This window comes from Arthrobacter cryoconiti, assembly GCF_020905375.1.
Lineage (GTDB): Bacteria > Actinomycetota > Actinomycetes > Actinomycetales > Micrococcaceae > Specibacter > Specibacter cryoconiti.
In genome coordinates this window covers 1-52487 of sequence record NZ_JAJJBU010000035.1, presented here as the reverse complement: position 1 = coordinate 52487, position 52487 = coordinate 1, and the positions used below count along the sequence as shown (strand labels likewise).

The following is a 52487-nucleotide window of genomic DNA, read 5'->3' as shown; positions in this document are numbered from 1 at the left end:
CATCTCAGCCATACCACGCTTAACGCGGCTACTGCCAGTCACCGGGAGCTCTCCACGGCCAGTTTCAGTTCTCTTTTGCGACGTAGACACGTTATTCCTTCTTAATGAGGTGGGTGCGAATGGCAGCGGCCCAAAGGGGCGGTCGCCTGATTTTATTCCTACAACGAGATCAACTGCACTGCCCCGTAACCCAGGGTTGCGATGAGTGTCCAGGACAGCAATGCCACAAGGCTTCCCCTAATTCCGGTGGAGAGCAAGTCCCTGATACTCACAGCGGAGCCCAAACCGAAGAGCGCGGCGCCTAGGAGCACGTCCTGGAGCAGGGAACCGATCTCTAGCATCCCGGGACTTAGGATTCCCAGCGATCTGATGACAATCATCGCCACGAAGCCAATAACAAACACGGGAACCAACGGTGGCAACGACGACGGCTTCTGGCCGCTGACAGCATCTACGCCCTGGTTGCGGGCGCTTCGACGCGTCGCCAAGGCCGCTATGAAGACAATGGGCGCCAGCAACATGACCCGGGTTAACTTGAAGACCAAGGCGGCCGCCAGCGCAGCGGACCCGGCCACTTGCGCCGTTGCAACGACTTGGCCGACGTCGTGCACCGAAGCCCCCGTCCATTCCCCAAACTGAATTGGTGAAAGAGACAACGGACCCATGAGTAGCGGCAGGACGCCGATGGCGAGGGTTCCGCAGAGAGTTACCAGCGCTACCGGCATGACCGTATCAGTATGGCGAATGCGCCGCGCAGCGGCCATCGCTCCAATGGCGGAGGCTCCGCAGATTGAAAACCCGGCGGCGATCAATAAGGGGGTCTCTCCCGGAAGCCTAAAGAGTTTCCCCAAGAAATAAGTACCGGTAAATGCCAGAACGACTACGCCAACAATGATCGCGAAAGTTGCCCAGCCCAACTCCCAGACATCGACGATGCTCAGCTTCAAGCCAAGCACCACAATCCCGGCCCGCATAAGCTTCTTGCCGGCAAAATCCAGTCCGGGACGAAAAGATCCGGCGGTCGGCGTCCGCACGCGAGGCAGGTTCGCGCACAGGATTCCAAGTACTACCGCCACTGTCAGCGCAGGGAGCGAGGGAAGCAGCGTATGAATCCCGAAGGAAATAAGTACCCCCACGGTGCAGGCCATGAGCCCGGGTATGAGCTGTGCCCGGCTTTCGCGCACCGGGTTTTTTCGCGCTCGACGCCGGGGCAAGGGCTCCTGGAGGGTTTTACTGATGGGCATTCTCTTCTTCTAACTGTGCTGTGATAGCCAATGAAACGTGCGTACAGGAGCGGGGCCCATCCGGTCAGGGAATGCGCGCACCTCCATGAGTGGCGACCCCTGACCGGGTGAGAATAGGGCCCTAGCTAACGGCCCGGGAGGAATGAGACAGTGTTGGGTAACTGTTCAGCTCACCGCACGAAGCTCGGACGTGGGTCCGAGCACTGCGCACAGTCGCGATAGCTAGTTCGACCGCTGGATCGATCAGTGTCACGACGCCGGAATCCCCTATTTCCGAAACCAACGTCGACAACTCGGTGCAGCCCACAATGACGCTCTGAATCCCCTGCTCATACAGGTTCGCCAAAATCTGGCGCAGGTCCTGGAGCGAAGATGCCCCAGGCCTACCAGCCTTGACCCCGTGAACTATGTTCATCAGCAGCGCTTGATCTTCCGGGACCGGGACAGCAACGTCGTATCCGGCATCGCTGAGAGCTTGCTGGTACATCCCCGACAGAAGGGCACCATCAGTTGCCAGCAACCCGATCGTGCCACTCCGCGCACTGCGCTGGACTGCCTGGATCGTTGAATCAATGATGCTGATGAATTCAACGGGCTTTCCGGCCAGGACGGCTGGAAGGTAGCCATGAACGGTATTGCACGGAACGACGATGATCTCCGCTCCGCAGTCCATGAGCCGTTGCAGTCCGGTTTCCAGCCATGGCGTTGGATCTTGAGCACCGGCGAGAATGGCGTCCTGACGGCTGGGCACCGTAGGATCCGCCCAAATTACCACTCGAAGATGCTCTTGATCCAGCGACGCCGGAGTGTGGGCGATCAACTTGGCATAAAAATCTGCCGTGGCAGAGGGACCCATGCCGCCTAGTATCCCCACTACCCGGGATGGAACTGGTTCGGTTAGCAAGATCTATCCCAGAGACTCGTTCGGGTATGCGTAGAGGGCAGGCGAGCCTCCGGTATGGACAAACAGGACGTCGCTGTCCTTTTCAAAAGAGCCTTCTTGGATCATCCCCACGAGGCCTGCAGCAGTCTTGCCGGTATAGACCGGATCAAGAAGGATTCCTTCGGTCCGTGCGAATAGCTTGATTGCCTCCGTCATTTCCTTCGTCGGGAGCGAATAGCCCGGTCCTACGAAGTCGTCGCGCACCACGGACAGTTCCACCGGAATCTGCAGCTGCGCGCCCGCAAGCGCTAGCGTCTGCTGCGCCAAACCGTGAATTTTGGCTTCTTGGGGTCCTTTTGCCCCCCGCACACTGATCCCGGTCAGTGGGATTCCGCTTTGATTGCCATAGAAACCGGCGAGCAGGCCGGCGTGTGTTCCGCCGGATCCACTGGCACACACCACATGGTCGATATCCAAGCCCGCGTCAAAGCTCTGCGTGAGTATTTCTTCCGCGCAGGCTACATAGCCTAGGGCACCCAGCGCGTTGGAGCCGCCACCTGGCACAATGTAGGGTCGTCCGCCTTCTGCGATGACTTCCTGCGCCATCGTCTCCATCCGAGTCATTAGATCTGTTCCCCCCGGTACTGGAGTAATGGATTCAGCGCCCAGCAGACGGAACAAGAAGTTGTTGCCACTGGCTTCTTCGTTGTACGAACCCTCTACTCGTTCCTCGATGAGCAACCGGCATTTGAGTCCTTCCTTAACAGCTGCCGAAAGCGTTAAACGGCAATGGTTGGATTGGACCGCACCCGTTGTGATGATCGTGTCTGCGCCACGCGCCAACGCGTCTGCCATTAGGAACTCGAGCTTGCGAGTCTTATTACCGCCAGAGGTTAAACCCAGCAGGTCATCGCGCTTGATGTGGATACGAGGGCCGCCCAGTTCTCTGCTGAGGTTCGGAAGGAACTCAAGAGGGGTAGCCCCCACGGTGTAGCGGCGACGAGCGATCTTAGCCAAATTCATGATGTTTACACTTTCTCGATCAGTTCACGGTTCCGCCTATTGCGGTCCCGATGGCGTGTACGGCGCCGACGTAAGGAAGGTCGACTCACGAGTGGACAGGATGTAGAGGAACGTGATTAGTATTCAGTCAACGATTTCTACTCTTCATATTTGATTTTTGATTGAATCTTGAATTTGATTCTAGATTGACATACTTCTTGCTAGTAGGTCAAGGGTGGTAGCTTGAGTCCTGTGAATATGACACCCGGAGTTGAGTTGGCCAGTCTGGAACGGGAAGCCGTTCGCGGAGACGGCCTGGTAAGCGTGGCGCACACACAGATCCGCAAACTGATCCTCTCTGGAGAGTTATCGCCAGGAGACCGCGTGACAGTGCGGCCTCTGGTCTCCCGACTCGGCCTTTCACCAACACCAATCCGGACGGCACTTGCAGCCCTTGAACGCCAAGGACTTCTCGAGTCCCGCGAACATCGCGGATTCTTTGTTCCACAATTTAGCGCCAGTGATCTGATGGAGATCTACGAACTGCGTGAAGCGCTAGAAGTGATCGCTTGCCGACGAACCATCCAGTCACCATCTCGCCTTGATGTTGCCAACGGCATGGACGTGTTACTTGAACAACAACGAGCCTTCGTGTCAGCCGGCGACCTAGCCGGATATGCCGATCTAGACGTCAGGTTCCACCAGCTCCTCTGGATCGGATCCGGTAACAAGCGGCTGGTGGGCGTTGCCGACAACCTCTTCGGACAGATGCGCATTGGAAACAATATCTCCACCCGTGTCCCAGGACGCCCCGAAGCATCACTTAGCGAGCACGGCGCCATCGTTCTGGCCCTGCGCGCCGGCGACGCACGCGGGGCTGAACGCGCGGTTCGTGCGCACATTCGCACGGCTGCTAAAGCAATGTCAGAACTCATGGAAAAGGAAGCTTCAGCTATCCCGGAGCTGTGAAGCTGCGGGGATTTCCATCCGTTGCGTTCACGCCAGACCATCTCCGGGATTCAGATGTCCCAGGGCAAGCCCAGCGAGTACTGCTGAACCCCGTGAGAGCACCGAGTCCTCGAATATCACGTTATCGGAGTGGTTCTGGGCAACGATTCCCGGGGCATCTACGGGTGCGCACGAGCCCATGAAGATGAATGTTCCACCGACTCTTTTTAGCACGTACGCGAAGTCTTCTGAACCATACACAGCATGCTCAAGCTCAAGATATTCGTCTTCTCCATAAAGTGCCGTCACGGTCTTTTGCGCCGCTACTGCACCAGCTTGCGAACCCACCATGGGCGGATATTCTTGTGCAAAGTCAACGTCAACTTCGAGTCCATGGGCAGCGCCAATCCCGCGACAAATACGTGTGAAGATCTCTTCGATGCGTTCGCTTGATGCTTCCGAATAGCAACGAATGGTCGCCTCGAATTTCACCTCGCTGGCAATAATGTTCCTGGCAGTGCCGCCGTGGAGAGAACCGACGGTAAGTACCACTGGGTCAAAGACATCGAAACTACGGGTAACAGCGGCTTGCAAGGCAAGGATCATTTCACAAGCCCCCGGTACGGGGTCTTTGGACAGGTGCGGCTTCGAGCCGTGGCCACCCACACCTCTGACCAGAACCGCCATCCGTGCCGAGGCAGAACTCAACGCGCCCACACGAGTGGCGAACTTGCCCAGCGGCACATTGCCGGCTGCCACATGCAGCCCATAGGCCGCCACCGGACGATCGCCAGCCACTTCCAAGAGACCCTCACCAATCATCTTTGCCGCCCCGTCCCAGCCTTCTTCGCCAGGTTGAAACATGAAAATGACGTTCCCTTTTATCTGGTGTACTCGTCGCGAGAGAAGTTTCGCTGCCCCCACCAACATCGTGGTGTGAAGGTCGTGTCCACAAGCGTGCATCGCACCGGCGATTTCCGAAACGTACCCAACGCCCGTCTGCTCTACAAGGGGTAACGCATCCATATCCCCTCGCAGGAGCACCGTGGGTCCGCCCGGGGATCCGCGGAGCACAGCTGTCACGGAAGACAAACTGCGACCGGTGAACACTTCCAAAGGCAGCCCGTCGATGGCGTCAAGCACCTTCTTCTGCGTCAGCGGCAAATCTAGTCCGATCTCAGGCTCCCTATGCAGAGAATGCCGTAATCGAGTCAGTTCCTCTTGGAGCTCGCCAGCTTCCTCACGAAGTCCCATGACTTTTCCCCTTTTCTGGATTGGTAAAAATAGGCAGCACCCAATTGTGGGTAAGTCAATTACAAGGTTGAGTCCGCCGGTGGGTTCCACCCCTCATCCAAGACATGCCAGGCCAAAAATGCGCGAACCGTCTCATACCAAATTTTCTGATTCCGGGGCCTGAGAATGCGGTGTGATTCGTCGGGAAAATAAAGGAAGCGGTGAGGCAACGGTTCATCGACATCATGGTGCGCGAGTAGACTCCACCACAACCGCATACTTTGGCCAACGGGTACGCGGTAGTCTTTATCCCCATGCGTCACAAGCATCGGAGTGACAATCTTGCGCGCATGCAGATGCGGTGAGTTCTCAACGATCCTCCCGCGTTCCATTTCCGCACGCCAGAAGTTGGGCAGATCCGTTGACTCACCAAAATCATCCAGCGCCCAAATACCCGCGTGCGAGGTGATTGCCTTGAATCGGTCAGTATGCCCGGCGATCCAATTGGCCATGTAACCACCGAACGAAGCACCCATCACAGCTGTTCGGGTGCTATCCAAATCCTCCCGGGTGAGAGCCTCATCAGTGACCGCCATCAAATCATTGAAGGGAGCTTTCCCCCACTCGCCCCAGCCACGCTGGAGCATTTCTTGACCGTACCCGGTGGAAAGTGCCGGATCGGGCATTAGCACCGCATAACCACAGGCGGTCAAAAGCCACGGACACCAATTCCATGACCACGTGTTAAAAGAGTTGACGGGTCCACCATGTGCCCACAGCAGCAGTGGCGCGGGATGCTCCCGCGATGCCTCCTTTGGAAGGGCCAAGAACGCACGCACCGACGTCCCGTCCTGGACAACAACGCTCACTTCGCTCAAAGTTCCAGGCAACTGCGGAACCGGAGCTGGCCCACGCAGCTCTACCGGCGTCTGGTCTATCAGACCGGTATCTAAGACGACCACGCTGCCGGGATCGCTCCAACTGGAGCGCACCGCATAGATCAACTGCCCGTCGGGATGAACACAGAGCCCCGAATAGGATCCATCGTTGACGAGTCTGCGCAGGCGAGCTGAACTGACATCTAGTGCGAAGATGGGCGCCCTGCCCGATTGATCGGCAACGAAGTACAACGTTTTTCCGTCAGGCGCCCACACGAGAAGCTTTGCTCGCAACTCGCCCTCCAACGGCACCACCACGGGTTCCCGAGGTCCTTCGGTGTCCACCAAGCACAGACTTTGTACGTCTGCTCTTTCGTATGTTCCTTGTTCCAGACGGACACACGCAACACGCGAGCCATCCGGAGAGATCGCGGGAGCAACTTCGTAGTAGAGAACTGGCCCGCCGTAAAGCATTCCGGGCGCTCCGGCCAGCACCGTGCGGGCACCAGTGGACGTCTCGATCCTCACGAGCTCAAAGGTCATTTCGACTTCACGCTCGATTCGCTGCCACGAAGTCACGATGAACGTTCCGTCGCGGCTGACATCAAAGGAAGTTTGAAGTAATCCGTATTCGGCATCTGGGGTGAGATCTCGCAACTGAACAGATCCGTTGTCGCTGGTCACAAATAGCCGGTCCTGCTCCGGCCCAATGTCACGATGGCGCAGCCTCGCTGGATAGCCGTCATGCAGGATCGCGGATACATCTCGCTCTGCTCGTTGCCGAGTCCGCACCCCGGCTTCCGCAGGAGCCGCCCCGATCAGCACTGACGCTTTCAAGATGACGTCGCCGGAGTGGGCTGCGACTTCCAGCGCACTGAACCCTCCTTGCTGGTTCACTGCTAGCTGTTCGGCCTCAGTCCCCGCATCCGAAGACAATTTCCACAGTGACAAGCCCTGCGGCTCCCCTTCGCTACGAGTACCGCTCTCCGCCGTCGGCCCCCGCGGGGCAAGAAAGAGTAGTGATCCATCGGGAAGGAACGCTGCTGCCCTGGTGCCAGCGGATGATCGAGTTATCCGGCGCGCTGGCAGGGCGCCTTCGAGATCGATCTGCCAAAGTGCGTTCACCCAGTCATTCTTCTTCTGCTCAAGTTCCGCAGCCTCCGCCACGAGCATGGAGCCGTCGGGGGAAAGTGCCAGTGTGCCCTGGCGGCGAAGCCCAAGGTAGTCGTCTAGGTCGTGAAAAACCGTCTTCTGCTCCGCGTTTTCGGGCGTCTTCGCGACGGTGTCCATGACCTCCTCATTCGCACTAACGATCATCAATCTACTTCCTTTCGATGTGTCGGGAACCATGCAAATAGACCCTGTTCGGCAAGGTCGGCAGCTGCTCTAAAGCAATCTCACATTCGGTTCCGTCCTAAGAATGTTTACTCTCACCCGGAGCTAGTACGTAACAAGCGGCTAGGTCCTCAGACTCGCAACGCGCCGTTCCCGATTGATACGCTGCGCCTCTGGATCAGGCAGTGGAACGGCAGAGATCAAGCGCTGCGTGTAGGGTTCCTTCGCGTTTCGCAGAACTGCGTCTCGAGGTCCTTCTTCGACGAGTTTCCCATTGCGCAGCACTACGACCCTGTGCGCCAATAGATCCACAACCGCTAAGTCATGGCTGATAAACAGACAAGCGAATTGCAGATTCTGCTGCAACTGCAGAAGCAGTTCCAAAAAGCGCGCCTGCACGGAAACGTCAAGTGCAGATGTTGGCTCATCGGCCACCAGCAGTTTGGGGCTCAATGCCAGTGCTCGAGCAATGACCACCCTCTGCTTTTGACCACCTGATAATTCATTGGGGTATCGCCCAAAAAAGGCTCGAGGTAGTTCTACCTGCTCCAGCAGGTCTTCGACCATCGAGTCAAGCCGCCGTCCCTTGGCAACACCGGCGACCTTGAGAGGCTCACCAATACTCTCCCCAATCTTCATACGCGGATCCAAGGATGAGGTTGGGTCCTGAAAGACGATCCCAATTTGCCGGCGTACGTCGCGAAGAGCGGCCTTTTTGAGTTTCCATAGGTCATGACCAAGAACACTTACCTCACCGGAAGCTATGGGGACCAACCCCATGACTGCTCTGCCAATGGTGGTCTTTCCAGAGCCCGATTCACCAACCAAGGCAACTAGCTCTCCGGCATGAATGTCGAGAGAGAAATCCTCCACTGCTCGAAATACCGGAGAGTTGCCTTGCTTGGGGTAGTCGATGGTCACATTTTTCATGGACAAGCTGGGCGCGTCTTCCCGATTGACAACGTGTTCACGCACTGTTGTCGCACCCAAGCGAGGCACAGCCGAAAGCAATTCCTGCGTGTAAGGCTGCTGCGCGTTCGCGAAGATCTGTTGGGTGCTTCCAATTTCAACAATCCGCCCGCTGCGCATGACGACCACACGATCAGCAAGATCGGCTACAACGCCCATGTCATGAGTAATGAGCAGAATCGCCGAGTGAAGACGATGGCGCAAGTTTCGCAACAGATCCAGGATCTCGGCTTGAACCGTCACATCCAATGCTGTTGTCGCTTCGTCAGCAATCAGCACATCCGGATCACATGAAATGGCCTGTGCAATAACTACACGTTGACACTGGCCACCGGATAATTGGTGCGGGTAGGAAGCAAACGTCTTCTCTGGATTGGGCAAGCCCACTATTTCCAAGAGCTCCAGCGCACGCTCACGCGCAGCACTCTTACTCATATTGTTGTGCACAGTGATGGCTTCAATAATCTGCTTACCAACCGTATACAAGGGGTCCAGCGCCGTCATCGGTTCCTGAAAAACTACAGCTATCCGTTTTCCGCGGAGGCGGCGAAGCCCTCCAGCATCGAGGTTTCCGATTTCTTCCCCATTGAGCTTGATGCTTCCTGAGGTTCTGCAGTTTTCAGGCAACAGCCCCAAGAGTGCCATGGCACTTGAGCTCTTACCAGAACCAGACTCACCAACTATTGCAAGGATTTCCCCCTTGTAAACATCATAATTGAGGTCAGTCGCGGCCTGAATCCATTCGCCATTCGATTCGAATTCGACACTAAGATCACGTACTTCCAGGGCCAGCTCGCCGTCCTGCTGAAAAGGCGCTGCATCGATTACCTGGGTTTCGCTCTTGTCCATATTCATGGTCTTTTCCTTATCGCAAGTTTTCTCACGTGGTCTACTTGGGATTTTCATCGACGTCTACCTGATCCTCGAGCAGGGGCTCAACATCGGCAAAGGCAGCCGGGACACGTCTGGAAGAAATGAGGCCGCGAAAAATCAAGAACGGTTTGCGCTTCTTACGAATGTTTTGAACGTGCGGGTCCAGTAAGTCTCTGAGTCCGTCACCGAGCAAATTCAAACCCAAAACGGACAGAATAATGATGCCGCCTGCGAATATAACCATCCAGCTTGACTCGAAAATCACAGACTTTCCCGCGAGCAATATACTCCCCCAGCTCGGGGCTGGAGCAGGAACACCCGCCCCTAAAAAGCTCAGCGATGCTTCGTTGATGATCGCATCCGCAAAGATGAACGTGACTTGAACGACCAAGGGCGAAAGTATGTTCGGAGCGACGTGTTTCAAAATGATACGGAGGTCGCTCACGCCTTGGACTCTGGCCGCGTCGATATACAGCTCGTCCTTGATGGAAAGTGCGGCAGATCTTACGACTCGTGCAATATACGGCGTAAAGACCACGCTCAGGGAAAGCACTACGTTTTCGGTCTTCGGCCCGAGTGCTGCCATCAAGGAAATCGCCAGCAAGATGCTCGGGAAAGCCATCAGTCCGTCCATGATGCGCATCAATATGTTATCCGCCGCACGGTAGTAGCTCGCAAGAAGCCCGATCGTGGCGCCGAAGAATGCCGTAATGAGTGCCACCGACGCACCGATTCCCAGCGAGGTTCGTGCTCCGTAGAGAATTCTCGTGGCCAGGTCTCGGCCAAACTCGTCAGTTCCCATCCAGTGCGACGCCGATGGTCCCGCCAATGCGTCAGGGCCCAACTCCAAAGGGTTGTAAGGCGTCAGAAGCGGACCCACGATGGCTAGGAGCGCGAGGAGGATCACTATGCTGCCGCCGAACACTGTAAATCGGCTTCCCATAATTTTCCGAACGAACATTGAGCGCTTAGAGGGCGCCACTAAAGTTCGTTGGGTAAGAACTTTAGTTGAACTTACATTTGGCATGATTTCTTCCTTTCACTTCAGCCGAACTCGTGGGTCAAGGACTCCATAGAGAACATCGACGATCAGATTCACGAAAATGAATGCGAAAGTTATGAACAATACTGTTCCTTGAATAACCGGAAGGTCACGCCTTTGGATGGAGTCAACTATCAATTGACCGAGGCCTGGAATATTGAAGATGGTTTCGGTGACGACAGCACCCGTGATGAGACCTCCAACACTCTGACCAACAACAGTGAGAATTGGTAATGATGCGTTCCTCAGAGCATGTAGGTAAATGACACCGCGTTCTTTGACGCCTTTAGCGCGAACGGTTCTGATGTAGTCCTTGCGGAGCACATCAAGCATTGACGACCTCGTCATCCGCACAAAGAGCGCAGCCTGCATGGAGCCCAGCGCCACGGATGCCAGTATCAAATACTGGAACCAATTCCAGACACCTGAACTGAGAGGTTCATAACCCGCGACAGGAAGCCAGCCAAGGTTTACCCCAAAAATTAGTGCCAGAAATAGCCCGAGCAGAAAGCTCGGTATAGACATTCCTAAAAGAGAAACACCCATAATGGACACGTCACTAACCGTCCCCCGGCGAGATGCCGCATAGATACCAAGAGGGATAGCGATTGTGACTGCTATTATTTCGGCGAGCATCGCGATGGCGAAGGTCGGGCCGATATGACTGATGATCGCACTTGTGACGGATTGCCCCAAGAAGTAGGACGCTCCTAAATTGCCTCTGAAGACATCCGCGATCCACAAAAAGTATTGCTGATAAAGCGGTGCGTCCAACCCAAGTTGGTGATTGAGGTTGGAAATCTGATCATCGGTTGCGTTATCGCCCAGAATCACTGCTGCCGGACTACCCGGGGTTAGATGAATTATGAGAAACACCACGGTGAGAACGACCAGAAGTATCGGTATGGTTGACAGTAATCGTCTAGCCAAGAACTTGACCAAAGTGGATATCCTCCAATTTTCTTTCTATCAGCGCACGGTGCCTGGCACGCGAATTATCTTTTTTGAGCTAAGGACTGAGCACCACATATAGTCCCACTGACGGTTGCTGGGCGGGGCCGGGACTTCCGGATTTTCCGGGGCGCCCTGCCCAGCAACGAAAGCGCCGATGCTTTCAAATCGTCATTTGGCCGGACAGGACCTGCATGGATCCGGCATCGTCGCGTCATGGGTGAGGAGAGTATTTTTCCTCACTTGGAAACTTTGAGACTCTGCCCAATAACTCCCTGGAAGAGTTCCAGGTTCTGCACTTTGTCCGTTCCGATAAAGACGGTGTCGAAGTCTCCGTAGAAGACGAATGGCAAGTAGTCCGTCCAAATGTAGCCTTGCAATGTAGCCCACACCGCCTGGGCCGCCTCAGGTGTAGCGGCGGCTCGCAGGTCCTTCAACAATTGATCCCGCTTGGGAACGTCCTTGACGGAACCAGCAAACGTGCTGCTGACTGCATAAAGTTGAGAAGGATTGCTCTGGTAGACGAAGCTAGCCATGGCCATATCCCAGCCAGTATCCTTACTGCGCTTTTCCACGACAGTGGCGTAATCGGTCACATCCAGATCCACCTTCATGCCAACAGCCTCAAGCTGTTGTTGGATAACGACGGCAGCTTTGAACATGTAGTCATAGTCTCTGGAGGTCAAAATGTGGATCGGTTCACCGTTGTATCCGGCTTCGCTCAGGAGCTGTTTGGCCTTCGCAACATTGTGTTGGTTGTATTCTTCCTTGCCCGCATCACTTGCCCAACGAGTGGTTGACGGCATGTAGTCAGCAGTCAGGTGGACCAGCTTTTCGCTAGGAAATGCCGTGTTCATGATGGCCGTTGAATCCATCGCGGCGTTGATCGCCTGACGAACCTTGAGATTGGAAGTCGGCCCGCTTCGCTGATTGAAGACTGAGATCAGGTGACCCGTGGGTTCGGTAAATACCTTGACGTTCTTTTGCGACTTCAGAGTGTCGTAACTGCTCGCCGGTATGTTGGTGGCGATGTCGTACTGACCTGATCTGACGCCAGCAGCCCTGGTCGAAGGGTCCGTAATGAACCGGAAAATGAGGTCTTTGACGAAGACGGCTTTGTTCCCCGAATTTCCGCTAGGCTCAAGCCCGTTGTCCTTGTAGTCATCGTACTTGGAGAGTTGGATGAACTGATCCTTCTCCCATTTGACGAACTTGTAAGGCCCTGTTCCGACAAACTCGCTCACCTGCGTCTTACCTGCGGGCGGAACGAGTTCTTTAGGCATGATCGCTGCCATCTGGGATCCTGCGGCCAGAATATTCAGAGCATCAGCTGCACGCTCCTGCAACGTCATCTCCACCACGTAGTCACCCTTGCTGGTAAAGGTGACCCCCGGCAGGAACTGAATTGCCTTGGCATTCAACGCTGCCCACCTCGTCATCGAGGCGACCACATCCGCTGACGTCATTTCTTTGCCGTTTTGAAACTTCACTCCCTTCCGTAAATCGAAGAGGTAGGTTTTCCCGTCTTCGGAAGTCGTGTACTTCTCAGCCAGTGCCGTTGTCACTTCATAGTTTTTATCCAGCGTCACCAATGACTCATACACGTTCCTCATAATGATCTGCGACGCCGATGTCGTAGTCAGTTGAACGTCGAGGGTCGGCGGCTGGACGTTGACCGCGACGGTCACTTTGTCCTTGAGCTCTGAACCTGCACCTGCCTTATTGGCCCCGGTGCCGCATGCGGCCATTCCCAGGGTCAATGTTAAAGCGCAAAATACTGCGGTTAACTTTCCCGTTTTAGATTTCATTTTGTCCATCACCTGTGCCAACTAGTAGGGGTACTTTCAAAAACCAGAACTTCACGTTGGCGACATCGGACGCCTGATTCGATTTTTGATTGAAAATTTTTTGATCCCGGCGCGACCTAGGCTAGCACAAATATTAGGTGAATTGTGGTCTAAGACACATTATTTTGGCCCCTTCAGCTCATCCCCTCCAACGGGGGGTGAGCCAGTACTCCAAGATTCGTTTGAAGCTAGGACATCAGGAGCCCAAAACCGGCATGCGAAACCACGCCAATCGGTGCAGGCTTACCGAATGGCGCGGCTTTTCCAGTCCTTCTCGACTAGATCCGGATCTTGCTGGTGACCTTAGACAGAGGGCGCCAGAACAGGCGAGTCCTGGTCTGCGATATCCGCCTCCGAAGCCCAGCGCGGTAAGAATGACGCGGCAATTGAAGCCAGCACCATGCCTGCCGCCATGAGCCACATGGTGAATGTGAAGCCCTCGATGAAAACGCCAGCTTGGCTGTGTGCGGTGCTCGTCTCCAAGCCGTTAAAGAAGACTGTGCCCACAATGGCAACACCCAGAGCACCGGCAAGCTGACTTGTGGTGTTAAACAGCCCCGAGGCACTCCCGGCAAATTTAGCCGGCACCTCGGAGAGCACGAAGATCCCCACCGGAGCTACGACCATGCCGAATCCAGCGCCGCTGAGCGCCAGGCCCGCAATCAAATGCCACGGAGTGACGGTGCCGCCAATCCCTTGGACCGTGAAAATCAGCACCACAAAGCCGATTGCTACAACCAACGGCCCCAGCTGAAGGACCACGCGGCCAATCTTCCGGGCCAGAATTGCCGCGGACACCCCTGCCAGCACTGGAACCATAATGGAGAACGGGATCATAGTCAGCCCGGCCTTGAGAATGGGGTACTCCAAGCCCAACTGCAAGAATAATGTCTGAATCAAAAAGAACCCGTTCATCGGGATGAAAAACAAGAACATCATGGCGATGCCTGCAGCAAACGGACGGTTCCTGAACAAGGAAACAGCCACCAGAGGCTCTTTGCCACGATGTTCTGCTCGACGCTGGAGCAGAACAAACCCCACCAAGACCAGTAACCCAAAACCCATGGAGATGTACGTCCACAACGGCCAGTTGTCCTCGCGTCCCACCGTCAGCGGGTACAGGACGGCGAGCATTCCCGCAGCTAAGACAACTGCCCCCGACAAATCCAGTTTGTGCCGTACGGGAGCCACCGATTCCGGCACGAACTTCCAGGCACAAAAAACGGCGAAGACTCCCACCGGGACGTTGACAAAGAAGATGGTTCGCCATCCCCAGCCAAAGAGGTCGGCGTCAGTGAGGATGGCACCAAGGATGGGACCGGAGACCGCGGCAACCCCCGCCAGCGCGGAGAAACCCGCCAGCGCGCCGGCCCTTTCGGAAGGCTTGTACATGACTTGAAGGCTGGAGAGAACCTGAGGGATCATCGCGGCAGAAGCAAATCCCTGCAGGGCCCGCGAGGCGATCAGCATTTCCGGGTTCATGGCTGCACCGCACAAGACGGATGCCGCGGTAAATGCCACCAGCCCAATGATGAAAATCTTTTTCCGACCATAGATGTCGCCCAGCCGGGATCCGGTGATCAAACCAACGGCCAGGGCCAGCGTGTAGGAAGCCACCATCCACTGCAATTGCGCATTTTGCGCACCGAGGGCACGTTCAATATCCGGCAGTGCAACGTTGACGATCGTGGCATCTAACAATTCCATGAACGATGCCATGAACAGCGAGACAAGTGCGATTGAACGCGCCCGTCCCAGGGGTGTGACATGCGGTTGCATGGAAGTTCCTTAGAAATAAAAGCCGAAGACAAATAGTCTAGTTCGGTGGAGGCTACCCACAATTACAACGCGAATCGATATCCCATTCCAGCTTCTGTGAGCAGGTGCACAGGATTGGCCGGATCAACCTCAAGCTTGCGCCGTAATTGCGCCATATACACCCTCAGGTAATGGGTTTCCTTAGCGTAGGCCGGCCCCCACACTTCGGAGAGGATCTGCGCCTGACTCACCAGCCGCCCTGGATTACGCACCAAAAGTTCTAGCACGTTCCATTCCGTGGGCGTCAAGCGTACCGCTTCCCCGTGCCGACTCACCTGCTTATTCGCCAGGTCGACGGTAAATTCCGGTGTCGTCACGAGAGGTTGTGACGCCTGAGAACCTCCCCGTCGCGCCGCCGCCCGCAATCGTGCCAGTAACTCATCCAGCCCGAAAGGTTTCGTCACATAATCGTCAGCACCCGCGTCCAACGCCTCCACTTTGTCATGAGATCCGTGCCGCGCAGAGAGGACGATGATGGGAACCTCACTCCAGCCGCGCAGCCCGGAAATCACGTCCAACCCATCCATGTCCGGCAAGCCCAGATCAAGTACGACGACGTCAATCGCGTGGGTTTGGGCGGCAGCCAGCGCTGTGGTCCCATTTGCTGCCGGGACGACCGTGTACCCGTGAGCGTGCAGGTTGATTTGCAATGCCCGCAGTATCTGAGGTTCGTCATCCACTATCAAAACGGTGGTCATGTCAGGTCCTTACAATTCCAGTGGAGAGTGGCAGTCTAATGATCATGGTCAAGCCGCCGCCGGGAGTCTCCTCAGCTTCCAGGACACCGCCCATAATTTCGGTGAAACCTTTTGCTACCGCCAGCCCCAAGCCCACCCCGGTCCCGCCCTGCGGGCCGTAAGAAACGTCGTCGAGCCGTTGAAAAGGCTTGAACATGGCCATGACGTCCCCGGCCGGTACGCCCTTACCATGATCGACTACCCGCAATTCGCTGGCCGGGTGACCGTCGATCGTGGCACTACCGCTTCCCCCCACCGAGGCAAGCACCGTAATGAATGAATCCGGCGCGTATTTCACCGCATTTTCGACAATGTTGGCGATGACCCGCTCCAGCAATCCGGGGTCGGCCTCGATGGGCGGCATATTTGCCGGTACCTCCGTGCGGATCCGCTCTGTCGGAACGCCATGGAACGCGGCCGGTAATACTTCCAACCACGTGATGGCCCCCATAACGGGGCTGACCATCTCGGCGCTCAGCCGTGACATATCCAAAAGGTTGCCCACCAGGGCATCCATCCTGTCCGTGTAATGCTCAATGGTCGCTAACAATTCCGCCTCATCCGCCGGTGAGAATTCCACCTCGTTTTGACGCAGGCTACTCACCGATAGTTTGATCCCAGCAAGCGGGGTGCGCAGGTCATGAGAGACGGCTCGCAGAACGGAGGTCCGGATTTTGTTGTCTTGGGAGAGCATCTTGTTCTCCCGTTGCGTCTGGGTCAATGTCTCACGTTGTTCCAAAGCCATCAAATGCGCGCCAAAAGCACTCAGTAGCCGGCGATCGCTGGCGGGCAGCACTCGTCCGTTCAGCCCCAAGATCCAGCGTTCGGAAATTTCCTCGACGTTCTGCGCAGCCTCAGGAGAGGCTGGCGGGTTCTCCCCCACCGAAGCATCGGCATGCCAACTGGAAAAATCACTGCCGGAGCCACTGAAGAGAACCACTGAAGTCATGGCAAAGTGATCACGCACCTGCTCTAAAAACACCTGAACCGTGTCTTGGGAAGCCAGAATTCCACGGGCCAATTCGCTGAGGGTGGCTGCTTCAGCCCCCGCCCGAATCGCCTCACGGGAACGCCTGGCGGATTGATCCACGGCGAGCGCCACCGCCACCGCCACGAGAAGGAAGATGGCCAAAGCAAGCAGGTTCTCGGGATCGCTGATGGTCAGGGTTCCGATGGGTGGCGCCGAGTAATAGTTCAGCAATAGGGTACCCCAAACCGCTGCGACGACCGCTGGCCAGAGTCCGCCCACGAGCGCCACAGCAATGGTAGCTGCCAGTTGGATGATCATGGTGGTTTGTAAGTTTAAGTTCCCGGTACCCAGCTGCACCAGAACAGGCAGTGCGGCGGCCAGGACGAATCCGGCGATCACACGCTTCCTGTTTAACTCACCGCGGTTACGAACCCGCATTGCCTTGCCGCCAAGAGGGTGCGGGACCATGTGCACGTCGATGTCACCGGCGTTGCGCACCACCATGGCTCCGACACCAGGCCGGGCGAAAAATCCCAGAAGTGGTTTCCGCCGGGAGGTGCCGATGACGATTTGGGTGGCACCGATATTCCGTGAGAACTCCAGCAGGGCCGCAGCCGGGTCCTCTCCTCCGACTGAGTGGTAGGTGCCTCCTAGGTCTGTGAGAAGTTGGCGTTGAGTTTCCAATGCCGCCGGCGCGTCCCCGCTCACCCCGTCGGAGCGTGGAACATGGACGGCAAGTAGTTGGCCGCCGCTCACCCGGCTCAATATTCGTGCGGCTCGGCGCAACAAATATTCTCCTTCGGGACCACCCGTCAATCCAACTACCACCCGTTCCCTGGTGGGCCAGTTGGTTTCTATGCCGTGACTCGCACGGTAGTGGGCCACGCCCTCTTCGACGCGGTCCGCCAACCACAAGAGCGCCAGTTCGCGCAGGGCAGTCAAGTTCCCCAGCCGGAAGTAGTTGGTCAGGGCCGCGTCAACTTTGTCTTTGGCGTAGACATTTCCAACGCTCAGTCGTTGGCGCAGCAGCTCCGGGGGAATGTCCACGAGCTCAATCTGCTCAGCACGGCGCACGATGTCGTCGGGAACCGTTTCTTGCTGGTGAACTCCCGTAATGGTCTCCACAACATCGCCGAGGGAGGCAAGGTGCTGAACGTTCAGGGTTGAGTAGACGTCGATTCCCGCCGCCAGCAACTGTTCAACATCTTGCCAGCGCTTGGCGTTGGTGGAGCCTGGCACGTTGGTGTGCGCATACTCGTCCACCAGCGCCAGGGTCGGTCGCCGCGACAGCAAGGCATCGACGTCGAGCTCCTCAAAGTCCGCATCCCGGTAAGGAATGCGGATAGTGGGTAAGACTTCCAGATCGCCTACCTGGGCCCTGGTTTGTGCGCGGCCGTGGTCCAAGATGATCCCGGCCACCACATCCACCCCGGCAGCAGCCTGGGCGCGAGCATCTTCGAGCATGGTGTAGGTTTTGCCTACACCGGGTGCCGCGCCCAGGAAAATCCGTAATATGCCCCGTGCCATAACGCCTATTCTTGCAGTACCTTAGCGCGCGCGGCGCGCCTGGATCAGCGCGGCGTTCAAGGTGGTCGTATTAACGGAGGGCTGCCCCAGAAAACCCACCAACGCATTGTTGGTGTTCTTGCTGATTAGTTCCTGAACTGCGGCTTCGCCGAGGCCGGTTGCGCCGGCCACCCTGGCTCGCTGCAATTGTGCATAGGCCACGGAGATCTGCGGATCGAGCCCGGAGCCGCTGGCTGTGAGCGCGTCAATCGGGACAGTGTCCGGTGCTACTTTCTCCCGGGCCGCCACCTCCGCACGGTTCTTGGCGATGGACTCCAGCAAGGCTGGTTGGTTGGGTCCGAAGTTGCTAGGCGAAGACCCCGCCGGATCCCACTCAACAGCAGAGGGTCGCGGATAAAAGAAGTCCACCCCTGTGACGGGTTGGGCAAGCAGGGAAGAACCGACGGCTTCTGAGTCCACACTGACGATTGAACCGTTGGCCTGGGCCGGGGCAATGACCTGACCTAGTCCAAAGACCAAGACCGGATAGGCGAGGCCCAATATCAGCGTGGTGCACAGCAGGAATCGCACTGCGGTAAAAAGTTGGCGTCCATAGGCGTTCATAGTGCTAACCAATCGTTGGTAGGAGTGAAAGAACAAGGTCGATGGCCTTGATACCGATGAACGGTGCAATCATGCCGCCCAAGCCGTAGACCAGCAGATTCCGTGACAGCGCGGAAGCGGCCGAAACCGCCCGATACTTCACTCCTCGCAAAGCCAGTGGAACCAGAACAACGATGATAAGTGCGTTGAAAATCACTGCGGAGAGAATGGCGTTCTGCGGTGAGGAGAGGCCCATGATGTTCAAGAGCCCTAGACCAGGGAACGTGGCGGCGAAGAGCGCCGGCACGATCGCAAAGTATTTCGCGACGTCATTGGCTACCGAGAAGGTGGTCAACGAGCCTCTTGTGATCAGCAGCTGTTTTCCAATACCCACAATGTCTATGAGCTTGGTGGGATCCGAATCCAGATCCACCATGTTCGCGGCTTCCTTGGCCGCACTGGTGCCTGAATTCATGGCCACACCCACATCCGCGGCGGCTAGCGCAGGAGCGTCGTTGGTACCGTCGCCCGTCATTGCCACCAGCCGACCAGATTCTTGCTCAGCCTTAATAACCGCGAGCTTGTCTTCCGGGGTGGCTTCGGCAACAAAGTCATCCACGCCTGCCTCGGCAGCAATAGCCGCGGCCGTGATCTTGTTATCTCCGGTGATCATGATGGTCTTGATACCCATGGCCCGTAGTTCGGCGAACCGCTCTTTCATACCGGGCTTGACCACATCCGCTAGATGAATGACACCCAGAATCTGGGCACGTTTGCCCTCGTAGCTTGCCACCAGCAACGGAGTGCCACCAGTACCAGAAATGCCCTCCACCGCTTGCCGGACATCCGCTGGCAGCACGCCACCGCGCTCGCTTGCATAACGTTCGACGGCGGAGCCGGCTCCCTTGCGGACTTCCCGGACCGTGATACCAGGGTTCGCAGGATGCCCCACTGGCAGGTTGAGCCCGCTCATCCGGGTGACGGCGCTGAACTCAACGATCTCGACGTCTGCGCGCAGCGCTTCCGTCGCGGAAAGTCCGCCCGGCCCGCTGGGTCCGTTTGCACCCTCCTGCGCCAGTTCCACAATGGAACGGCCTTCAGGGGTTTCATCGGCCAGGGAAGAAAGCCGTGCTGCTTCGATCAGCTCTGCCTCGCTCACACCATTAGCCGCAATGAACGCCACCGCGCGGCGGTTTCCGTAGGTGATGGTTCCGGTCTTATCCAGCAACAAAGTGGTGACGTCGCCGGCAGTTTCCACTGCGCGTCCAGAGGTGGCCAGCACATTTCGCTGGATGAGCCGGTCCATTCCGGCAATTCCGATGGCCGGCACCAGCGCTCCAATGGTGGTGGGGATCAGGCAAACCACCAGCGCCACCAGTACGACGGGACTGGGTAGCGCATTGGCGAAGGCCGCCATGGGAGCCAAGGTCATGATGCCTACGACAAACACGATGGTCAGTGACGCCAACAGCACGTTTAGGGCGATCTCGTTGGGTGTCTTCTGACGCGTGGCGCCCTCGACTAAGGCGATCATCCGGTCAAGGAAGGTTTTACCGCTAGCTGCAGTAATCCGCACCACGATCCGGTCTGAAAGGACCATGGTACCTCCGGTGACGGAGCTGCGGTCTCCGCCGGATTCGCGGATCACCGGCGCCGATTCGCCCGTGATGGCTGATTCGTCAACACTCGCGAGCCCCTCAATGACGTCGCCGTCGCTGGGAATCAGCTCCCCTGCCACGACTATAACAATGTCCCCCACAGCCAGCTCGGTTCCGGCGACCATTTCTTCTTCGTAGCGTTCCGGCGTCCCCGCGGACTGGCCGGCTGGCACCAAAACCGCATTACGGCGTCGTGCCATGACCTGGGACCGGGCCGAACGCAGGCTATCCGCCTGCGCTTTCCCGCGGCCTTCAGCAATGGCCTCGGCGAGGTTTCCAAAGAGAACCGTCAACCACAGCCACAGCGTGACAACAATAGAAAACACTGCGTTCGAGGAACCCAACAGGAGCTGTTGGACGCTCACGGCGGTGCAAACGATTGAGCCGATCAGCACAGTGAACATGACAGGGGAATGGATCATGAGGCGGGGATTGATTTTGCGCACTGCCAGGGGCAGTGCCGCGCGGAGGGTGGTCAGGTTCATTTCAGCAGTCCTTCAGCAGCCGGGCCCAGGGTGAGCGCCGGGAAGTAGGTCAATGCGGTAAGAATCAGCACGATCCCGCCAAGCAGGACGGCAAACAGCGGCCCGTGCGTGGCAAGGGTGCCAGCGGTGTTGGGGATCTTGCGTTGCTTCGCGAAGGAACCCGCTAATGCCAACACCAGGGCGATGGGCAGGAACCGGCCGATGAACATGGCCAGTGCCAACATGGTGGCCAGGCCCGGTCCGGAGCTGGTGATGCCACCAAAAGCGGAGCCGTTGTTATTCGCCGCAGAGGTAAAGGCGTACAGGATTTCGCTAAATCCATGCTGTCCTTCGGCGGGAGCGGCCGCGGCAAGCGCCGGAATCGAGACAGTGATGGCGGTGCCCAGCAACACCAGCGTGGGGGTTACAAGAATGTACACGGCTACCAGCTTCATCTGCCCGGCGCCAACCTTCTTCCCCAGCATTTCCGGAGTGCGCCCCACCATGAGCCCACCGATGAAAACGGCCACCACCGAGAGCACCATAAGTCCGTATAAGCCTGAGCCCACACCACCGGGAGCGATTTCTCCCAGCATCATGTTCACCAACGCGAGCCCACCACCCAAGGGTGGCAAGGAGTCGTGGGCCGCGTTGACAGCACCCGTGGAGGTCAGCGTGGTGGCGGTAGCAAAAAGCGCTGTGCCGTTGGCGCCAAATCGCTGTTCAATCCCTTCGCCTACGCTGGTTCCGGTCCCGGCGAATGCGGCAAGGGCCCAGCCCATCAGCGCGGTAGAAATAATCCAGAACGCGGCCATAACGCTCAGCAACGTGTAGCCCTGCCGTTTGTCCCCCACCATGCGCCCGTACATTGCGGGCAGCGAGAAGGGAATCAGCAGGATCAAGAACACTTCAAAGAGGTTGCTGATGGCATTGGGGTTCTCAAAAGGGTGTGCGGAGTTGGCATTGAAGTAGCCGCCACCGTTGGTCCCCAACAACTTAATGACTTCCTGGGATGCCACGGGTCCGCCGGGAACGGTTTGCTGTGCTCCGGTGACCAACGTGTGGATGTCTGTGCCGCCCCAGTTTTGGATGACTCCGGTGATGATCAGAACAACTGCCCCAATGATGCTGATGGGCAACAGCACTCGGAGAGCTCCGCGGGTCACATCAACCCAGAAGTTGCCCAGATTAGACGTCTCAGCACGGACCAAACCTCTAATAAGTGCCACAACTACGGCCAGGCCGACGGCGGCGGAAAGGAAGTTCTGCACTGCCAGGCCCAGCATCTGTACACCAAAGCCCAAGGTGGTTTCCGGCGCGTAAGTCTGCCAGTTGGTGTTGGTGACGAAGGAAACCGCCGTATTCATGGCAACCCAGGGGTCAACCGTGCCATTGCCTTGGTTGAAAGGGAGCACACCTTGAAGCAGTTGGAAGGCGAACAGGACCACGATCGACACAACGCTAAATGCCAACAGCGAGCGCAGATACACCTTCCAATGCTGGTCCGCCCGCGGTTCCACTCCGGAGAGTTTGTACAGGACACGCTCGAATGCCAAATGCTTGTGGCTGGTAAAAGTCTTAGCCAAATAGGCTCCCAGCGGCTGGTGCAGCGCACCGAGTGCCACTATTAATACGACCACCTGTGTGGCCAACGCGAAGGCGTTCAGTTCCATGGTCGCGTTCACCACTTCTCAGGCCGGATGAGGGCTGTGAGCAGGTACACCACAAGTCCCAGCCCCACCAACCCCAAGATTAACCACGTCACCAATTCCACGACTGCCTGCTTTCATGTGCGAGAAGTTCTCTGGATCCATCGCACACCAGATTTATCGCCGTGGGGGGCGTTTTTACACGTTCTTAACGCCAGCGCATGGTTTCTTGACACGTTCTTGACGCGTTTTTGACATGTTTTTCACACGCGCAGCGATCGCTTCAGTTGGGGCTACTTTTAGGCGCTGAAGCCACCGTCCACTTTCAGTAGCTGTCCGCTGATCCAGCGTCCCCCGGGTGAAAGCAAAAACGCCACGCTAGGCGCGACATCAGCAGGGGTACCGAGCCGGCCGCCAGGCTGCAAAGCCGTCAACTCCACACGAGTTCGGGCATCCATCCAACCCGTGTCCACGGGCCCGGGGTTGAGAACATTCGCGCTAATTCCCGCACCTCCAAGTTCACGTGCTGCTGCAATAACGATCCGGTCCAACGCTCCTTTTGACGCGCCATAGGGAAGGTTGAACGCCGTATGATCGCTGGTCAGGGCCACAATGGCGCCGCCGTCGGGCCCGGCCTGGCGTGCAAAAGCGGCCACGAGCTGCCAACTGGCACGCGTATTGACGGCAAAGTGCGTCTCAAAGCTCGCCAAGGTGGCGTCCAAAATGGCCGAGTCCACTGACTCGGAGTGAGAGAGCACCATCCCCTGGAGGGTTCCGCTTTCCTGGGCGATTTGCTCGAACAGGCGATCAACCGCGTCCGGATCGGCCAGGTCGGCCGGCACGGCCCAGACCCGGGCTCCGGCGGCGGTAAGTTCGGCACTCAACACAGCGACGTCGTCGCGCTGGACGCCCCAAGGCTCGCGAGAATCAGAGGGCTGCCAGAAGCTAAGGACCAAGTCCCAACCGTCGGCAGCTAGCTCACGGGCAATTCCTGTTCCTATCCCGACTGCACGGCCCACCCCGGTGATCAGTGCTATTTTGCGTTGCATGCGCCCAGCTTATGCCTCTGCCGGGGTAACTTGGGAGAGGGCCCACAGGTCCGCCAGTATCCAGCCGTCACCAGCGCACCCGCATTGAAAGGCCCTCATGACTCCCCCACTGCCCACGTCCAAGCCTGCTTTCGTTCCAGGGCGCGTCACCAAGCCGGCCAAGCCTGCGGCGAGCCCTAGCGGAAAGTCCAAGGCAACACCTGCCAAGCCGGCCACGGATACGGCGTCGATCAGTGCAGCCATCCGGGAAGCGGCCGCAGCCGCAAAGAGGCGGGTGCTGGCCATCACGAACGCCCACGTGGTGCCGATCGACGGTGCACCGTTCCATGGCACCGTTCTGGTGGAGGGCGGTAAAATCCTCGCTCTGGGTGCCTCGGTGCAGGTCCCGGCCGGAGCGGAGGAAGTGAATGCGCAGGGACAGTGGCTGCTGCCTGGCTTCATTGACGCCCACGTCCACCTCGGGATGCACCCTGAAGGCGAGCTGGGTTCCACCAGCGACGTCAATGAGGCGACCGATCCACTCATGGCTGGCGTGCGTGCCATTGACGCCGTTGATCCCTTTGACCCCGGCTTCGACGATGCTCTGGCCGGAGGTATCACTGCCGTGAACGTCAACCCAGGTTCCGCCAACCCCATCGGCGGACTGGCCGTGGCGTTGCACACCCACGGGCGCTACATCGAGGAAATGGTTCTGCGCTCCCCCAGTGGTCTCAAGTCAGCACTGGGGGAGAATCCGAAGCGTTTTTATGGTGAAAAGAAGCAGACTCCCTCCACCCGGCTCGGTACGGCGCTGGTGATCCGCAAAGCATTCATGGCCGCTCAAAATTGGTTGGCTTTGCCCGAGCCGCGCCCCCGCGACGCCCAGATGGAGGCGCTGGCCATGGTGCTCCGACGCGAAATTCCCTGGCGTCAGCACTGCCACCGCACCGATGACGTGGCAACGGCCATCCGGTTAGCCGACGAGTTTGGCTACGACCTCGTCATCGATCACGGCACCGAAGCTCACGTGATTGGCGACGTCCTGGCCAAGCGTGGCACACCAGTTCTCATTGGCCCGCTCTTCACGGCCAAATCCAAACCGGAATTGCGGGGCCGCTCCCTTGCCAATCCGGGTAAACTGGCGGCCGCCGGGGTGGAGATCTCGATCATCACCGATCACCCGGTGGTACCCATCAACTTCCTGGTCCATCAGGCCACCTTCGCTGTGAAGGAGGGGCTGGATAGGGAGACCGCTTTGCGTTCCATCACCATCAACCCGGCAAAGGTACTGGGCTTGGCGGATCGGATCGGTTCCTTAGCGGTAGGCAAGGATGCCGATCTGGTGCTGTGGAGCGGTGACCCTCTCGATGTCATGCAGCGGGCCATGAAGGTCTTCATCGGCGGCAAGCCCGTCTACACCTACGACGCCGCCACACGTGTGGGGGCCGTTGCCTCCAGAGTGTGAGAGTGTCAGTTCACTCTGGGGCTCACCGCGAAGACCTCAGAGTGAACTGATGGCCTGATCCAAGTCTTCAATGAGGTCAGTAACGTCCTCAATGCCCACGGAGAGCCGGATCAGATTCACTGGCACAGCCAACTCGGTGCCCTTCACTGATGCGTGCGTCATCTCCGACGGGTAGTTCATAAGCGATTCAACGCCGCCCAGTGACTCCGCCAAAGTGAACAGATGCGTTGATTCTGCCACCGTACGCGCAGCGCTCTCTCCGCCTTTGAACTGTACCGAAATCATCCCGCCAAAGCCGCGCATTTGGCGCGCTGCCAGCTCGTGACCTGGGTGATCGACCAGCCCTGGATAGAGCACGCGCTCTACCTCCGTGCGGGCCAGCAGCCATTCTGCAATGCTCTGTGCGTTGGCGCAGTGTCGGTCCATACGCACGCCCAAGGTCTTGAGCCCGCGCGTGGTCAGCCATGCCTCCATCGGTGCAGACACTGCCCCGACGGCGAACTGAACGAAGCCAACCTTCTCTGCAGCAGCAGCGTCGTTGAGTACGATCGCGCCACCGGAGGCATCCGAGTGCCCGCCAATGTACTTCGTCGTGGAGTGCACCACCACGTCCGCTCCCAGCGCTAACGGGTTCGCCAGGTACGGGGACGCGAAAGTATTGTCAACTACCAGCACAGCGCCTACAGCGTGCGCTGCTTGGGCCACAGCTGCGATGTCCGTAATTTTCATCATCGGATTCGACGGCGTCTCCACCCAGATCATCTTCGTTGCGCCCTCCGGCCCACCGGCGGCAATAGCGCTCGCCAACGCGTCGGCGTCGTTCATGTCAACGGCAGCGTTGCTGATCCCCCACACCGACAACACCCTATTGATGAGCCGGTAGGTTCCGCCATAGACGTCATTGCCCATCAAGATGTGGTCTCCAGGAACCAAAAGCGCCCGGATCAGAGCATCCTCCGCTGCCAGACCGGAGGCGAAGCTGAACGCGAACTTTCCACCCTCCAAGGCGGCTAGTTGACTCTGCAGGGCATCCCGGGTGGGATTAGTGCCGCGGCCGTATTCGTAACCGTTGCGTAGCTTGCCAATCCCGTCCTGGGCAAAAGTGGTGGTTTGATACAGCGGCGGGATCACCGATCCCGTGCTCGAGTCAGGTGTTTGACCTGCGTGGACGGCGCGAGTGTTGAACCCTGTATTTTCCGATGCAGTCATGGGTTTCTCCTTGAGAATTAGTCGTTGAGGTAGTTCAGTAGGTCGTGACGTGTCAGCACCCCGACGGGCGCACCTACAAACGTCACCATCAGTGCGTCCACGTCCTGCAATTTGCTCCGTGCGGCGGAAATCGGTTCCAACGAGCCGATGATCGGAAGCAGCGCTTGCATGTGTTCGGTAATTTTGTCCGTCAGCTTAGCTTCGTGCCGAAACAGTTTCCCGGTCAGCGTACGCTCATCCACCGACCCGATAACTTCACCCATCACCACGGGCGGTTCGGCGGAGAGCACGGGAATCTGGGAGACGCCATATTCGGACATCAAGTTGATGACGTCCCGGACCGTCTCATTCGGGTGGATGTGAACTAAATCCGGCAGCTTTCCGGTCTTGGCCCGAAGGACATCCCCAATCGCGGGTTCGTCGGTGGTCTTCAAAAAGCCATAGGACTGCATCCACGTGTCGTCGAAAATCTTGGCTAAGTAGCCACGTCCACTATCCGGCAGAAGGACGACGACGACGGCTTCCGGTCCCAGCCCCTTGGCAACTTCCAGCGCCGCCACCACAGCCATGCCGGAGGATCCACCGACAAGCAGGCCTTCTTCCCGGGCCAGACGGCGGGTCATGGCAAAGGACTCGTGATCTGTCACGGAGATAATCTGATGCGGAACACTGGGGTCGAAAGAAGCAGGCCAAATATCTTCGCCCACCCCCTCGACCAAGTATGGCCGGCCAGAACCGCCAGAATAGACGGATCCTTCCGGGTCCGCCCCGATGATTTGTACTTCGCCGCCCTCAGTGTCCGGGCGGTGCTTGGAAGCCTCGCGCAAGAACCTTCCCGTTCCGGAAATGGTGCCACCAGTGCCCACACCGGCTATGAAGTGCGTGACTTTACCGTCGGTGTCAGCCCAAATTTCTGGTCCCGTGCTCTCATAGTGACTGAGCGGTCCATTCGGATTGGAGAACTGATCGGGTTTGTAAGCCCCGGGAATCTCCTTTACCAGCCGATCTGAGACACCGTAATAGGACTGCGGGCTATCTGCCGCAACCGCCGAGGGTGTCACCACCACTTCTGCGCCGTATGCCGCCAGTACAGCTCGTTTGTCCGCCCCTACCTTGTCCGGAACCACAAACACACACTTATATCCGCGGGCTTGGGCCACCATTGCCATGGCCACGCCGGTGTTGCCGCTGGTGGGCTCCACCACGGTGCCACCGGGCTTGATCAGCCCTTCTTTGGCCGCCTGATCCAGCATCTTCACGGCAATGCGGTCCTTAGCGGAACCGCCCGGGTTGAGGTATTCGAGTTTCACCAAAATGGTGGCTTGAACGCCTTCGGTGACCCTGTTCAGTTTCACCAGCGGAGTGTTACCCACAAGGTCCAGCACGGAGTTCGCATACTTCATGTTTCCACGGTATCCCCTGGCCATAACCCCGGCCAAAGAAAGTTACCGTTTAGGGCACACGCAACAATGGATTCGGGGCTGGTTCACTGTGCCGAATTCCATGGGCTGAATTAGTCGCCATTTTCCCTATCGCCCCCCCGTGGCGCTTTTCGCGCCCCGTCAACCGGGCGCGAAAAGGGTAACCAGGCGCGACCACCCCACCCCACCGAGGGCAACCGGGCGCGAAAAGGGTAACCAGGCGCGACCACCCCACCGAGGGCAACCGTCCTTTCTGTGGATCGCGCACCCGCGTTGTCCACAGATGACGTTTCACCTCTTTCAGGACAGCGCGAGTGCTGGAACCCTTTATTCCATGGACACACCACGGCTCATCCAAGCCGGCGACCTCAAACTGATAGGCCACGACCCCCGGCAACTGGCTAAACGCTGCAATCGAGGTGAACTTGTCCGTGTGCGGCGCGGCACCTACCTGGAATCCGGCGCCTGGAATGTCCTGGACGCTGCCTCTCGGTATGGCCTCAAAGTGCGGGCTTTTCAACAGCAGGCCGGACGCCCACCCGTCTTTTGTCATGCCACCGCCGCCATGCTGTGGGGTTTATGGATCGTGCGCACGCCTGCTTTGCTGCATGTCATCATCGCGTCAAATGCTGGCGGTCGTAGCCGCAACGACATCGCACGCCACGTTGGTTCCCTCACTGACGGAGTCGTGGAATGCGGGGGAATTCTGTTGACAAACAAGTTGATGACCACCCTCGGGTTGCTCACGAGTCTGGACTTCGACTACGCCGTGGCGGTCTGTGATTCCGCTCTGCACCGCGCAAGCACCCACACCAGTAACAACATTTTCACAACACCTGGCAGGGCCCCGGCGATTGGGCAGGCGTCGTGGCACAACGATGTACCGCAGGGGTCGGCACTTCTACTTTCGGATCTCATCACTGCTGCCCAGCTTCTGCCATCGGCTTCTTCCCGTCACCGCGCAATGGCCGTCCTTGAATTTTCCTCGGGGCTTTCCGGATCTGCCGGGGAATCCCTGAGCCGCGTTCAGATGCACAAACTCGGTTTTCCCGCTCCCGAGTTGCAGCGACGGTTCACACTCCGTGATGGGAGCAGCGCCTTCGTCGACTTTTGGTTCGAGGAGTTCCAAACAGCCGGTGAGTTTGATGGTCGGGGCAAGTACCTTCGAGCCGAGTGGGGTGGCGGAAAACCGCTTCCGGAGAGGTTGATCGTAGAAAAACAACGGGAGGACCAGATCCGCGCCCAGGGTGTCAACTTTGTCCGCTGGACATGGGCGGAAATGCTAGACCCGAATAGATTCGAACTACTGTTGCGCCAAGTTGGCCTGCCGCAGCACCGGCATCATTGAACCGGTCAGTGATCCCAAACTAGGAAACACAAATGCCCGGTTCCGGTGGTGTACCTCTAAAAACAAGGGGAACACCACCGCAACCGGGCAGCGGTTTGGGTACCGCTAGATCAGCCCTTCCGAGAGCTGATTGGGCGTGCCAAATCGGTGAGCCGTGATGCTAACTGCCTGCTCGTGCAAGAATGGCAGCATTTCAACACGGCCAGCTTCGGTGACCTCGCCGTGGTAGATGGCAAGGTCGGGGCGTGCATCGGTTGCCTCGAAAAGTGCCGGCGCATTCCCTCCGATCAACCGGATGCGACCCGCTCCGAAGCGGCGGGCGCTCGCGAGCCAGTCGGTGTCATTCTCAAGGGTGAAATTGATATGCAGACTGACCAGCAAGGCCTTGACGGCGTTAGGAAGTTCAAGCCCGGAGGAGACTTCCATCGAGGAGCCAGCAAGGATGCCAGCGGCCAGAACGCGCAGCAGCTTCACAAGAGACTCGCCCTCCGCCAACCGGACCAGGGGGTTCAACGGCAGGTAGCGGAACACGTTGCGCTCGGCAGATAGCGCAGAGACATCCTTGGCAGTTCCGAACTCCGATGCCCAAGCTGCGGCGTCGGAATGAAGGGAACGGGTCAAGTAAGCCTTCTCGTCGTCCGAGAGCGAAGATGCTGCATTGAGCACTTTGCGGGCAGATTCTCCCAGCGGCGTCGTGGCGGTGGACTCAGCGGTTTCCCAAGACCCCAAGCCCATCAGGTAATTCGGCCCACCGGCTTTGGTACCCGCCCCGACGGCCGACTTCTTCCAGCCTCCGAAAGGCTGGCGCTGAACGATGGCACCCGTGATACCGCGGTTGACGTACAAGTTTCCCGCTTGGACGGTGTCCAACCACAGACCGATTTCCGCAGAATCCAAAGAGTGCAGGCCGGAGGTGAGTCCGTAGTCGATCCTGTTGACCAAGGAGATCGCGTCTTCCAACGTTGCCGCCTCCATAACACCGAGCACGGGTCCGAAGAACTCGGTCAGGTGCACTGTGGAACCTGCGGCAACACCCGTCCGAACTCCCGGCGACCAGAGTTTCCCGGTTGAGTCGAGCTGACGTGGTTCGATCGCCCACGATTCCCCAGCATCGAGAGTGGTCAGCGCTTTGTGCAGCTTGCCAGCGGCGGGTTCGATGATCGGCCCCATCTGGGAAGTTGCCGTTTCGGGGTAACCGACGCTCAGGCTGGAAGCGGCATCGATGAGCTGGTTGTGGAAGCGCGCTGATTTGGATACCGAGCCCACCATGATGACCAGGGATGCGGCTGAGCATTTTTGTCCGGCATGCCCGAAGGCAGATTGAACAACGTCCTTCGCGGCAAGATCAAGATCGGCACTCGGAGTCACGATAACGACGTTCTTACCGGACGTCTCCGCAAGCAGTGGCAGATCGGAGCGGAAGCTCCTGAACAGTTCAGCGGTCTCGTAACCGCCGGTCAGGATGACTCGGTCCACTGCCGGGTGGGAGATGAGAGTCTTGCCAAGTTCTCTTTCCCCCAACTGGACCAGTGCCAGTACTTCGCGTGGAACGCCTGCATCCCACAGGGCTTGGACCATCATGGAGCCACAGCGCTGAGCCTGACGTGCAGGTTTGATGACGACGGCGGAGCCTGCGGCGAGCGCTGCCAACGTAGAGCCGGCGGGAATGGCCACGGGGAAGTTCCACGGTGGGGTCACCACGGTGAGCTTGGCCGGGACGTAGATTGCGCCGTCGATCGTTGCCAAGTCTTTGGCACGCTCAGCGTAGTAATGGGCAAAGTCAACAGCTTCGCTGACTTCCGGATCCCCCTGATCCAGTGTCTTGCCTGTCTCAGAAGCCATGACTTCCATGAGTTCGGCACGGCGACCGGCCAGAACATCGCCGGCTCGGTGCAAGATCGCAGCCCGGCCGGCCCCACCCATCTGAGCCCACGCTTTGCCGTGCTCGACGGCGGTGGAAATGATCGTGTTCAATTCCTCCACCTCGGTGATGGTGGTGGCTTTGACGATGTCATTACCCAGCACGGATCCGGGGATGCGGGCCAGAATCTCCTTGCCCCAGGCCTGGTTCGCTACCAGGGAGGGGTCCGTATCCGCGGTGTTCTCGAAAGAGTCAGTGGGTGCCTCGAGCGGAGCATCGTTGCGGTCCTGAACCCGGTTGGTTGGCGGGACCGTGTCATCAAGTTTTGCCAACGAGGACAGGAAGCGGTTCTTTTCGCGCTCGAAGAGGGCCTCGTTCTCGGTGAGCTCAAACACCGCAGACATGAAGTTATCTTGGCTGGCGCCTTCTTCAAGACGGCGGATCAGGTACGCGATGGCGACGTCGAACTCGGCCGGGTGAACCACAGGTGTGTACAGCAAAAGCGATCCGACGTCGCGGCGCACTGCCTCTGCCTGACCCGTCGCCATGCCCAACAACATTTCAAATTCGAGCGAACCATCAGCGGGGTCGATCCCACGGCTCTTGGCCAGCAACCATGCATGAGCCACATCAAAGAGGTTGTGTCCGGCCACGCCAATGTGGACATTGTTGATGTGTTCGGGGGTCAGCGAGTAGTTGACGATCCGCTTGTAATTTGTGTCAGATTCTTCTTTGCTGCCCCAAGTGGCCAGCGGCCAGCCGAAGACTGACGCTTGAACCTGTTCCATGGGTAGGTTAGCGCCCTTGACGATCCGGACCTTCACGGGGGCTCCGCCGTCGGCCCGCCTCTGCGCAGCCCACTGCTGGAGGTCGATCATGGCCGCGAGAGTGTCCGGAAGGTAGGCCTGAAGCACGATCCCGGCCTCGAGGTTCCTGAACTCCGGCTTATCCAAGATGCGCTTGAATACGGCGATCGTCATGGTGAGATCCTTGTACTCCTCCATGTCCAAGTTGATGAACTTGGCTTTGGGGAAGGAGGCCGCCAACGTGTAAAGCGGGGTGAGTTTCTCCACGATGTGCTCTACGGCTTCGTCGAATGCCCAGGGTGAGTGAGGAGCGACGGTGGAGGATTCCTTGATGGAGACGTAAGTGACGTCCTCACGTGCCAACAGTTTCTTGGTTCCCTCCAGACGGCGGGCAGCTTCGTGTTCGCCCAGCACTGCCTCACCGAGGAGATTGACGTTCAGGTCCACGCCGTCTTTGCGGATTTTGGCAATGGCGGGTCCCAGCTTCGCGTCAGTGGCGTCCACGATCAGGTGGCCCACCATTTCCCGCAGTACCTTGCGAGCGATCGGGATGACGATTTGAGGAACGACTGGTGCCATGATCCCACCCATGCGAACTGCACCTCGCATGTACCACGGCAGGAAGGCGGGCACTTTAGGCGCCAGAACTGCCAAGTTCCGCGCTGCCACCTTCAAATCCTCGGGCCGGATCACACCGTCCACGAAGCCGACTGTGAAGTCCAAGCCGTTGGGGTCCTTTAGAACTCCGGCTAAGCGCTGGGCGGAGACGTCCGCGGGGAATGTGGCGGCTTGCGTGAGCCAGCGCCGCACAAGGGCAATAGTTTCCTCGGCAAGATCGTTTCCGGGAACTGGGATATCTGCGGCAGTGGCTGTTGTGGCGGTACTTGTCATGGCGGCTGGTGTGGTCTTTTCTACTGGCATACGGCACAAGGTCAAGGACAATTGGCACGTCCGGATAGAGGTCCGCCAATGGTTCCCTTAAGACCAGTATGAGACTAATGTTCAATTAGCAAAAGTGCTGTTTTTTGATCAATATCAGTCAAATCAACTTAACTAACTGGAGGGCCCGTGCTAGACGTCAAACGACTGCGACTCCTACGTGAGTTACACATCCGCGGCACGCTGGCGAATGTGGCTCTGGCCCTGCAATACAGCCCCTCCGCAGTGTCCCAACAGCTGGCTCTTTTGGAGAAGGAAGCAGGGGTCAAGCTCCTGAGAAAAGTGGGCCGGCGGGTTCAGCTCACCCCCCAAGCAGAGATCTTGGTGGCCCACACCGCAGAAATTCTGGAAACGCTGGAGAGAGCTGAAGCTGATATGTCGGCTTCTTTGACCACAGTGGCAGGTACCGTAAAGCTGGCGGTGTTCCAATCCGCCGCCCTGGCTCTCTTACCGGGACTACTGACAGCCATGAGCCAGCAGTATCCAAACGTTCGCATTGAGATGACCCAACGCGAGCCTGAAACGGCTCTGTATGAAACGTGGGCTCGAGACTTCGACTTGGTGGTCGCGGAACAGTATCCCGGTCATGGCGCTCCCCGCCATCCGGAGCTGGATCGATTGGTGCTCACCACTGACGCAATCCGTCTAGCCGTTCCAGCATGCGGAACCCGGGGCACTGTGGAACGCCTGCGTGCAGAATCCATCACCCACATTGAGGACACCGCCGAACTACCATGGGTCATGGAACCGCGCGGCGCAGCCTCCCGTCATTGGGCGGAGCAGGCCTGCCGGCAAGCAGGGTTCGAACCGGATGTACGTTTTGAAACTGCCGACCTCCAAGCTCAGGTTCGGCTCATTGAATCGGGCAATGCGGTTGCCTTACTGCCCGATCTCATGTGGACAGAACGAACCCCCGCACTCACCTTGATCGATTTGCCAGGACTGCCACGGCGGACCGTCTTCACGTCGGTGCGCCGTGCCAGTCGCCGTCGTCCAGCGATCTTGGCTTGTCGAGAAATCCTGACGCAGACGGCGAAAGAGCTAGCAGAAACCCCCGCCGGAGCATGAAAAATATCATGGCGGGCGCACTGCCTGGAAAACTACTCACCGCTGGCCTATTTGGCGCTGGGATTATTCTGGTGGCGAGCGGCCTGCTTAGCGAAAACTCTTTTGCACAACTGGCGGGGCGCACTGTCCCGATCTTGCTGTTCGTTGCGGCGATGACTGTGGTCACTGACTTGGCCGAATCGGCCGGCGTATTCAAGGTGGTCACCGCTAAGCTGGCTCGCGGCCGCCAACGAGTGCCTCGATCCGATCCACAGGGAGAGAAAGCCGCGGCGCCAAGCCAACGAATACTCCTGCTGTGGTTGTTGGTTGTGGCACTGGCCACGGTCAGTACAATTTTCCTCTCCCTAGACACCACGGCCGTTTTGGTAACGCCAGTGGTGGTATCCCTGGCCAAGCATGCGCGCATCCATCCGCTGCCGTTCGCGCTGACAACAGTGTGGCTGGCCAATACTGCGTCGTTGCTACTTCCAGTCTCAAACCTGACGAACTTACTAGCTCAACATCGTTTGAACATCAGCCCGGCACAATTTGCCGAGCTCATGTGGGCGCCGGCGCTTGTGGGTGTGGCCGTTCCCGTTGCATTCTTGTTCCTAATTTTCCGCAAGCAATTCCGTGGACGCTTCGTGCCGCCAGCGGTTCCAGCAGTGACGGATAAGGCGTTGCTGCTTCTCTCCGGGATCACGTTAGCTGCGCTATTGCCAGCGCTTGTTTCGGGCATGCCTGTCTGGATTCCGGCATCATTTGCCGCAGCATTCTTACTCGTCGTGTTCTTGGTACGCCAGCGCGCAGCCTTGCGCTGGAGCATGCTGCCCATCCAGCCATTGTTGCTGGCCATGGGATTATTTTTAGTGGTGGCGACTTTGCAGGACCACGGCTTAGCCGAAGCGTTTTCCCGATTTGCAGGAACCGGGGACGGATTGGCCAGTCTGCTCCAAATTGCCGGCGTGGGCGCCGTTGCGGCCAATGGCGTCAACAACCTTCCGGGGTACCTGGCGTTGGAGCCGCTGGCGAACTCCCCCCTCCGGCTGGCGGCGCTCTTGATTGGCGTCAACTTTGGCCCGCTGGTTTCCCCGTGGGCGTCGCTGGCGACTCTCCTGTGGCACAGTCGGCTCAAGGCTTTAGGCATCACCATTTCCTGGCGCGGCTACGCACTGGCAGGGCTGTGCCTGGTAGTAGTTCTGATCCCCAGTTCAATCGTGGCCCTGTGGTGGGCTGCCGGAATGCCGGCGTAGCTTCCCACGAACTTCCAGGTACGACGCCGGCGGGCTCGCTCCAGCGCGCTTGTTCCGGTTGCTGCCGGTGCCAGGCGCAGCAGCTGCGGGGTGGCGCGCCTGGTTGCTGCGGGTGGCACAACCACAGGCCCACCGTGTCATTATGGAACCATGACTTCCGCCCCCACGCACCCACGTCCCGTCGTGGTCTGGGACGCTGGAGGGCCCTATTCTCTGCACAAAACTCTGGGCATCATCGGCCGGGGGCCCGGGGATCGGACCATGCGACTCACCCCCGATGCGGCGTGGCTTGCCTTCAATACCCCCGACGGCCCGGCAACTCTGGGTATCAGTGCGCACGGCACCGAGCTCCGGGCCCAGGCATGGGGGCCGGGCGCCGAACACGCACTTCGTACTGTTCCAGCGCTCCTGGGCGCAAATGACGATTGGTCCCGCTTCGACGCGCCGGCGTTTACCGCGTCATTGCCACACGCTGCCCGGGAAGCACGACGCAAGAACCCGGGCCTGCGTCTGCCTTCCACCGGGCGCATGGTTGATGCGTTGATCCCGGCGATCCTGGAACAAAAGGTCACAGCGCTACAGGCGCGCCGCAGCTTTGCCTCACTGGTGCGCAAGTTCGGTGCGCCGGCCCCCGGCGCAGGCGAACACCTGGGCGTCCCCACCGATTTAATGCTCCCACCCACACCGGCACAGTGGGCGAATATTCCCTCGTGGGAATGGCATAAAGCCGGTGTTGGACCACAGCGCTCGGCCACGGTCATGCGCGTGGTCGGTTCGGCGTCGGGCCTGGAACGTCTTGCCGGCCTGCCAGCACACGAGGCAGCCACAAAGATGCGCAGCATTCCCGGCATTGGTGTGTGGAGCGCTGCCGAAGTCACTCAACGCACGCACGGAGACCCGGATCTGGTGGCAGTGGGCGACTACCACCTGGCAGCCTATGTGGGCTGGGCTTTGGCCGGAGAAGCCGTGAATGATGACGGCATGCTGAAATTGCTCGAGCCGTGGCGTGGACACCGTCAACGGATCGTACGGATGCTTTACCTCAGCGGATTCCGCAAGCCCACCTTCGGCCCCCGCATGACAATTCAAGACCACAGCACTCACTAGTGTTCACAGTGCGGAACTAGTTCCCATTTCGCTGGGCGGATCGCTTAGGCTTTTCTCATGAGCCAGATCATCACACTGCAGGCAACTTTCATCCCCAACCAAGGCGAATTCTTCCGTGTCAAGCTCGCGTTGGAGATCGCGATCGAGCAAGTTGTGCTCGAATCGGGTTGCCTCCAGTACCAGATCACGCAGGAATCAGAAGAGCAGATAGTCCTCAGCGAACAATGGGCTTCTGAAGAACATCTGGCTGCGCACGGCAAGGGAATTGCTGTGCAGGACCTCAATGAGTCCCTCAGCGCTTTGCTGGCCGAACCTGTAAAACTCGAACGTTTCTAAGGCATAGAAAAGGGGCTCCCGCCAACGGGAGCCCCTTTTTCATACCAGTTCTATTTCGGAGTACTTATTCGCCTGCTTTATCCTGCACGGTTTCTTCCTCAGTAGCTGAGCCCTCCGCCGCCGAACCTTCTGCGGCTCTGGCTTCGTCCTGCTGCTTTGCGACAGCCGCATGGACTTCCGCCATATCCAGTTCCTTGACGGCGGTGATCACCTTCTCTAGGTCGGTGCCACTGAGGGCTCCGGGTTGAGCGAAGACCATGACCTTTTCGCGGAACGCCATCAGCATCGGGATAGAGGTGATATTGGCTTCGGCAGCGAGTTGCTGCTGCGCTTCGGTATCCACCTTCCCGAACAAAACGTCAGCGTGCTTGAGGGAAGCAGCCTCGTACGTGGGGGCGAACCGGACGCAGGGCTGGCACCAGGAAGCCCAGAAGTCAACGAACACAATGTCATTGGATTCAATAGTGGTGCCAAATGATTCGGTGGTAATTTCTACTGTTGCCATCCTTCCACGGTACGCGGAGAGCCTGAAGTATGGCTAGAAATTTCGCTGAGCGCGTCAGACACGCCGTCGATTCACCTGCCGGTCGGGCCCGAGGGCGGACCCTGGGTCGGGCCCTAACCCTAAACCCCGCCTATACTCCGTGCGGCTCATGGGCGGTGAGGAACTTGCGTCCCCCATAGATCACACCAGCACTGACTAACACCATGGCAGCTGCCACATAGAACGTCACTGCAGCGCTGGAATGCTCCGCAATTTTCGCTGACAGGAACGGGGCCAGAGCGCCGCCCATCCACCGCACGAAGTTGTATCCGGCGCTGGCCACGGGACGCGGCGCATCGGAGACAGACATGGCCATCTCAGTGAATAGGGTGTTGTTGATGCCCAGTAGGGCACCGGAGACGATCGTCAAGACCACGATTACGGTAACCGAGTGTCCGGCCGCCAGCGCAATTCCGGCAAGGACCAACATCAAGACCACTAAAGATCCCATCAGCGCCTTGGTGGGGCCGAAGCGTCGTTGAACGATCGGGGCGACGAAAACGGAAAAGACTGCCACGCAAACTCCCCAACCAAAGAACACTGCGCCGATTCCGTATGCGTCAAAGCCAAGGATGAAAGGCACGAAGGACAAGATGGTGAAGAAGCCATAGTTGTAGAACAACGCACTGCCAGCTGTGGTGCGCAGACCCTTGTGACTGAGAGCCACCAAAGGATCCCGAAGCCGGGTCTTTTTAGCCGGAATTTGCGTCTTGGGCAAGAGGATAACCACCAGCACGAAGGCGATCGCCATCGCCGTAGCCGTGCCAAAGAAGGGTGCGCGCCACTGCCAACCACCCAAAAGGGCTCCCATGAGCGGGCCCAAGGAGAGGCCCAAACCAAGGGCCGCTTCATACAAGATGATCGCTGTGGCAGCACCACCGGATGCAACACCGACCATGACGGCCAGCGACGTTGCCACGAATAGCGCATTGCCAAGACCCCAGCCCGCGCGGAAGCCCACCAACTCGCTCACGGTGTTAGACATGCCAGACAGCGCAGCGAAGACGACGATGATGGACAAGCCGATCAAGAGCGTCTTTTTTCCACCAATTCGCGAGGAGATAAAGCCCGTAATCAGCATGGCGATCGCCGTGACAAGAAAATAGCTGGTGAACAGTAGCGAGACTTGGCTCGGTGTTGCGCTCAGGTTCTTGGCAATAGCCGGCAGAATCGGATCAACGAGGCCGATCCCCATGAACGCGAACACTGCCGCGAACGCCACCGCCCAAACAGCTTTTGGTTGCTTGAGCATGGATTTCTTCTCATCCTCAACAACCTCCTCAATCTGCTTGAACGTTTCTGCTGCCGGTGTGGGCTGCACGATTCTCTCCTTCTAACTGTTCACAAATTTATTGACGACGCCGCTGCACAGGCAAGCGCTAGAGCCTAGCGGCAAGTGCGATGTTGAGTTTGGCAATGGCAGGGATCGCATCGGCGACGGCTTGCTGTTCTTGCGACGTGAGTTCGCTAAGCGCCGCCGCCATATTGGCATTGCGACGCTTGTTGGCCACGGCCAATTTCTTCTTGCCGAAGGCCGTGATTTTGACCAAGACCACCCGGGCGTCCGAGGCATCCGCAATGCGCTCCACCATGCCGGCAGATTCGAGTTTGATGACCTGTTCGGTGGCACTGGGAACCTTGATGCCCGCATACCTCGCAATGGCACTCACTCGCATAGGTTCAACAAAAATCATGTTCAAAGTACTGACCTGCCCGGTGCTGAGTTCGCCATCAGCATCAATGGACCGGACAAGATACACGGACTGGCGCAGGATATCCCGGTACCGGCCTGACAGCTCTTCTAGATTCTCGCTCATAGTTAGGCAGTCTAACAATATTTCAAGCGGCAAGCAAGTTTTACCGGCTCTTACAGCGCTACCATTGACCAATGCTTCTCACCACAGAACGGCTGAAACTGCGTGAATTTACGGCCGACGATTTTGCGAGCGTCCACGCCTTCGCCTCTGATCCACGGAGCAGCACGTTTATGGATTGGGGGCCCAATTCCGAAGCGGAAACCCGTGATTTTCTGCGTTTCGCCAGCGCCGCCGCAACCACCACACCCCGTACGGGCCACCTTCTGGCGATCCAACTTCTAGAGGGAACACTCATCGGCACCATTGGACTCACCCTTACTCCACGTGGCCGGAACCAGGTATGGGACGAGGGGGAAATTGGATTCACGCTCCACCCAGATCACTGGGGTCGTGGATACGCCAGCGAGGCGGCGCGGGCTCTGCGCGACTTCGGCTTCTGGCAACTCTCGCTGGCCCGAATCACCGCCACGTGCAGACCGGAAAACACCGGTTCGGCCGCGGTCCTACTCAAGCTGGGCATGGTGCAAACCGGCCGAATCAAAAATGACCGGCTCATTCGCGGGGCGTGGTTGGACTCTCTGGTCTTTGCCGTGAACAAGCCGAACTTAACGTAGGGGTCGCAGTCGGTGCTGATCCTTTTCCCAATGCTGGCCGCACAGACACTCCCAATTCACCGGACATTCACATTGTTCGTTCATGCTGACGGTGTTGACTTGAAATAAAGAAAGCAGCGACGACTTTCCCAGCAGGAGGAACCATGACCCGCCCTACACACCACCGAGCATTCATCAACCCGGACCACCATGACGTCTGGCCCGCACTACAAACCGACCAGCCAATCGCCTTGGTCAATGACCGTGGCTGGCGCCTCTCCGGCACAGTGGAAACACTCAGCCACGACCGCCAATGTCTGTGGATTCAACTCGACTCCGGCATGGGCCGTCAGCTCTTTCACCACCAAGACGGATTTGTCCTAGAAAACGAAATCTAGCTTGACTGCGGGCTTTCCCGCTCAATCATAGAAACAAATTCGTCCGCTGCCGCCTCGTCAATGTCTGCGTGTTCACGCAACAGACGGGCGGCGCCGTCGTAGTTTCCTTTTCTAGCCATGGACTGGACACGGGTAAAGATCTCTTCATTGAGTCTGGTACTGGCAACTTCCCGTATTTGATCCCCGCGCGAGACAATGGCCCGGTATCGATATCCGCTGACAGGAGCTGGGGCCTGCGCTGAATCTGGCGCCTTCTGCGGCGCTTTTGCAGCTTCCCCCGGCGCCGTCTGCGGGAACTGAGCCAAGGCCGCCACTGCTGCGGCAGCCTGCCCCAAGCTGGAACCGGTGGCCTTCCGATACTCCTTGACAGCGTTGAGTACCTGTTGGCGCGCAATGAGCGAATATACGACTCGATGCGAGGCGGCGTTCAGCCGCGCATTGGCAGCCTCCGCCATCTCCCGGGTGACCTCCCGCCCACGCCGCGCTGGCCTTTGCTCCGGACTCGCAGTCTTTGCTCGCAACGGTGCGGCGTCCTGCACGGCACGGCCCTTGCGGCCCATGAGCTTGGCTGCCACCAGTACGAGGACGACAATGACAAGCACTATGAGCAGGGGCACAAGGTATTCCATAGCTCAACTCTAGTTCCCAGAGCGGACTCCCCCGGCAGAGATTTGCGAATATTCGCCGGGGATTCGGAGACAAAAGTGAAAAGGACCCGCCGTCCCGCACTGATTCTGCGGTGACGACGAGTCCTTTTACACTGGTGGCAGATACTGGATTCGAACCAGTGAAGGCGTTGCCAGCTGATTTACAGTCAGCCCCCTTTGGCCGCTCGGGTAATCTGCCATGGCCAGCCAGACCAATAATACTAAAGGTCCAACTTTCGCCCCCATCAAGTGGGAGCAGTAAAACAATACAAGGTATTTGCCGAAGAATCGAATCGAGTATTTTCGGCCGTGTAACTCATCCTGACTCATGCCGGTCCAACTCATCCCGGCTAGGTTGACTGGATGCGCCTGACCAGTTGACCTTCCAAGAAGGCCGCCTGCTCCGGCGTGACTTGCTGCAACGCCACGGCCCTGGCCATATCCTGCTGTACGCCTGCAATTCGCGACTGCACCGAATTCGCTGGTGCGGCCAGAATCGACACCGCATCAGCGCTGTAGATCGGACCCGAGAGGACCGCTACAGCTGCCAGCGTGGCCGCGGCCACGGCAGTGCCCACAGCGGTTTTCACTCCAGGTTTGCTGCGTGTAAGCGCCACAGCGTTGTTTTGGGCGTCCGCCGCACCACGTGCCGTCGTCGTACTTTTGGCCTTGCTCATCGGTCCTCCTGCAAATGGTGGGATCACATGTTCCACAATGCCCCGAGAAGATGTGATCCCACCACGCATCCGCTGAAAGCAAACTGTGAGCGCTCGGGTCAGGCCGGATAGGCTAGGTGCCAACCCGCAATCATGTCCGCACACAGTGGAGGAAAATAATGGCAAGTGAATCAACGTTCGACGTCGTCAGCAAGGTTGATAAGCAGGAGGTCGCCAATGCGCTGCACCAGGCGCAGAAGGAAGTCGTCCAGCGTTACGACTTCAAGGGCGTGGGCGCCGAGATCGATTTCAGCGGCGAGAAAATTCTGTTGAAGGCCAACTCCGAGGAACGTGTCATGGCGATCATGGACGTTTTTGAATCCAAGCTGATCAAGCGTGGCATCTCGTTGAAGTCCCTCGATGCAGGTGAGCCGTTTGCCTCTGGTAAGGAGTACCGACTGGAGGCCGAGATTAAGGAAGGAATCGCCCAGGACGTGGCGAAGAAGATCAACAAGCTCATCCGTGACGAAGGCCCCAAGGGAGTCAAATCCACCATTCAGGGCGACGAACTACGTGTCAGCTCCAAGAGCCGGGACGATCTGCAGGAAGTCATGGCGATGCTGCGTAAGTTCGAAGACGCGGATCTACAGTTTGTGAACATGCGCTAAAAGGCGCCCTTACCCAGCACCAATGGGCGCCACCGTCCTACCCACCGGGCTCTACGAGCCCGGTGTCGTAGGACAACACCACCATTTGGACCCGGTCCCGGAGCACCAGCTTTGCCAGGATCTTACTGACGTGAGTTTTGACGGTTTGTTGAGCAATGAAAAGTGTTGCCGCAATTTCGTGGTTGGACATCCCCTTTCCCACCAACGTCATCACTTCCAGTTCCCGCTCCGTCAAAGCCTCCAACGGTTCGCGTGAGAGTTCCACCCGAGGTGACGCCGCAGCGAACTGTTCAATGAGACGCTTTGTCACCGAGGGCGCTAACAACGCCTCACCGGCGGCAACTATGCGCACGGCCGCCACGAGTTCATCCGCCAGCGCATCCTTGAGGAGGAAGCCGCTGGCACCAAGCTTCAACGCGTCGTAGACGTAGTCATCCACATCAAAAGTGGTCAACATCAGTACATGAACGTCGCCTCCACCCGATGTGCGCGCACCGTCCGCCAAAATCAGGCGAGTTGCCTCCAAGCCGTCCATCACCGGCATGCGCACGTCCATGAGAACCACGTCGGGGTGGTGCTCGGCAGCCAGCGCTACGGCTTGGGCCCCATCTTCGGCCTGGCCGACAATTTCGATGTCCGGCTGGGCTCCTAATAGCGCAGCAAAGCCCTGACGGACCATTGCTTGATCGTCCACCACTAACACCCTGATATTCATCAGAGCCCCCGTCCGTTTCGGTTCTTCGTCACGCTGGCTGAACTAGTGGCGCTTGTTGGGGGCAGGGTCGCTACAACCGAAAAGCCGCCGTCGCGCGTGGGTGTGCAGATGACCGATCCACCCACAATTGCGGCCCGCTCCCGCATGCCGATCAACCCCTGGCCCACGTGGGCGCCACGGTCCAGCTGTGCCATCACTGCCCCCACTGCGGAGGGGGTATTGATAATGGATATTTCCAGCCCATTGCCGGTGCTGACCAGAGTGATACTGGCGGTGGCACCCGGGGCGTGGCGGATGACGTTGCTGAGCGCCTCCTGCACAATGCGGTAGGCGGTCAGGGCAATAATCTCTCCCACACCGTCCAGTTCGACGCCGGAGAGGTCCGGATCGTCCACACACACTCCGGCGCGCCGAGCCGATGCCAGCAGACCGGGCAGGTCAGCGATGCCCGGCTGTGGCCCCAACTCGCGGCCCGCTCCAGAATTTCGAAGTGAGCCAAGCATGCTTCGCATCTCCGTCATCGCCCGGCGGGAGTTGTCCGCGATGTCGTCAAACTCGGCTTTGAGCTCCTCACTCAAACCCGGGTGACGGTAGGCCGCAGTTGTTGCCTGCACCACCACAACCGACATGCCGTGCGCCACGACGTCGTGCAATTCGCGGGCTATACGGGTGCGTTCTTCGGCCAGTCTGCGTCTGGACTGTTCCTCGGCGCTCACCGTTCGCTCGGCGGCAAGTTCCCCCCGCAGATGCCGCCACTGCTGAGCCACCACTGAGGCCACCATGAGCCCGCCAGAAACCGACGCGAAGATGACCACATTGATCTGGGCACCCTGAGATTGGAAGTGCGGCATGGTCAAATAATTTGCCACAACACCCACCCCGACACTGAGTAACCAGGCGGCGGCCGCCACCATCCAATGGCTGCGCAGCCCGGCCACACAAATTACCAGCACCTGGGTGAGCATGGCCACCACGCTGAACGGCAAAGGCGCAGCACCCACAGAGTGTGCAGCCAACGGCATGACCAACAGGGGGACTAAGGAAACCAGGACGCCTGCCACGGGGCGTGCTGCGGTCAGCCCCAACGAGGCCGAATGCAAGATCGCCATGCCCAGACCAAGCGGCAACACCATCTGGTACAGATTGGTGTTCAACGGCGCGCCAACAGCCAGCAGCGTTATACACACCACTGCCGTGCCCAACCACACCCAGCTAAGCTTCTTCAGCCGCCAAAGGTTGACAGTGCTAAATGGTGCCGTTTGGAACGTACTGACGTCAGGATTTTTCATAGCCACCGCTGACGTATTGCTGGAGCGCGCTGGGCTCCGCCGTCGGACCGTCAGTCCCACTGACACCACCTGCCGGGGTGCCTTGCCAACTAAGGATGTCCCATCCCCCCGGGGCAGCATTGCCGGATGGGGCACCGGTCAAGGTGACAATTCCGGTGTTGGAGAGTTCCTGGTACTTGGCCTCTGACCAGTCCAGATTGGTGGCCCGGTACCCGGCCCAAAACCTGATCATGGCTCCATGGCTGACCATGGCTACGGTTCCGGCTCCGCTGGCAGCGGCTTCATCGACTACCGCATCAAAGCGCTCCAGTACGTCAAAGCCCGTCTCGGCACCAGGCATACGGGCGGATAAGTCACCGGAGAGCCAGGCTTTCACTGTCTCCAGATAAGCCATCACCGAGGGCAGATCCCCCTTCATTTCCAATGTGCCGGCACTGATTTCCCTGAGTCCTTCGCGGACTAGAGGCTGCAATGAACGCTGATTTGCCAACGGCGCCGCTGTCAATGCGGTTCGCGTCAGATTGGAAATGTAGAGACCTTCGACTTCTTCTTGGGCCAGCGCGGCAGGGACAGCCTCTGCCTGCGAGTGCCCCAAATCCGTCAGCCCGGGACCCGGGGCAGCCGTGTCAAGCAGGCTTAGGATATTGTTCGGGGTCTGGCCATGCCGTATCAAAATCAGTCGCATGTTTCTATTCTGTCTTAGAACTCTGGACCTTGCTTGCGTATCCCAGCGCTAACGACCCGGCGCAGTTCACGATTATCTGGGCGATCCAGGATTCCGCATTGGGGAGTATTCACAGCTCATGGCTGTGGATGACGGGCGTCATAGCGCAAAAAGCTCGGCTGCCACGAGGCAAGCCCCCACACCGTAGCGATGCACAGTATCCCGCCCACCACGGCTGCCCAACCCTCGCCCAGCCAAGAACCTGTGGTCCCGGAAAAAACATCACCCAAGCGCGGTCCACCCGTCACCACCACAACGAAGATCCCCTGTAGCCGGCCGCGCAAGTGATCAGGAGTGGCCGCCTGCAAGATAGTGGAGCGGAACACTGAGCTGATGGAATCAGCCACACCAGCCACAACTAAGGCGGCTACCGCGCCCACTATCCACGGCGAGATAACTCCGTCATGGGTCCGCCCGCCGAACAACACCGATCCTCCCAGGGCCATAATGGCCCCACCCCACAGGGTAATGGACCAGACCACGGCCAATCCCTGGCGCCGCACGCTGCCCAATGGGCCGGAGAACAGCGCGGCCAAGAATGAGCCAGCAGCGATGGAAGCTAACAGCAAGCCAGCGGTCTGTTCACCGCCACCTAGCCACACAGCCCCCAGAGCCGGAAGTAACGCCCGCGGGAGAGCGAAAACCATTGCACAAAGGTCCACAAGAAATGTCATGCGTACGTTCTTGCGGCTGCCCAAAAAAGCAAAGCCTTCCAACACGGTCCGCAACCCTGCGCGCTGAGCTGGAGCACCGCCGTCGTTCTCACCAGCCCTGGGCAAAGGTGGCAGCGGCGGAAGCTTGAACAGCGCCCATAACGACGCCGTGAACGTCAAAACATCCACCGTGTACGTCCAGCCATAGCCAATGTTGGCTACCAAAATGCCAGCCATCAAAGGACCGATGGTGGTGCCCAAGCCCATCACGATCATGCTCAATGCGTTCGCGGAAGGCAGCAATTCAATGCGTACAAGCCGTGGCACAATGGCGCTGCGGGCTGAACCATTGATTCCCGCAGCAGCCGATTGTATGGCAATCAACCCATAAAGGATCCCCACATTGCCAAGCCCCAACCAGGCCTGCAGGGCAATACAAATTGTCACAAGCCACAAGATTGCAGACGAAAGCAGGGCCACCTTTCGGCGGTCGTGGACATCCGCAATTGCTCCGCCGTACAGCCCAGAAAACACCAATGGAAGGAGCGCCACGAGTCCTAATAACCCCACGGACAAAGTGGAGCCAGTGAGGTCGTACACTTCCAAGCTAACGGCCACCACCGTTAGCTGCGTGCCAATCGAAGAGAGTCCATTGCCCACCCACAAACGCCTAAACGGCACACTTTCGCGCAGGGGGGTGATATCTGCAAAAATCTTGGCCACTGATACAGCGTAGTTGCGCACGTTATGCTGGCACTGTATTCAACAATCAGCCATGGGGAGGACGACGATCATAATGGTGCGCTCTCTTCTGTACTCCTCCACTTACTGGAGTATTGGGCGACCAAAGTTTCCACTGACCGAGGGACACTTTGTCCTCCGACTCAATGACCCCATCATCGCTTTCGGGCCCAAATCTGCGGCGGGGCTTTTAGGGTGCTACGGCGCGTTGCGTCAGGCCTTGTCCGCACTTCGCGGGGCACAAGGCGCTTGCTCTTATCTGGCGTTGAACTGGCAGCCCGTTGGTGACGCGGTGGGCGAGCCGCTGGCGGAGACGTCCACACCCACCGTTCACGTATTTTTCCACTGGCCAGACAGCGCCAAAGCGAGCAGTGTTCTGTGCGTGCCAGCATACGAACGTAAGGCCGTGACTCAGACCTCCGATTTGGACTCCGCGTTACGCCTGCACTTCGCGGCCTCCGCCGCCGTGCCACCGGCGTCGGATGCTTCACCTCTGGCGCAGGCCGACGAAGCTACCAGTGCACCTGCTATGAGCGCCGGCGCGGCGTTCTGCCTGACGCCCGCCAGCTCCAGCAGGGATTCTCTCCCGGGCCAATGGACTGCCACCCCTGTAGTGCCCACACCCTATTTGGACGCTCTAGAACCCACCGCCATTCTGGATCTGGCCCACAGCATTGAGGCTCTAGGGGCTCACTCGCTGGCGCCTGTGCGCGGCTCCGCTGGCACGGCAATCACTATCTGGGTAGTTGACTCATGGGCGGACACCGAACAGAACTCACCTGTTTTCAACATTTTTACCAGGTTGCATTCGGATCCTCACCAGCACGTGGCGCACTTTGTCAGCGGCGGTGGGCTCGACCTGCCTCAATGAGGGCTTACACGAAGAGAATTTCCCGTACATTGCCGCGCTGGCCTAGTGTGGAGAAATGACTGATTCTCCTTCTCTCAGTGAAGAACAAAGCTCTAAAGTCACGGCCATCGCCATGGACCTTGCCCGGGAAGGTAACACAGCCGAGCTTGCCCAGTTCCTGGACCATGGGCTCCCTGTGGACGTCTTGGACACCGAAGAGAACACACTGCTGATGCTCGCCGCCTACAAAGGTCAGGTAGAGACGGTGTCAATGCTGCTAAAACGCGGCGCGGACGCAAACATTCGTAACAACCGGGACCAGAGCCCCATCGCTGGAGCACTGTTCAAGGGCGAAGACGCTGTGGTTACCCTTTTAGTGGCCGCCAGCGCAGATCTCGACGCCGGAACCCCTTCAGCCCGCGCTGCAGCCACCATGTTTGGCCGCGAACACCTTCTGGGCTGAAAATACCCACGCGGCTCAGCTGAGGGCGTGCCAAAGCGGCGGGGGCGTGGGAAATTTCCCACGCCCCCGCCGCTTTGGCACGCCCTCGACGACTGTCGCCGTCGTCGGCCTTGATTAAGAGCTAGCCCTTTGACGCCTGGAGGGCCTCGATAGCCTTACGAACGCCTGCGCCGTATGCTGGATCAGCCTGCGTGCAGTTGAAAATGTGACGCTCGATGGTGGCCTGTGACGCACCGTCAATGGCGCGCGCAGTGTTCTCGAAGAGGACCTGGCGTTGGGCGTCGTCCATCTTTTCGCGGAACAAGATGCCTGGCTGCTCGAAGTAGTTAGCATCGTCGTCACGGAAGTTGAAGCGATCAGCGACGGCACCGATAGCCTGCGCCGGATCAGCATAAGTGGGCTGCTGGTTCCAACGATTGTAGGAGTTCGGCTCGATGCTAGGGGTGCGTCCCTGGTTCCCGTCAACGCGCATGGCACCGTCGCGGTGGTAGGAATTAGTCGGGTTCTTCGGGGCGTTCACCGGGATCTGGTGGTGATTCACACCGAGACGGTAGCGCTGAGCGTCACCGTAGGAGAACAGGCGGCCCTGAAGCATGCGGTCCGGGGAGAAGCTGATGCCGGGGACAACGTGCGCCGGGGAGAACGCTGCCTGCTCGACGTCGGCGTGGTAGTTCTCGGCGTTGCGGTTCAGTTCCCACTCGCCAACCTCTATCAACGGGTAGTCCTTCTTGCTCCAGACCTTTGTCAGATCGAAGGGGTGGTACTTGTAGGTGTCGGCGTCGGCCTCCGGCATGACCTGGATCATGAGTTTCCACTTGGGGAAGTCACCGTTCTCGATCGAGTCGAACAGGTCACGCTGGTGCGATTCGCGGTCTGCACCAATCATGGCTGCGGATTCCTCATCGGTGAGGTTCTTGATGCCTTGCTGGGTGACGTGGTGGAACTTGACCCAGAAACGCTCGCCCTCCGCATTGATCAGGCTGTACGTATGCGATCCGAAGCCGTGCATGTTGCGGTACGACGCCGGAATGCCACGGTCTGACATGACGATCGTGACCTGGTGTAGCGCCTCAGGTAGGTGAGTCCAGAAATCCCAGTTATTCTCGGCGCTGCGGAGATTTGTGCGTGGGTCGCGCTTGACGGCGTGGTTCAAGTCAGGGAACTTGAGCGGATCGCGGAAGAAGAACACCGGGGTGTTGTTACCCACCAGATCCCAGTTGCCTTCCTCGGTGTAGAACTTCACGGCGAAGCCACGGATGTCACGCTCCGCGTCGGCTGCACCACGCTCACCCGCAACGAGGGAGAAACGGGTGAACAACTCGGTCTTCTTGCCAACCTCGGAGAACACCTTGGCGCTGGAGTATTTGGAGATGTCATTGGTGATGGTCAGTGTGCCGAAGGCACCCGATCCCTTGGCATGCATGCGACGCTCGGGGATGACTTCGCGGTCAAAATGAGCCATCTTTTCCAGGAACCAGACGTCCTGAAGCAGCAGCGGACCACGGGGACCGGCCGTTAGGCTGTCCTGGTTGTTTGCAACCGGTGCGCCTGCAACGGTTGTCATTGGCAAAGTGTTCTCGTTAGCCATGCGTGTTCTCGCTCCTAAGTGGATTCATTTTCTAAAGTCTTCTTGGCAACGCAGGCAGGACAGGTGCCCCAGTAAATAACCTCAGCTTCATCGATGGCAAAGCCGTGGTCATTTGAAGCATGCAGGCAAGGCGCTTCTCCCACTGCACAGTCGACGTCGGCAATCTCGCCACAACTGCGGCAGATCACGTGATGGTGGTTATCACCCACCCTCGCTTCATAGCGAGCCGGCGAACCGGAAGGTTCGATTCGGTTCACCAGGCGAGCCTGAGTCAGCGCCGCCAGGACGTCGTAGACCGCCTGCTTTGACACAGTTCCCAGTACCTCGCGCACGGCGCCAATGATGGTATCCGCATCAGCATGGGGTTGTGCCCTGACCGCTTCCAGGACGGCAAGCCTAGGACGCGTCACGCGCAGCTGGGCTGCTCGCAGCATTTCTTCGGGTTCCCGTACATCGACCATGCGACCCACACTCTCATGTTTTCTGGACTGAGTCCAATAAACTTTCCTTGAGAAATCCTCCACAGGCACCTCTGAAGCGCTGGTGACCCACATAATCGATGGGTCCCCTGCCGCCGGCACCTAGAGCGACCTAGGCTCCTTGCATGAACACTTTTACAGGTATCCCCTTTGCAGCGGCGACGTTCTACGCCGAGCTGGCGAAGAATAACAACCGCCACTGGTGGCTAGCTCACAAGGATATTTACGACTCTGCTGTCAGGCTCCCCTTGGAGAGTCTCCTGGCGCAATTGGCTCCCGTCTTTGGTCAGAGCAAATTCTTCCGGCCTTACCGGGATAAGCGATTTTCACCAGATAATTCCCCCTACAAAACAGAACAAGGCGTCTTTGCCTCCAATTATGAGGGCGTTGGCTTCTACCTTAGGGTCAGCGCGGCGGGCCTATCCACCGGCGGAGGCTACCATTCCTACTCCCCTGCCCAGCTTGCCAGATACCGAACGGCGGTTGACGCTCCCGTCAGCGGAGAGATCCTCGTCAAAATCGTGAAGTCTTTGGTGGAAGAGGGATTCACCATCGACTGCGAGTCGCTCAAGACTGTGCCGAGAGGCTTCGCCCGGGACCACCCCCGGGCAGATCTGCTCCGGCACAAGACACTGAGCGCATCCACGCTGCCAGGTCTCCCTAAGTGGCTAGATACGCCAGCGGCAGCACAAGAGGTGGCGGCCCGCTGGGAGCAACTGCGCCCACTCGTGGATTGGATCGTTAGGTATGCGGCCCCCTGAACCGAAACGGAGTGCACGGTTGGCGTGTGCGCAGAGTTTCAGTGTCTAGGTAGGCCGCTCCCACTAATGAGGGCGCAGAAAGTCGCTCTAGCGTTGAAGCTCCACGGATACCGAATCCACGATTCCGGCGGCTTCTTCCCGGCGCAACCGCGAGTTCCAGTGCCCATAGGAGAAGTAGATGACCAGGCCAAAAGCCACCCAGATGGCGAAGAAAACCCAGGTCACTGTGGCTAGATTGAACATCAGGTAGATGCACAAAAGTGCGGACAGTACAGGAATAACCGGCCCCAACGGCACTCGAAAAGCGGGTTTGAGGTCAGGGCGTTTATGACGAAGAACCAAGATGCCAATGCTGACCATCACAAACGCGCTCAGCGTGCCGATGTTGATCATTTCGCTGAGCAGTTCCACCGGCGTGAAGCCGGCCAGCAGTGCCACAACTCCACCACAAAGAATCTGTGTTCTAGCCGGCGTGCCCCGCTTCGCCGACGTGCGGCTGAGAGCACGTGGGAGCATTCCGTCACGACTCATAGCCATGGCAACTCGGGCAAGGCCCATCAAAAGCACCATGATCACTGTGGTCAAGCCGATCAAGGAGCCCAGAGAAATCACCACGACGGCCCAGTCAGCGCCGACCAGATGAAAAGCACTTGCCAGAGAAGGTTCCGCCTCTTTGGCCAAGTCCTTATAGGACACCATGCCAGTAACCACCAAGGTCACCAGAATATACAAAACGGTGACCACTCCCAGTCCAGCAAAGATGCCACGAGGAAGGGTCTTGGCCGGATTCTTAACCTCTTCGGCGCTGGTGGCAACCACATCAAAACCAATGAACGCGAAAAAGACGAGAGCGGCGCCGGAGATGACACCTGTAAACCCGTACATAGTGGGGTTGGCTCCCGTCAAAAAGGACAGGAACGGCTGTTCAGCCCACGAACCACTTGTTGTGGGCGCTGGTTCGGAGGTAGGGATGAAGGGGCTGAAGTTGGCTGCCTTGACGTAGAAGAAACCGACCACGATCACGAACAGCACTATCGCGATCTTGATCATGGTGAAGACGTTGTTGATCCGTGCGGACAGCTTGGTGCCCAGCACCAGCACCACCGTGAAGGCCGAAACCACCACCAGCGGGCCCCAATAGACATTCAACCCCAGAATCTGGAAGTTTGACGGAATATTGATATTCATAACTTCTAAGAAATTACTTAGGTAAACACCCCAATATTTGGCGATCACCGAAGCTGCCATAAGTAACTCCAAGATCAAGTTCCAGCCTATGATCCACGCCAACAGCTCACCCATCGTGGCGTACGTAAAGACGTACGCACTACCGGTAACCGGGATTGCCGTTGCAAATTCGGCGTAGCACATCACTGCCAGCGCGCACGTCACCGCGGCCAGAACAAAGGAGAGCGTCACAGCGGGACCTGAATAGCTCGCCGCAGCCTTCGCGCCAACTGAAAAAATTCCTGCACCCACCGCCACGGCGATGCCCATTATCATCAGGTCCCAGGTGCTCAGGGACCGCTTTAATGTCCGCCCGGGCTCATCGGCGTCTGCAAGGGAATGTTCAATGGATTTGGTGCGAAACAAGTTCATAATAATTGCTCAATCTCTCGGTTTTTCAACCTCTCGACTGTAGCGAACTATTAGCAGAGACTTCATTTTGGGGACAGTGGCGTCTCACATTGTGAGACGCCACAAATGGCGCAAACAGACACGAATAAAAAAGCGCGCCTGTTAGAGATTGGAAATGTTCACCATTTGATCGCGGTCCACGACCTTGATGCGTTCGCGTACCACTTCCAGGCCGGGCCCAGGAACGTAGCCCTTTCCGAGTTCGCGCTCGTGGGCATCCAGCTTGTTCCAACCAGCCCAAGTGGTATAGGCGACGCCGCGTGAGCGCAGCAGTTCCACGATTTCTTCTTCACCGGCGTGCTCGGCCAGGGGGAGGTTCAAACGGTCCTCCAGTAAACAGCCAATGGTTTCAAGGGCGTCGCCTTTGGTGCTGCCGATCAAACCAACTGGACCCCGCTTGATCCAACCCGTCGCATACAGCCCCGGCACCTGGGCACCCTTGCTATCCAGAACCCTTCCGGAATCGTTGGGGATGACACCCCGGCGATCATCAAAGTCAACGTCGGGCAGTTCCGAGCCAAGATAACCTACTGCACGATATACAGCCTGGACGGGGTAGTCGATGAATTCGCCAGTGCCGCGGGCGTTACCCGTGCCATCCAACTCGTTACGCTCAAACTTGATACCCGTGACCTGGCCATCCACACCCATAATCTCAACAGGCGTATGCAAGAAGTGCAGGTGCAGACGCCGCGATGCCGGGACATGGCTTTCCTCGTGCTCCTCAGCTAACCAATTAACCAGGGTGTTCACCATAATCTTGACCTGATTATTTGTCTTGATGGCCGCGTCGGAGGCCTCGTCGAAGTCAAAATCTTCCTCATACAAGACAA

General features: G+C 58.3%; 45 protein-coding genes, 1 tRNA gene and 1 pseudogene. 13 read left to right on the top strand and 34 right to left on the bottom strand.

What is annotated here, in order from left to right:
* Positions 1-158 precede the first annotated feature (158 nt).
* From LOH53_RS15885 to cuyA, 3 genes are all read right to left on the bottom strand, one after another.
* Complete coding sequence (locus tag LOH53_RS15885) at positions 159-1244, bottom strand: YeiH family protein (RefSeq protein ID WP_376991782.1); 1086 nt, start codon at positions 1242-1244, stop codon at positions 159-161.
* Between the two features lie 121 nt (positions 1245-1365).
* On the bottom strand, positions 1366-2118 hold the full coding sequence (gene cuyB / locus LOH53_RS15880) for a cysteate racemase (protein WP_326832803.1): 753 nt from the start codon (positions 2116-2118) through the stop codon (positions 1366-1368).
* A 33-nt stretch (positions 2119-2151) separates the two neighbouring features.
* Positions 2152-3150 (bottom strand): D-cysteate sulfo-lyase, encoded by a 999-nt coding sequence (gene cuyA / locus LOH53_RS15875; RefSeq protein WP_230068732.1) that lies wholly within the window; start codon positions 3148-3150, stop codon positions 2152-2154.
* A gap of 231 nt (positions 3151-3381) precedes the next feature.
* Between cuyA and LOH53_RS15870 the strand changes: the two genes are divergently transcribed.
* Positions 3382-4098 (top strand): GntR family transcriptional regulator, encoded by a 717-nt coding sequence (locus tag LOH53_RS15870; protein WP_230068737.1) that lies wholly within the window; start codon positions 3382-3384, stop codon positions 4096-4098.
* A gap of 27 nt (positions 4099-4125) precedes the next feature.
* On the opposite strand, the gene LOH53_RS15865 is transcribed toward LOH53_RS15870, so the two are convergent.
* The 14 genes from LOH53_RS15865 to LOH53_RS15800 all read right to left on the bottom strand — a co-directional run bounded on the left by LOH53_RS15865 (position 4126) and on the right by LOH53_RS15800 (position 23659).
* The gene (locus tag LOH53_RS15865; RefSeq protein ID WP_230068731.1) at positions 4126-5331 is read right to left on the bottom strand and encodes a M20 metallopeptidase family protein; all 1206 of its coding nucleotides are present in this window, start codon (positions 5329-5331) and stop codon (positions 4126-4128) included.
* A 59-nt stretch (positions 5332-5390) separates the two neighbouring features.
* Positions 5391-7505: a prolyl oligopeptidase family serine peptidase gene (locus LOH53_RS15860; protein ID WP_230068736.1), complete on the bottom strand. Its 2115-nt coding sequence runs from the start codon at positions 7503-7505 to the stop codon at positions 5391-5393.
* Positions 7506-7646: 141 nt separating this feature from the next.
* Positions 7647-9347: a dipeptide ABC transporter ATP-binding protein gene (locus LOH53_RS15855; RefSeq protein WP_376991781.1), complete on the bottom strand. Its 1701-nt coding sequence runs from the start codon at positions 9345-9347 to the stop codon at positions 7647-7649.
* 34 nt (positions 9348-9381) lie between these two features.
* On the bottom strand, positions 9382-10392 hold the full coding sequence (locus LOH53_RS15850; RefSeq protein WP_230068730.1) for an ABC transporter permease: 1011 nt from the start codon (positions 10390-10392) through the stop codon (positions 9382-9384).
* Positions 10393-10404: 12 nt separating this feature from the next.
* Positions 10405-11337 (bottom strand): ABC transporter permease, encoded by a 933-nt coding sequence (locus LOH53_RS15845; protein WP_230068729.1) that lies wholly within the window; start codon positions 11335-11337, stop codon positions 10405-10407.
* A 260-nt stretch (positions 11338-11597) separates the two neighbouring features.
* Entirely contained in the window at positions 11598-13166 is a 1569-nt protein-coding gene (locus LOH53_RS15840) for an ABC transporter substrate-binding protein (RefSeq protein WP_230068728.1), read from the bottom strand.
* A gap of 342 nt (positions 13167-13508) precedes the next feature.
* Positions 13509-14984 (bottom strand): MFS transporter, encoded by a 1476-nt coding sequence (locus LOH53_RS15835; protein WP_230068727.1) that lies wholly within the window; start codon positions 14982-14984, stop codon positions 13509-13511.
* 62 nt (positions 14985-15046) lie between these two features.
* Positions 15047-15721, bottom strand: coding sequence for a response regulator (locus tag LOH53_RS15830; protein WP_230068726.1), 675 nt, complete (start codon positions 15719-15721; stop codon positions 15047-15049).
* A gap of 1 nt (position 15722) precedes the next feature.
* Positions 15723-18257, bottom strand: a complete 2535-nt coding sequence (locus tag LOH53_RS15825; RefSeq protein ID WP_230068725.1) for a DUF4118 domain-containing protein — start codon at positions 18255-18257, stop codon at positions 15723-15725.
* 21 nt (positions 18258-18278) lie between these two features.
* A complete protein-coding gene (gene kdpC / locus LOH53_RS15820; RefSeq protein WP_230068724.1) occupies positions 18279-18860 on the bottom strand; it encodes a potassium-transporting ATPase subunit KdpC in 582 nt (193 codons plus the stop codon).
* 4 nt (positions 18861-18864) lie between these two features.
* The gene (kdpB, locus tag LOH53_RS15815) at positions 18865-20982 is read right to left on the bottom strand and encodes a potassium-transporting ATPase subunit KdpB (protein ID WP_230068723.1); all 2118 of its coding nucleotides are present in this window, start codon (positions 20980-20982) and stop codon (positions 18865-18867) included.
* A complete protein-coding gene (kdpA, locus tag LOH53_RS15810) occupies positions 20979-22634 on the bottom strand; it encodes a potassium-transporting ATPase subunit KdpA (protein ID WP_230068722.1) in 1656 nt (551 codons plus the stop codon). Before kdpA ends, kdpB begins: the two co-directional genes overlap by 4 nt.
* Positions 22635-22642: 8 nt before the next feature.
* Entirely contained in the window at positions 22643-22726 is an 84-nt protein-coding gene (gene kdpF / locus LOH53_RS16880; RefSeq protein ID WP_326832802.1) for a K(+)-transporting ATPase subunit F, read from the bottom strand.
* A 183-nt stretch (positions 22727-22909) separates the two neighbouring features.
* Positions 22910-23659, bottom strand: coding sequence for an SDR family oxidoreductase (locus tag LOH53_RS15800; RefSeq protein WP_230068721.1), 750 nt, complete (start codon positions 23657-23659; stop codon positions 22910-22912).
* 97 nt (positions 23660-23756) lie between these two features.
* Between LOH53_RS15800 and LOH53_RS15795 the strand changes: the two genes are divergently transcribed.
* Positions 23757-25103, top strand: a complete 1347-nt coding sequence (locus LOH53_RS15795; protein WP_230068720.1) for an amidohydrolase — start codon at positions 23757-23759, stop codon at positions 25101-25103.
* A gap of 36 nt (positions 25104-25139) precedes the next feature.
* Here LOH53_RS15795 and LOH53_RS15790 read toward each other — a convergent pair whose 3' ends face one another.
* Entirely contained in the window at positions 25140-26312 is a 1173-nt protein-coding gene (locus LOH53_RS15790; protein ID WP_230068719.1) for a cystathionine gamma-synthase, read from the bottom strand.
* Positions 26313-26329: 17 nt separating this feature from the next.
* On the bottom strand, positions 26330-27715 hold the full coding sequence (locus tag LOH53_RS15785) for a cystathionine beta-synthase (RefSeq protein WP_230068718.1): 1386 nt from the start codon (positions 27713-27715) through the stop codon (positions 26330-26332).
* Between the two features lie 352 nt (positions 27716-28067).
* On the opposite strand from LOH53_RS15785, the gene LOH53_RS15780 reads away from it, so the two are divergent.
* The gene (locus LOH53_RS15780) at positions 28068-29081 is read left to right on the top strand and encodes a type IV toxin-antitoxin system AbiEi family antitoxin domain-containing protein (protein WP_230068717.1); all 1014 of its coding nucleotides are present in this window, start codon (positions 28068-28070) and stop codon (positions 29079-29081) included.
* Between the two features lie 105 nt (positions 29082-29186).
* Here the strand turns inward: LOH53_RS15780 and LOH53_RS15775 are convergent, their stop codons facing one another.
* Positions 29187-32639 carry a bifunctional proline dehydrogenase/L-glutamate gamma-semialdehyde dehydrogenase gene (locus tag LOH53_RS15775; protein ID WP_230068716.1) on the bottom strand — a complete coding sequence of 1151 codons (3453 nt, stop codon included), beginning with the start codon at positions 32637-32639 and terminating at the stop codon, positions 29187-29189.
* Positions 32640-32816: 177 nt separating this feature from the next.
* Between LOH53_RS15775 and LOH53_RS15770 the strand changes: the two genes are divergently transcribed.
* The 4 genes from LOH53_RS15770 (at position 32817) to LOH53_RS15755 (ending at position 36430) form a co-directional block, all read left to right on the top strand.
* Entirely contained in the window at positions 32817-33755 is a 939-nt protein-coding gene (locus LOH53_RS15770) for a LysR family transcriptional regulator (RefSeq protein WP_230068715.1), read from the top strand.
* Entirely contained in the window at positions 33752-34987 is a 1236-nt protein-coding gene (locus tag LOH53_RS15765; protein WP_230068714.1) for an ArsB/NhaD family transporter, read from the top strand. Before LOH53_RS15770 ends, LOH53_RS15765 begins: the two co-directional genes overlap by 4 nt.
* Positions 34988-35137: 150 nt before the next feature.
* Positions 35138-36094, top strand: coding sequence for a DNA-3-methyladenine glycosylase family protein (locus LOH53_RS15760; RefSeq protein ID WP_230068713.1), 957 nt, complete (start codon positions 35138-35140; stop codon positions 36092-36094).
* A gap of 57 nt (positions 36095-36151) precedes the next feature.
* Positions 36152-36430, top strand: coding sequence for a putative quinol monooxygenase (locus LOH53_RS15755; RefSeq protein ID WP_230068712.1), 279 nt, complete (start codon positions 36152-36154; stop codon positions 36428-36430).
* Between the two features lie 64 nt (positions 36431-36494).
* Here LOH53_RS15755 and LOH53_RS15750 read toward each other — a convergent pair whose 3' ends face one another.
* The 3 genes from LOH53_RS15750 to LOH53_RS15740 all read right to left on the bottom strand — a co-directional run bounded on the left by LOH53_RS15750 (position 36495) and on the right by LOH53_RS15740 (position 38791).
* A complete protein-coding gene (locus LOH53_RS15750; RefSeq protein ID WP_230068711.1) occupies positions 36495-36935 on the bottom strand; it encodes a thioredoxin family protein in 441 nt (146 codons plus the stop codon).
* A gap of 130 nt (positions 36936-37065) precedes the next feature.
* The gene (locus LOH53_RS15745) at positions 37066-38226 is read right to left on the bottom strand and encodes an MFS transporter (RefSeq protein ID WP_407651480.1); all 1161 of its coding nucleotides are present in this window, start codon (positions 38224-38226) and stop codon (positions 37066-37068) included.
* A 127-nt stretch (positions 38227-38353) separates the two neighbouring features.
* A complete protein-coding gene (locus LOH53_RS15740) occupies positions 38354-38791 on the bottom strand; it encodes a MarR family winged helix-turn-helix transcriptional regulator (protein ID WP_230068709.1) in 438 nt (145 codons plus the stop codon).
* A 71-nt stretch (positions 38792-38862) separates the two neighbouring features.
* On the opposite strand from LOH53_RS15740, the gene LOH53_RS15735 reads away from it, so the two are divergent.
* On the top strand, positions 38863-39405 hold the full coding sequence (locus tag LOH53_RS15735) for a GNAT family N-acetyltransferase (RefSeq protein WP_230068708.1): 543 nt from the start codon (positions 38863-38865) through the stop codon (positions 39403-39405).
* Between the two features lie 143 nt (positions 39406-39548).
* The gene (locus LOH53_RS15730) at positions 39549-39782 is read left to right on the top strand and encodes a hypothetical protein (RefSeq protein WP_230068707.1); all 234 of its coding nucleotides are present in this window, start codon (positions 39549-39551) and stop codon (positions 39780-39782) included.
* On the opposite strand, the gene LOH53_RS15725 is transcribed toward LOH53_RS15730, so the two are convergent.
* From LOH53_RS15725 to LOH53_RS15715, 3 genes are all read right to left on the bottom strand, one after another.
* Positions 39779-40411, bottom strand: a complete 633-nt coding sequence (locus tag LOH53_RS15725; RefSeq protein WP_230068706.1) for a hypothetical protein — start codon at positions 40409-40411, stop codon at positions 39779-39781. The genes LOH53_RS15730 and LOH53_RS15725 overlap by 4 nt on opposite strands.
* 132 nt (positions 40412-40543) lie before the next feature.
* A tRNA-Tyr gene (locus LOH53_RS15720) sits at positions 40544-40628 on the bottom strand.
* Between the two features lie 151 nt (positions 40629-40779).
* On the bottom strand, positions 40780-41106 hold the full coding sequence (locus LOH53_RS15715; protein WP_230068705.1) for a hypothetical protein: 327 nt from the start codon (positions 41104-41106) through the stop codon (positions 40780-40782).
* 158 nt (positions 41107-41264) lie between these two features.
* On the opposite strand from LOH53_RS15715, the gene LOH53_RS15710 reads away from it, so the two are divergent.
* On the top strand, positions 41265-41753 hold the full coding sequence (locus LOH53_RS15710) for a YajQ family cyclic di-GMP-binding protein (protein ID WP_230068704.1): 489 nt from the start codon (positions 41265-41267) through the stop codon (positions 41751-41753).
* A gap of 37 nt (positions 41754-41790) precedes the next feature.
* Here the strand turns inward: LOH53_RS15710 and LOH53_RS15705 are convergent, their stop codons facing one another.
* The 4 genes from LOH53_RS15705 to LOH53_RS15690 all read right to left on the bottom strand — a co-directional run bounded on the left by LOH53_RS15705 (position 41791) and on the right by LOH53_RS15690 (position 45857).
* On the bottom strand, positions 41791-42468 hold the full coding sequence (locus LOH53_RS15705; RefSeq protein WP_230068703.1) for a response regulator: 678 nt from the start codon (positions 42466-42468) through the stop codon (positions 41791-41793).
* Positions 42468-43757, bottom strand: a complete 1290-nt coding sequence (locus tag LOH53_RS15700; protein ID WP_230068702.1) for a histidine kinase — start codon at positions 43755-43757, stop codon at positions 42468-42470. The genes LOH53_RS15705 and LOH53_RS15700 overlap by 1 nt, the downstream gene beginning before the upstream one ends.
* Positions 43744-44442: a histidine phosphatase family protein gene (locus LOH53_RS15695; RefSeq protein ID WP_230068701.1), complete on the bottom strand. Its 699-nt coding sequence runs from the start codon at positions 44440-44442 to the stop codon at positions 43744-43746. Before LOH53_RS15695 ends, LOH53_RS15700 begins: the two co-directional genes overlap by 14 nt.
* A gap of 116 nt (positions 44443-44558) precedes the next feature.
* On the bottom strand, positions 44559-45857 hold the full coding sequence (locus LOH53_RS15690) for an MFS transporter (RefSeq protein ID WP_230068700.1): 1299 nt from the start codon (positions 45855-45857) through the stop codon (positions 44559-44561).
* Positions 45858-45930: 73 nt separating this feature from the next.
* Between LOH53_RS15690 and LOH53_RS15685 the strand changes: the two genes are divergently transcribed.
* Together LOH53_RS15685 and LOH53_RS15680 are read left to right on the top strand one after the other, a co-directional pair.
* Positions 45931-46746, top strand: a complete 816-nt coding sequence (locus tag LOH53_RS15685; RefSeq protein ID WP_230068699.1) for a hypothetical protein — start codon at positions 45931-45933, stop codon at positions 46744-46746.
* Between the two features lie 55 nt (positions 46747-46801).
* On the top strand, positions 46802-47188 hold the full coding sequence (locus LOH53_RS15680) for an ankyrin repeat domain-containing protein (RefSeq protein WP_230068698.1): 387 nt from the start codon (positions 46802-46804) through the stop codon (positions 47186-47188).
* 121 nt (positions 47189-47309) lie between these two features.
* On the opposite strand, the gene LOH53_RS15675 is transcribed toward LOH53_RS15680, so the two are convergent.
* On the bottom strand, positions 47310-48752 hold the full coding sequence (locus LOH53_RS15675) for a catalase (protein WP_326832801.1): 1443 nt from the start codon (positions 48750-48752) through the stop codon (positions 47310-47312).
* Positions 48753-48790: 38 nt separating this feature from the next.
* Entirely contained in the window at positions 48791-49237 is a 447-nt protein-coding gene (locus LOH53_RS15670) for a Fur family transcriptional regulator (RefSeq protein WP_230068696.1), read from the bottom strand.
* A gap of 143 nt (positions 49238-49380) precedes the next feature.
* Between LOH53_RS15670 and LOH53_RS15665 the strand changes: the two genes are divergently transcribed.
* On the top strand, positions 49381-50016 hold the full coding sequence (locus tag LOH53_RS15665) for a DUF2461 domain-containing protein (protein ID WP_230068695.1): 636 nt from the start codon (positions 49381-49383) through the stop codon (positions 50014-50016).
* Positions 50017-50103: 87 nt separating this feature from the next.
* On the opposite strand, the gene LOH53_RS15660 is transcribed toward LOH53_RS15665, so the two are convergent.
* On the bottom strand, positions 50104-51615 hold the full coding sequence (locus LOH53_RS15660; protein WP_230068694.1) for an amino acid permease: 1512 nt from the start codon (positions 51613-51615) through the stop codon (positions 50104-50106).
* 141 nt (positions 51616-51756) lie between these two features.
* Positions 51757-52487 (bottom strand): annotated as a pseudogene (locus LOH53_RS15655) (pyridine nucleotide-disulfide oxidoreductase); the annotation flags it as partial.

Coding starts and splice junctions, on each gene's coding strand:
- LOH53_RS15745 (WP_407651480.1), bottom strand. CDS start 38,226: ATGCTCAAGCAACCAAAAGCTGTTTGGGCGGTGGCGTTCGCGGCAGTG.
- LOH53_RS15840 (WP_230068728.1), bottom strand. CDS start 13,166: ATGAAATCTAAAACGGGAAAGTTAACCGCAGTATTTTGCGCTTTAACA.
- cuyA (WP_230068732.1), bottom strand. CDS start 3,150: ATGAATTTGGCTAAGATCGCTCGTCGCCGCTACACCGTGGGGGCTACC.
- LOH53_RS15795 (WP_230068720.1), top strand. CDS start 23,757: ATGACTCCCCCACTGCCCACGTCCAAGCCTGCTTTCGTTCCAGGGCGC.
- kdpC (WP_230068724.1), bottom strand. CDS start 18,860: ATGAACGCCTATGGACGCCAACTTTTTACCGCAGTGCGATTCCTGCTG.
- LOH53_RS15800 (WP_230068721.1), bottom strand. CDS start 23,659: ATGCAACGCAAAATAGCACTGATCACCGGGGTGGGCCGTGCAGTCGGG.
- kdpB (WP_230068723.1), bottom strand. CDS start 20,982: ATGAACCTGACCACCCTCCGCGCGGCACTGCCCCTGGCAGTGCGCAAA.
- LOH53_RS15735 (WP_230068708.1), top strand. CDS start 38,863: ATGCTTCTCACCACAGAACGGCTGAAACTGCGTGAATTTACGGCCGAC.
- LOH53_RS15725 (WP_230068706.1), bottom strand. CDS start 40,411: ATGGAATACCTTGTGCCCCTGCTCATAGTGCTTGTCATTGTCGTCCTC.
- LOH53_RS15665 (WP_230068695.1), top strand. CDS start 49,381: ATGAACACTTTTACAGGTATCCCCTTTGCAGCGGCGACGTTCTACGCC.
- LOH53_RS15760 (WP_230068713.1), top strand. CDS start 35,138: ATGACTTCCGCCCCCACGCACCCACGTCCCGTCGTGGTCTGGGACGCT.
- LOH53_RS15830 (WP_230068726.1), bottom strand. CDS start 15,721: ATGACCACCGTTTTGATAGTGGATGACGAACCTCAGATACTGCGGGCA.
- LOH53_RS15695 (WP_230068701.1), bottom strand. CDS start 44,442: ATGCGACTGATTTTGATACGGCATGGCCAGACCCCGAACAATATCCTA.
- LOH53_RS15850 (WP_230068730.1), bottom strand. CDS start 10,392: ATGCCAAATGTAAGTTCAACTAAAGTTCTTACCCAACGAACTTTAGTG.
- LOH53_RS15675 (WP_326832801.1), bottom strand. CDS start 48,752: ATGACAACCGTTGCAGGCGCACCGGTTGCAAACAACCAGGACAGCCTA.
- LOH53_RS15670 (WP_230068696.1), bottom strand. CDS start 49,237: ATGGTCGATGTACGGGAACCCGAAGAAATGCTGCGAGCAGCCCAGCTG.
- LOH53_RS15765 (WP_230068714.1), top strand. CDS start 33,752: ATGAAAAATATCATGGCGGGCGCACTGCCTGGAAAACTACTCACCGCT.
- LOH53_RS15780 (WP_230068717.1), top strand. CDS start 28,068: ATGGACACACCACGGCTCATCCAAGCCGGCGACCTCAAACTGATAGGC.
- LOH53_RS15775 (WP_230068716.1), bottom strand. CDS start 32,639: ATGACAAGTACCGCCACAACAGCCACTGCCGCAGATATCCCAGTTCCC.
- LOH53_RS15740 (WP_230068709.1), bottom strand. CDS start 38,791: ATGAGCGAGAATCTAGAAGAGCTGTCAGGCCGGTACCGGGATATCCTG.
- kdpA (WP_230068722.1), bottom strand. CDS start 22,634: ATGGAACTGAACGCCTTCGCGTTGGCCACACAGGTGGTCGTATTAATA.
- LOH53_RS15790 (WP_230068719.1), bottom strand. CDS start 26,312: ATGACTGCATCGGAAAATACAGGGTTCAACACTCGCGCCGTCCACGCA.
- LOH53_RS15865 (WP_230068731.1), bottom strand. CDS start 5,331: ATGGGACTTCGTGAGGAAGCTGGCGAGCTCCAAGAGGAACTGACTCGA.
- LOH53_RS15705 (WP_230068703.1), bottom strand. CDS start 42,468: ATGAATATCAGGGTGTTAGTGGTGGACGATCAAGCAATGGTCCGTCAG.
- LOH53_RS15755 (WP_230068712.1), top strand. CDS start 36,152: ATGAGCCAGATCATCACACTGCAGGCAACTTTCATCCCCAACCAAGGC.
- LOH53_RS15855 (WP_376991781.1), bottom strand. CDS start 9,347: ATGAATATGGACAAGAGCGAAACCCAGGTAATCGATGCAGCGCCTTTT.
- LOH53_RS15785 (WP_230068718.1), bottom strand. CDS start 27,715: ATGAAGTATGCGAACTCCGTGCTGGACCTTGTGGGTAACACTCCGCTG.
- LOH53_RS15660 (WP_230068694.1), bottom strand. CDS start 51,615: ATGAACTTGTTTCGCACCAAATCCATTGAACATTCCCTTGCAGACGCC.
- LOH53_RS15700 (WP_230068702.1), bottom strand. CDS start 43,757: ATGAAAAATCCTGACGTCAGTACGTTCCAAACGGCACCATTTAGCACT.
- LOH53_RS15860 (WP_230068736.1), bottom strand. CDS start 7,505: ATGATCGTTAGTGCGAATGAGGAGGTCATGGACACCGTCGCGAAGACG.
- LOH53_RS15680 (WP_230068698.1), top strand. CDS start 46,802: ATGACTGATTCTCCTTCTCTCAGTGAAGAACAAAGCTCTAAAGTCACG.
- LOH53_RS15750 (WP_230068711.1), bottom strand. CDS start 36,935: ATGGCAACAGTAGAAATTACCACCGAATCATTTGGCACCACTATTGAA.
- LOH53_RS15710 (WP_230068704.1), top strand. CDS start 41,265: ATGGCAAGTGAATCAACGTTCGACGTCGTCAGCAAGGTTGATAAGCAG.
- LOH53_RS15685 (WP_230068699.1), top strand. CDS start 45,931: ATGGTGCGCTCTCTTCTGTACTCCTCCACTTACTGGAGTATTGGGCGA.
- LOH53_RS15715 (WP_230068705.1), bottom strand. CDS start 41,106: ATGAGCAAGGCCAAAAGTACGACGACGGCACGTGGTGCGGCGGACGCC.
- LOH53_RS15885 (WP_376991782.1), bottom strand. CDS start 1,244: ATGCCCATCAGTAAAACCCTCCAGGAGCCCTTGCCCCGGCGTCGAGCG.
- LOH53_RS15730 (WP_230068707.1), top strand. CDS start 39,549: ATGACCCGCCCTACACACCACCGAGCATTCATCAACCCGGACCACCAT.
- LOH53_RS15835 (WP_230068727.1), bottom strand. CDS start 14,984: ATGCAACCGCATGTCACACCCCTGGGACGGGCGCGTTCAATCGCACTT.
- LOH53_RS15825 (WP_230068725.1), bottom strand. CDS start 18,257: ATGGCACGGGGCATATTACGGATTTTCCTGGGCGCGGCACCCGGTGTA.